We start from the raw sequence: 56,127 nt of genomic DNA, 5'->3' as shown, positions 1-56,127 counted from the left end.
GCCATCCCGATCGCATAGGAGAGGGCCCGCTCACTGGAGGTCGAGCCGTCGAAACCGACGACGACACCGTGCCTGAAGGCGGGATCGCAGGAATGACGCGGTTCTTCCGCCGCTCGGGGGGTCGCTGTCGGATCGGCGACCTGCCGCTTGCGGTCCGCAGGTTCGAAGAATTCGTGACCGGCCATCGGTGTCTCGGCGAAGGAGTCCTCTGTGGGAGGGTCGGCTTTTTCTGGTGGTGCGAACGTTCAGGACCTGAAAGGTCGTCCGGGAATCATCTTCCCAAGCCCATACCCCCAAGGGTACGGCGACACTCCCCTCCTGCCCAGAGCCTGCCCGGGACCTGCGAAGAGCCCCGCACAGAGGCCCCGCCGGGACTGCACAGGGCCTCCCGGCGTTCACCGGAGCATGCATGAGCCTCGCCCGGATGGCAATGGTTGCTGCCTCCTACAGGCGGTTTGCCCACCCGTCCGGCGCCACCCGGTGGCCTCCCCAGTGACCCGCCGGGAAGCCAGGCGTTGGACAGCGCTGGATCTCCGTACGCCATCTGCCACAGGGAGCACGCCGTGCCTGGACCTTCGCCCGCGTCCTCACCTTCCACCCTCTTCCCGCCTTCACCCGAGCAAGGCAGGCCGGGCCGGGAGGGCGCGCATGAGCGCCGCCCCGCCGCGGTGCCCGCACCGCGCGCCCGCCAGCCGCGGGACACGCCCACGGACTCGGTGAGCGACGTGGTCCGCTGGGCCGCGTTCAGCTGTGTACTGGTCCCCGTCGTCCTCGTCGGGTACGGGGGGTCACTGGCCGGCGCCGCCGGCGCGGCGCTCGGCCTCGTGGCCGTCACCGGGGTCTGCCGGGTGCTCCTGCGGCAGTCCGAAAAGGGCGCCGCGCGACTGCTTGCAGAACAGAACAACGGGCACCGGGGACGGCACGGCAGAACGGGCTCAGGGGCGCACAGGGGCACTCGTCACAGTGCCGACAGTGCGCCGGTGGACTGACCAATTCACACACACGCTCCCGTAGCTTTTCAGCCAACTTCCGGGGGCCGTCGATTCCTTGGCCGAACGCCCCCTCAACCCCCGTCCGACCAGGGCTGAAAGGCGCGCACAGGCCGCCCGCACCCTACGGGGACCGGCCATGGAGCCAAGGCGCACTTCCCAGCAAGCCGCCCGAGTGCAACGCTTCGTGATCGAATGCTTCACGCCAAGTTGCCATGTCGACAATCTGCCGAGTGATGAACTGGTCACCCCGGCAGCACGGGACGCAGTAGATTCGATCTTGACTGTATTACGGCGGGGGACTGGTGGAGGACCGAGGGGAAACGTGCAGCAGCGACAAGCCAGGCAAGCGCGTCAAGCACGTCAAAAACGTCAAGCACGCCAGGAACAGGGAGCCGCGAAGCCCAAGGGGGGTTTAGCACCATGAGCCACGACTCCACTGCCGCGCCGGAGGCCGCGGCTCGGAAACTCTCGGGGCGGCGCCGCCGGGAGATCGTAGCGGTGCTGCTCTTCAGCGGCGGTCCCATTTTCGAGAGTTCCATACCGCTCTCCGTGTTCGGCATCGACCGGCAGGACGCGGGGGTCCCCCGCTACCGGCTGCTGGTCTGCGCCGGCGAAGAGGGCCCGCTGCGGACCACCGGCGGGCTCGAACTGACCGCGCCGCACGGCCTGGAGGCCATCGGCCGGGCCGGCACCGTCGTCGTACCGGCGTGGCGGTCGATCACCTCACCGCCGCCGCCGGAAGCGCTCGAAGCGCTGCGCCGCGCGCACGAGGAGGGCGCCCGCATCGTCGGGCTCTGCACCGGCGCGTTCGTGCTCGCCGCGGCGGGGCTGCTCGACGGGCGCCCCGCGACCACCCACTGGATGTACGCGCCGACGCTCGCGAAGCGCTATCCGTCCGTCCACGTGGATCCGCGCGAGCTGTTCGTCGACGACGGTGACGTCCTGACGAGCGCCGGCACCGCGGCCGGAATCGATCTCTGTCTGCACATCGTGCGCACGGACCACGGCAACGAAGCGGCGGGCGCGCTCGCCCGCAGGCTCGTCGTGCCGCCGCGCCGGGCCGGCGGCCAGGAGCGCTATCTCGACAGGTCTTTACCCGAGGAGATCGGCGCCGACCCGCTCGCCGAGGTCGTCGCCTGGGCGCTCGAGCACCTCCACGAGCAGTTCGACGTGGAGACGCTCGCCGCGCGCGCGTACATGAGCAGGCGGACCTTCGACCGCAGGTTCCGCTCGCTCACCGGCAGCGCGCCGCTCCAGTGGCTGATCACCCAGCGGGTGCTCCAGGCACAGCGGCTGCTCGAGACCTCCGACTACTCCGTCGACGAGGTCGCGGGCCGCTGCGGCTTCCGCTCACCGGTGGCGCTGCGGGGTCACTTCCGGCGCCAGCTGGGCTCGTCACCCGCCGCCTACCGCGCCGCGTACCGCGCCCGCAGGCCGCAGGGCGAGCGCGTGCTCGAGCCCGTGTCCGCGACGGCGCAGGCCGTGCCCACGCTGGTCGAGGCGGGACCGGTGCCGACCCAGACCCGGCGCACGGCGGCCGCGAGCGCGCTCGGCCCGTCGACCTCGGTGCCCACCGAGTCCGGCAAGCCGAACTCCGACGTGTACGCGCCAGGACGTGCTCCCCTGCCCGGCCAGAGGAGCGCGCCGTAGGGTTGGGGGCATGAACGATCGCATGGTGTGGATCGACTGCGAGATGACCGGGCTCTCGTTGACGGATGACGCACTTATCGAGGTGGCCGCACTGGTCACCGACTCGGAACTGAACGTGCTCGGCGAAGGTGTGGACATCGTGATCCGCCCGCCGGACGCGGCGCTGGAGACCATGCCCGAGGTGGTGCGCGCCATGCACACCGCCTCGGGGCTCCTCGACGAGCTGGCCGGCGGCACCACGCTGGCCGACGCCGAGGAGCAGGTCTTGGCGTACGTACGTGAGCACGTCAAGGAGCCGCGGAAGGCTCCGCTGTGCGGAAACTCGGTCGGCACCGACCGCGGCTTCCTGCTGCGGGACATGGCGACGCTGGAGGAGTACCTCCACTACCGGATCGTCGACGTGTCCTCCATCAAGGAGCTGGCCCGGCGCTGGTATCCGAGGGCGTACTTCAACAGCCCGGACAAGAACGGCAACCACCGCGCGCTCGCCGACATCCGCGAGTCCATCGCCGAGCTGCGCTACTACCGCGAGGCGGTCTTCGTGCCGCAGCCCGGGCCCGACTCGGAGACCGCGAGGACGATCGCGGCCAAGTACGTCCTGCCTGCGGAGTAGCCTCCGCGAGCGCCCTGTTTGCGGGACTGTGTACGGGGTCCGGAAAAGGTGTGCGCGAGCACCCCTTCGGACCCTGTACACTTTTTCTCGGCCGGTCGGAAGAACGACAAAAGACCGGACATGGTGGGTGTAGCTCAGTTGGTAGAGCACCTGGTTGTGGTCCAGGTGGCCGCGGGTTCAAGTCCCGTCACTCACCCTGTAGGAAGGGCCCCGGTTCGAGAGAACCGGGGCCCTTCCGCTTTTCCGTGTTCTTCCGCGGGTTCCCCGTGTTCTCCCACGGGCCGACCGCATCCCCGGGCGTCAGGAAGACGCCCGCTCCACCAGTTCCGTCGGAAGCACCAGCTGGCGCCGCTCCAGGCGCCGCGCGGCCGCGGGGCGGCTGTCCGCGATCTCGGCGAGCAACAGGTCGATCATCGCCCGCCCCATCTCCTCTATCGGCTGCCGCACGCTCGTCAGCGGCGGGTCCATGTGCCGGGCGATCGCCGAGTCGTCGAAGCCGACGAGCGCCACGTCGTCGGGTATGCGGCGGCCCGCCTCGCGCAGCGCCTGCCGGGCGCCCGCCGCCATCACGTCGGAGCCCGCGAAGACCGCGTCCACCTCGGGACAGGCCGCGAGGAGCTCCCGCATCGCCCGCCTGCCGCCCTCTTCCGTGAAGTCGCCGGGCACGATCAGCCGCTCGTCCACCGTGCGGCCCGCGTCCTGGAGTGCGGCGCGGTAGCCGTCGAGGCGGCGCTGGGCTCCGTACACGTCGAGGCGGCCCGTGATGGTGGCTATGGAGGTGCGGCCGCGGGAGAGCAGGTGCTCCACGGCCGAGCACGCCCCGGCGTAGTTGTCGGAGTCGACGGAGGGCAGCGCCTCCTCGGCGGAGCGGCGGCCGCTGATCACCGCGGGGATCTCCAGCTGGGAGAGCAGGTCGGGCAGCGGGTCGTCGGCGTGCACCGAGACGAGGAGCACCCCGTCGACGCGGTGGGCCGCGAGGTACTGGGCCAGGCGCTGGCGGCGCTGGTCGCTGCCCGCGAAGATCAGCAGCAGCTGCATCTCGGTCTCGCTGAGCTCGGCGCCGACCCCGCGCAGGACGTCGGAGAAGTACGGCTCGGCGAAGAAGCGGGTCTCGGGCTCGGGCACGACCAGGGCGATGGCGTCCGTGCGGTTGGCGGCGAGGGCGCGGGCCGCGGTGTTCGGGACGTACCCCAGCTCCGCGACGGCGGCCTCGACGGCCGTGCGGGTCGCGTCGCTCACCCGCGGCGAGCCGTTGATCACCCGGGACACCGTCCCCCGGCCGACCCCGGCCCGCGCGGCGACCATTTCCAGCGTGGGCCGGCCGCCACTGCGGCCGCGCGCTGCGTGAGCTGCCATTGTCCGCCTCCCGTCACACTTCCCCCGGCGAGGAATGTAACAGCCCGATCTTCGGCGGGCCGCCGAGCCGGAGCCGGGCCGAACCTGGGGCCTCCCGTAACGGCCCGATAACCGAAGACATAACTCTCTGTCGGGTCCCTTGACACCCTTGTCCGTAGCCACGAGTCTTCAACTCATCACCTGTGGGAGCGCTCCCACACTACCTGACACGTACACAACCCGCACGTTCCCCGCCCGAGCCGCAGCGTGAACCAACGGGCCCAGCAGTGCAGTTGGCCGGGGGGTCGGCACGTCAGGCAACAGGAGGACGTCATGCGTACCAATCACCGCCGGTCCCGCCGACTGGTGGCCTACGCGGCAGCGACCGCGCTGGCCACGGGCCTGCTGACCGCATGTTCGAGCGACGACGACAGTGGCTCGGCAGGCGGCGACGGCAAGATCACGCTCAATGTCGGCACGTTCGGCGTACTGGGCCTGAAGCAGGCAGGTCTCTACGACGAGTACGAGAAGTCGCATCCGAACATCAAGATCAAAGAGAACGTCATCGAGCGGAACGACGCCTACTACCCGAAGCTCCTCACCCAGCTGCAGTCCGGCGCGGGTGTCAACGACGTCGCGGCCATAGAGGTCAGCAACATCACCGAGGTCGTGCAGACCCAGGGCGCCAAGTTCGAGGACCTGGGCAAGGCCGAGGGCGTGGAGAAGTCGACGTATCTCGACTGGAAGTGGCAGCAGGCCACGACCGAGGACGGCAAGACGATCGGCCTCGGCGTCGACATCGGCCCGACGGCGCTCTGCTACCGCAAGGACCTCTTCGAGAAGGCCGGCCTGCCCACCGACCGCGAGAAGCTCGCCGAGGAGTGGGGCGGCGACTGGGACAAGTACGTCGCCATGGGCGAGAAGTACATGGAGAAGGCGCCCGAGGGCAGCAAGTTCGTCGACTCCGCCGCCAGCGTCTACAACGCCGTCTTCGCCGGTGCGAAAGAGCGGTACTACGACAAGGGCGGCAAGGAGATCTACGAGGACAGCCAGGGCCGCAAGGACGCCTGGGCGGCGGCGATGAAGGTCGCACAGGGCGACATGTCCGCCAAGCTCAAGCAGTTCGACCCGACGTGGGACCAGGGCTTCGCCAACGCCAAGTTCGCGACCGTGGCCTGCCCCGCGTGGATGGCCGGGTACATCCAGGAGAAGACGGGCCCCGAGGGCAAGGGCCAGTGGGACATGGCCAAGGCGCCCACGGACGGCAACTGGGGCGGCACGTTCCTCGGTGTGCCGAGCGCGGGCAAGCACAAGAAGGAGGCGACCGAGCTCGCCGTCTGGCTGACGCAGCCCGAGCAGCTCGCGAAGATCTTCGCCAAGCAGGCCAGCTTCCCGTCCACCCCGTCGGTCTACGACACGCTGAAGCCGTCGCCCGCCACGAAGGCCTACTTCAACGACGCGCCCATCACGGAGATCTACGCCGGCATCGCGGAGAACACCCCCTCGGCCGTCTACGGCCTGAAGGACGCCCAGATCGGCCAGTCCATCACAGACATCGGGGTGCTCCAGGTGGAGCAACAGGGCAAGTCCCCGGCACAGGGCTGGAAGGCCGCGCAGGAAGAGATCAAGGACGTTCTGGGACAGTGACGCCCATGTCCGAGACCACTGAGTACGCCGAGACCGCGTCCCCCGGTGCGGGGGACGCGGCCCCGGCCGCGTCCGGGAGCCGCAAGGCCTCCCCCACGTCGCCGTGGCGCAGCCGTCTGTACCGCTGGGACATAAAAGCGTCGCCGTACGTCTTCGTCGCCCCCTTCTTCCTCTTCTTCGGCGCCTTCGGCCTCTTCCCGCTGCTCTACACCGGCTGGGCGTCGCTGCACCGCCTGTCGCTGACCAACCTCGACGACAGCACCTGGATCGGCCTGGAGAACTACACCAACCTGCTGCAGAGCGACTACTTCTGGAACGCGCTCGGCAACACCTTCACCATCGGTGTCATCTCCACCGTCCCGCAGCTGGCCGTCGCCCTCGGCATCGCGCACCTGCTCAACTACAAGCTGCGCGGCTCCACCCTGTGGCGCGTGGCGATGCTCGCTCCGTACGCCACCTCGGTGGCGAGCGCCTCGCTGGTCTTCACGCTGCTGTTCGCGTGGGACGGCGGCATGGTCAACTGGATGATCGGCTCGGTGGGCATCGACCCCGTCAACTGGCGCGAGTCGTCGTGGGGTTCGCAGTTCGCGGTGTCCTCGATCGTCATCTGGCGGTGGACCGGGTACAACGCGCTGATCTATCTGGCGGCGATGCAGGCCGTGCCGCACGACCTGTACGAGTCGGCCGCGCTGGACGGCGCCTCGCGCTGGCAGCAGTTCCGGCACGTGACGATCCCGATGCTGCGGCCGACCATCCTGTTCACGGTGGTCGTCTCCACCATCGGGGCGACCCAGCTCTTCGGCGAGCCGCTGCTGTTCGGCGGCACGTCCGGGTCCAAGGGCGGCGCCGACCACCAGTTCCAGACGCTGGGGCTCTATCTGTACGACCAGGGCTGGATCAACGGCCACCTGGGCCGCGCGTCCGCGGTCGCCTGGCTGATGCTGGTGATCCTGCTGCTCATCGCCGCGGTCAATCTGCTGATCGCCCGACGACTGAGGAAGGACCGATGAAGTCCCGCACGCTGGACCCGAAGTCCGGAAGGCGCCGGCCGGGCCCGAAGGCCGGCCGCACGATGCACGCGGGGCCCGTCACCTACCTCGTCCTCGCCCTGTTCACGGCCGTCTCGCTGGCGCCGCTGATCTGGACGGCGATCGCGGCCTCGCGGACCAGCGGGCGGCTCGCCCAGACCCCGCCGCCCCTGTGGTTCGGCGGCAACCTCTTCAAGAACCTCGAACGGGCCTGGACCGAGGCGAGCCTCGGCGACGCGATGCTCAACACCACGATCGTGGCGGGCAGCATCACCATCGGCACGGTCCTGTTCTCCACCATCGCCGGATTCGCCTTCGCCAAGCTGAAGTTCCGGTTCAGCGGCGCGCTGCTCCTGCTGACCATCGGCACGATGATGGTGCCGCCGCAGCTCAGCGTCGTACCGCTCTATCTGTGGGTCGCCGACCTGCAGTGGACGAACCAGCTCCAGGCGGTGATCCTGCCGACGTTCGTGAGCGCCTTCGGGGTGTTCTTCATGCGGCAGTACCTGCTGCAGGCGCTGCCGAGCGAGCTGATCGAGGCGGCCCGGATGGACGGGGCGAGCAGCCTGCGGATCATCTGGCACGTGGTGTTCCCGGCGGCGCGGCCCGCGATGGCCGTCCTCGGGCTGCTCACGTTCGTCATGGCCTGGAACGACTTCCTGTGGCCGATCATCGCGCTCAACCAGTCGAACCCGACCGTCCAGGTGGCGCTCAACTCCCTGGGTACGGGCTACATCCCCGACCGGGCGGTGATCATGGCGGGCGCGCTGCTCGGCACGCTGCCGCTGCTGCTCGCGTTCGTCCTGTTCGGCAAGCAGATCGTGAGCGGCATCATGCAGGGCGCGGTCAAGGGCTGAACTCCCCGGGAGCCTACAGGCTCCCGGGCTTCCCCCTCCCGCCCTCATCCCCCTTCGCCATCCCCTCGTACCCCTTTCCTCTCTCCCGTGGGAGCGCTTCCATGTCCGAATCCCTCACCTTTCCTTCCGACTTCCTCTGGGGCACCGCCACCTCCGCGTACCAGATCGAGGGCGCCGTGCGGGAGGACGGCCGCACGCCCTCCATCTGGGACACCTTCAGCCACACCCCGGGCCGGACGGCCGGCGGCGACACCGGTGACATCGCCGTCGAGCACTACCACCGCTATCGCGACGACGTGGAGCTCATGGCCGGCCTGGGCCTGAACGCCTACCGGTTCTCCGTCTCCTGGTCCCGGGTGCAGCCCACCGGGCGCGGCCCCGCCGTCCAGCGGGGCCTGGACTTCTACCGGCGCCTCGTCGACGAACTGCTCGGCCGCGGCATCCGGCCCGCCCTGACCCTCTACCACTGGGACCTGCCGCAGGAGCTGGAGGACGCGGGCGGCTGGCCGGCGCGCGAGACCGCGTACCGGTTCGCCGAGTACGCGGGCATCGTCGGCGAGGCGCTCGGCGACCGCGTCCCGTCCTGGATCACCCTCAACGAACCCTGGTGCAGCGCCTTCCTGGGCTACGGCTCCGGCGTGCACGCCCCCGGCCGCACCGACCCGGCGGCCGCCCTGCACGCCGCCCACCACCTCAACCTCGCGCACGGCCTGGGCACCCAGGCGCTGCGCGCCGTCCTGCCGGCCCGCGCCGATGTCGCGGTCAGCCTCAACTCCGCGGTCGTCAGGGCGGTCTCCGACGACCCGCGGGACCAGGACGCCCGGCGGCGCATCGACAACCTCGCCAACGGCGTCTTCCACGGCCCGATGCTGCACGGCGCCTACCCGGCGGACCTGTTCGCGGACACGGCCCGGATCACCGACTGGTCCTGCGTACAGGACGGCGACCTGGCCGCCATCCACCAGCCGCTGGACGCGCTCGGCCTCAACTACTACACGCCCGCGCTTGTCTCGGCCGCGCCGGACGGCTCCGCGACCCGGCGCGCCGACGGGCACGGGGTGAGCGAGCACTCCCCGTGGCCGGGCTCCGACGACGTCGCCTTCCACCAGACGCCGGGCGAGCGCACCGAGATGGGCTGGACCATCGACCCGACGGGCCTGCACGAGCTGATCATGCGGTACTCCCGGGAGGCGCCCGGGCTCCCGATGTACATCACCGAGAACGGCGCGGCCTACGACGACAAGCCCGACCCGGACGGCCGCGTCCACGACCCGGAGCGCATCGCCTATCTGCACGGCCACCTGAGCGCCGTCCGCCGCGCCATCGCCGACGGCGCCGACGTGCGGGGCTATTACCTGTGGTCGCTCCTGGACAACTTCGAGTGGTCGTACGGCTACGGCAAGCGGTTCGGCGCGGTCTACGTCGACTACGAGACGCAGGCCCGCACCCCGAAGTCCAGCGCCCACTGGTACGCGACGGTCGCGGGGGCGGGGGAACTGCCGGCCGGCGCCTACGTGAGCTGAGGCTCCGCGGGGCCTGCGGGGGACGTACGGGAGCCGGGTGGCACAGGTGGCGCACGAGTGGCGCCCCGCCACGCGGCTCCTTAACGTTTCGACCATGCCGGATTCCGTACACACTGCGACATTCCGGGCGCGGTGAGTGCCCATGGGTGTCCTCCGTGACCACCCCGAGCTCGCGCTCTTCGTCTGCCTCGCCCTGGGTTACCTGGTCGGCAAGCTGCGGGTCGGGCCCCTCACCCTGGGCGGCATCTGCGGCACGCTGATCGTCTCGCTGCTGATCGGCGCCTGGGCGGAGGTGACGGTCTCCGACGACGTGAAGACGATCTTCTTCGCGCTCTTCATCTTCGCCCTCGGCTACATGGCGGGCCCGCAGTTCTTCGCCAACCTCAACCGTGAGAGCCTGCGCTTCTTCGTCCTCTGCGGGATCGAACTGGTCTGTGTGCTCGGTATCGCGTTCGGGCTCGCCAAGGTCTTCGACCTGGACGTCGGCACCGCTTCGGGGATCCTCGCCGGGGCGGCCACCGAGTCCGCGGTGGTGGGCACGGCCACCGAGTCCATCGGCAAGCTGAGCGGCCTCACCCAGGCGCAGATCTCCGAGTACCAGGGGCACGTGGCCACCGCGTACACCGTCTGTTATCTCTTCGGCCTGATCACCGTCGTGATCTACACCAGCCAGATCATGCCGATGCTGCTCCGCATCGACCTGCGGGACGCCTCGCGGGAGCTGTGGGAGAAGATGCGCGGGGGCGGCGGCGGCCTCGAGTCCGACGAGCGCGAGGCGCTGCCCGGCATGGTCGGCCGCACGTATCTGGTGACGGCGGGCGACGGCAGGACCGTCGGCGACCTGCAGACCGAGCTCGACGGCCGCATCACCGTCGAGGCCGTCAAACGCGGCAGCAAGCTCCTGAAGATCACGCCCGGCCTGCGGCTGACCCTCTCGGACCTGGTCCTGCTGGTCGGCAGACGTGCCAACGTCATCGAGGCCGGCCGCCTCATCGGGCCAGAGACCCCCGGCATTCCCGGCGTCGACACCCCCTTGGCCACCGGCCAGGTCGCCGTCACCGACAAGGCGGCGGACGGCCTCACCATCGACGAGCTGCAGCGGACGCACCCCGAGTTCATCAAGGACGGCGTGTACGTCACCGAGGTGCTCCGCGGGGACCAGCTCCTGCCCGCCGGCGGCGAAACCCGGCTCCACCGCGGCGACGTGCTCACTTTGGTCGGCGCCCGCTCCGGGCTGAACAAGGTGGTCGCGAAGATCGGCGCGGTCGTCAGGAACGACGCCACCGACTTCGTCTATCTGGGTCTCGGCATCGCCGCGGGCTCCCTGCTCGGGCAGGTCGTCGTGGAGTTCGGCGACGTCCCGATGTCCCTCGGCACCGGTGGCGGCTGTCTGATCTCCGGGCTGCTCTTCGGCTGGTTCCGCTCCCGCAGGCAGACCTTCGGCGCCTTCCCGCCGCAGGCCGCGGCGACCATCAAGGACATGGGCCTCGCGGTCTTCATCGCCTGTACGGGCCTGGTGTCGGGGCCGCAGGCCTGGCCGCTGCTCAAGGAGTACGGCGTGCTGCTCCCGCTCGCCGGGATCGCCATGGTGCTCGTACCGGCGACGCTCTCCCTGATCGTCGGCCGCAAGCTCCTGAAGATCGAGAAGCCGCTGCTCATCGGCGCCATCGCGGGCCAGCAGTGCTCGACGCCCGCCATCACCGCCGTCACCCAGACGGCCCAGAGCTCCGTCCCGATGCTCGGCTACACGATCACGTACGCCCTCTCGAACTTTCTGCTCCCCCTGACCGGCCCGATCCTCGTCGGTGTGCTCGGAGCGTGAGTGATGACCGACCAAGGAAGCAGGCAAGCCGTGCCGAAGACGACGTTCACCCGCGCCGAGATCCAGTCCTTCGCCCGGCTCAGCCCCTTCGAGCTGAAGGACACGTTCATCCAGGTCGCGCAGGCCGCCCAGGCGGACAAGCCGGGCCAGAAGGAGAAGTCGAGCGCGCAGCTGCTCAACGCGGGCCGCGGCAACCCCAACTGGATCGCCACCGGCCCCCGCGAGGCCTTTTACGCCCTCGGCTACTTCGCGCTCGACGAGTCGAGACGCGTGTGGACCGCGGACGACCTCGGCGGCATGCCGGAGAAGCCGGGCTCGGGCGAACGCTTCGACACGTTCGTGCGCAGGCACCCCGACCTGCCCGGCGTGGAGTTGCTGCGGAAGTGTGTGGAGTACGCCGTCGAACGCTTCGGGTTCGACCGGGACGCGTTCCTCCACGAACTGACGGACAGCTCGGTGGGCGACAACTACCCGGTGCCGGACCGTATGTTGACGCACGCGCAGCAGGTCGTACGCGGCTATCTCGCCGACGAGATGTTCGCGGGACGGCCCCCGGCCGGTGAGCTGTCGCTGTTCGCGACCGAGGGCGGCACGGCGGCGATGTGCTACATCTTCGACTCGCTCATGAAGAACCGCATCCTGAAGAAGGGCGACAAAATCGCCCTGATGGTGCCGGTGTTCACGCCGTACATCGAGATCCCCGAGCTCGACACGTACGAGTTCGACGTCGTGCACGTCGAGGCGAGCCTCTTCACCGAGACCGGTGTCCGCGAGTGGCGCTACCCCGAGGAGGAGGTCGCCAAGCTCGCGGACCCGGCGGTCAGACTGGTCTGCCTGGTCAACCCGTCCAACCCGCCCTCACTGGCGCTGAGTCAGCGGGTCACGGACCAGCTCAAGGACATCGTCGCCACCCGGAACCCGAACCTGCTGATCGTCACGGACGACGTGTACGGCACGTTCGTGGAGGGCTTCCGGTCGATCGCCGCCGAGCTGCCGCGCAACACCCTGCTCGTGTACTCGTACTCCAAGCACTACGGCTGCACGGGCTGGCGGCTCGGCGTCATCGGCCTGCACGACGACAACGTCATCGACGAGATGCTCGCGGCCCTGCCGGACGAGCAGAAGCGGCGGCTCGATTCGCGTTACGGCACGCTCTCGTTGGAGCCCGGGACGATCCGCTTCATCGACCGGCTCGTCGCCGACTCGCGTCAGGTCGCCCTGAACCACACCGCGGGCCTCTCGCTCCCCCAGCAGGTGATGATGACCCTCTTCTCGCTCTTCGACATGCTCGAAGAGGGCCAGGCGTACAAGAGGCGCATCCGCGCGATCGTGCGGCAACGCCTCGACCTGCTCCTCGAAGGCGCCCAGATGAAGATCGCCGACGATCCGAAGCGGGCGGCCTACTACATCGAGCTCGACCTGCTCGCGGAGGCCGAACGGGTCCACGGCAGGGACTTCGCCGACTTCCTGGAGAAGAACTATGAGCCGATCGACCCGCTCTTCCGCCTCGCCGAGCAGACGTCCGTGGTGCTCCTGAACGGCGGCGGCTTCGACGGGCCGCAGTGGTCGGTGCGGGTCTCGCTCGCCAATCTCGACGACCTCGACTACCTGAAGATCGGGCATCACCTGCGGAAGATCTTCAACGACTACGCGGAGGAATGGCGGGCGACGACGGCGTAGGGAGTCGCTTGTACGGCTACTCGTACGGCTACTTGTACCGCTACTTGTATGCCTACTTGTACGCCTACTTGTACTGGGCGAACGCCTTCGTGAACGCCAGCGGCTGCTGCTCTATGGACGAGCACGTCGGCTGCGCGGAGCCGGACGCGCCGCCCTCGCAGGCCTTGTCGCGGGTCGAGGACCACATCGAGAGCCGGCCGACGCCCTTGGCCTCGGCGAACTTCACGAGCTCGGTGGCGTCGTCGGTCCTGAAGACCTCGGTGGTGACGTCGTTGACACCGATCATCGGCGTGACGGCGACGGCCCGCCACGCGGCCTTGTCGGAGAGGCCGAGCGCGGTCTTGAGCTGCTTCTGCGTGGCGGTGGCGGCCTGGATGGCGTACTCGCCCATGTCACCGCTGTAGGCGGGCCCGTAGTCCATGGCCATGATGTTGACCGCGTCGATCCGCACGCCGTTCTTCTTCGCGTCGGCGAGCAGGTCGACACCGGGCTGCGTCAGCCCCTCGGGCATCACGGGCAGCGTGAACGACACGTCCAGGTCCGGGTGCCGCTCCTGGAGCCGGGCGATGGCCAGGGCGCGGCGGGTGTTGGCCGCGGTGTCCGGCAGCGCGGCGCCCTCGATGTCGAAGTCGACCTTGGTCAGCTCGTACGCGTCGACGACCTTGCCGTACGCCGCGGCGAGGGCGTCGGCGCTGTCGCACTTGAGGCCCAGCTCGGAACCGGCCGCGCCGCCGAAGGAGACACGGACGTCGCCGCCCTCGGCGCGCAGGCCGTCGATCTGCGCGGCCACCTTGTCGTCACCGAGCCCGGTCGCGCCGCCCCACAGCGGCTCACAGCCGCCGCCGGAGGTGATGAACGCGAGGTTGAACTCCTTGACGCCGGTCTTCTCCGCGGTGTCGAGGAGGTCGTAGGCGGGCGCGAGGGAGGTGTCGACGAAGGGCGCGAACTTGGACTCGGCGGGGGCGGCCTTCTCCGTGGCCTCCTCTGCGGGGGCCTTCGTCGCGAGCGCCGTCCCGGAGAAGAGGAAGGCGCCGCCGCCCACGAGGGACGCGGCGACGAGACCGCCGACGACCTTGGACCGGGTGCTGACCGTGCGCCGGTGCGTGCTGCTCATGGCGTGCCTGCCTTAGCTGTAGGGGGAGTTGCACGGGGGTGGGGGTGCGGCAGCACGCTAGCCGCGCGAGAAGCGACAAAACGCCCATGTGGGACGCGGATTGGTGATCTTAGGGTGCGCTTAAGGGAGGGATGGGGGCCGATTAAAGATCGCGCGGCGCGTTGGTCTCGTGGACATCGACATGGTGGCGCCGTTCGTCGACTCGGCGAGTCAGGCGATGTTCCCGAGGAAGTAGCGGCCCCCGGCCGACGTCACGCCGTCCGGCTCGGGCGGCCCGGTCCCGGGACCCGCTTGCGGCCGCGCACCGCGGTCCCCCGGTGGCCCCGGCGCCCCTCCGCCGGCCGGCGGGCGTCCAGCTGTATCCAGATGCGGACCTCCGTGCCGCCCAGGACCGAGCTGCCGACGCGGACGTCGCCGCCCGTCGACTCGGCGAGGCGGCGCACGATGTCGAGGCCGAGCCCCGTGGAGCCGTCCTCGCCGGAGCCCGCTCCCCTGGCGAGCGCCGCCTCCGGGTCGGCGATGCCGGGGCCCGCATCGGAGACCAGCACGATCACGGCGTCCTCTCCGCTGTGCACGTCCACCGAGAAGGCGGTGCCTTCGCCCGTGTGCCGGAAGACGTTGCCGAGCAACGCGTCGAGGGCGGCGACCAGTTCGGTGCGGGCCACCGGGATGCGGACCGGCCGCTCGACGCCCGCCACCCGCACCTCGCGCCCCTCGTCCTCGGCGAGCGCCGACCAGAACGCCATCCGCTCCCGGATCACCTCGGCGGCGTCGCAGCCCGCGCCGGGCCCGACCGTCGCGGTCTGCGGCTTCGCGTCGCGGGCGGTGCGGATGATGGTGTCGACCTCGCGCTCCAGCGTCTCGACCGCCGTGCGGGTCTGCTCGGCGGCGGGCCCGTCGCCGAGCGAGGCCGCGTTCAGCCGCAGGACGGTCAACGGCGTACGCAGGCGGTGCGACAGATCGGCCGCCAGCTCCCGCTCGTTCGCCAGGAGTTGCACCACCTGGTCCGCCATCGAGTTGAACGCCACCGCGGCGAGCCGCAGTTCCTTCGGCCCCTCCTCCGGCACCCGCGCGCCCAGCTTGCCCTCACCGAGGTCGTGCGCGGCGCCCACCAGACGCTTGGCGGGCTGGACCATGCGTACGCCGAGCCGGTCCGCGACCGCCACCGAGCCGATGACGAGCGCGATACCGACGCCCGCGAGCACCAGCCACGCCGTGGCCACGCCATTGCTGACCTCGGCCTCGGGGACGTAGATCTCCACCACCGCCGTCCCCGAGCTGAGCGCGGTCGGCTGCAGGACCACGAAGCCGCCGGGCACCCCGGCGGTCCTGGCCCTGCCCTCCTCGCGAGTCGCCGCCACGGCCCGCGCCCCGGCCCTCGGCTCGCCGACCTCGAAGGCCTCGGCGGCGTCGACGGCCGGTACGTACACGGCCATCCGGCCGTCACCGCCCGCCTCGGACGAGGCGACGGCCCGGGTGAGCTCCTCGCGGTCGGTGGTGATGGAGAGCGTGGGGCCCATGCCCGCGCCGTGCCGTTCCGCGTTCGAGATGGCGCGGTCCCTGGCCATCTCCTTGACGACGAGGCCGAGCGGCACCGCGAAGGCCACCACGACCATCACCGTGACGGCCAGGCACACCTTGACGAGGGCCCACCTCACGGCGCGGGCTCCGGCACCGGTGGCTCCAGCTTCACGCCGACCCCGCGCAGGGTGTGGAGATAGCGCGGCCGCGCGGCCGTCTCACCGAGCTTCCGCCGCAGCCACGACAGATGTACGTCGATGGTCTGGTCGTCGCCGTAACTCTGCTGCCAGACCTCCGCGAGCAGTTCCTTGCGCGGCACGACGACGCCGGGCCGCCCGGCGAGAAAGGCGAGCAGGTCGAACTCGCGCCGGGTCAGGTCGAGCCGTGCCCCGTCCAGCTCGGCCTGGCGCCGCAGCGGGTCGATGGCGAGCCCGCCGACGCGGAGCACGCTGCCCGGCGCCGCCTCGCCGGCCGGGACGCGCGCGCGGCGCAGCACGGCGGCCATGCGCGCCGAGAGGTGCTCGACGGAGAACGGCTTGGTGAGGTAGTCGTCGGCGCCGTCGTTCAGGAGCCGCACGATCTCCGTCTCGTCGTCCCGCGCGGTCGCGATGATCACGGGGACGTCGGTGATGCCGCGGAGCATCTTCAGCGCCTCCGACCCGTCGAGGTCGGGCAGGCCGAGATCCAGGATCACCACGTCGAAACGGAAATGGGCGACCTCGCGCAGCGCCTCCAGGGCCGTGCCGACGCTGCGCACGGTGTGCGATGCCTCGGTCAGATGCCGGATGAGGGCGGAGCGTACGAACTGGTCATCCTCGACGACGAGCACACTTGCCATGGGCGGCACCGTACGCCATACGGAGGAACGCGGTCCCCCTCCCGGGTGACCGTGCCCCCGGGGGACAGGGGCGCGGCGCGTGGTGCAGTATGGCCCGCGATGCGCAGAGGACTCGTACACGGAATCGCCTGGTCGCTCGCCACGGGCGCGGCGGTCACGCTGTCCTGGTGGGGCGTCCACACGGTGATGGCGGGCACCGCCTACGACCCGCCGCGCGCCCTGCCGCTCGCGGGTGACGACGGCGGCGCGGGCCGCGCGGAGCCGCTGGCGTCCTCCACGCACCGCCCCGAGTCGACTCCGACCGAGAAGCCCGAAAAGCCCCGGAAAACCGCGAAATCGCCGAAGCCGCCGACTGCCCCCAAATCGGCCGGACCGTCCAGGAAACCCTTCGACGATCCTTCGGCCCCGCCGCCCACGAGCTCCGGCACGGTGAAGAGCTACAGCACCGACGGCGGCCGGGTCGTCCTCGACCTCGGCAAGGACTCCGCGACGCTGGTCTCGGCGACGCCCGCGGCCGGCTGGTCGGTGCAGACGTGGAAGCAGGACAAGTGGATCCGGGTGCAGTTCACCGGGGGCGCGGCCGGCGTCTCGGTGTTCTGCACATGGCACGACACGGCGCCGCGCGTGGAGATCGACAAGACCTGAGCTTCGTGGGCCCCGGGGCGTCAGCGGAAGACCGACGGCGGCGGCGCAGGTGAGGCGACCGCGCCCGCGTCGGTGACGGCCGCCGCTCCCCCGCCGAAGTCCCGCAGCGCGCGCCCGTGTTCGACCCGGCCGGGGTGCGGGTCGCTCGCGCAGCGCCGGGTCAGCTCGGCGACGGGCAGTTCCCGGTCGGAGCCAAGCAGCACGGCGTTGCCGAAGCGTTTGCCGCGGAGTACGGCGGGGTCGGCGGCGAGGGCGAGTTCGGGGAAGAGGACGGCGGCGGTGGCGAGCTGGCCGCGCAGGTGTGCGAGCGGCGGGCCGTCGGCGAGGTTGGCGGTGTAGAACCCGCCGGGCTTGAGGACCCTGCGTATGTCGGTGAGGAATTCCGTGCTGGTGAGGTGGGCGGGGGTGCGGGCCCCGCTGAAGACGTCGGCGATGACGAGGTCCGCCCAGCCGTCGGGGACTTTGGCGAGGCCTTCGCGGGCGTCGGTGCCGCGCACCCGTATGCGGCTCTGCGGGTCCAGCGGCAGCTCGCGGCGGACGAGTCGGACGAGGGCGGTGTCGCGCTCGACGACCTGCTGGGTGGAGCGGGGGCGGGTCGCTGCTATGTAGCGGGCGAGGGTGAAGGCGCCGCCGCCGAGGTGCACGGCGTGGACCGGCTTGCCGGGCGGGGCGACGAGGCCGGCGATGTGGCCGATTCTGCGCTGGTACTCGAAGTCGAGGTACGCGGGGTCGTCGAGGTCGACGTGGGACTGCGGGGCGCCGTCCACGAGCAGCGTCCAGGCGCGTGGCCTGTCCCGGTCGGGTATGAGTTCGGCGAGTCCGCCGTCGACCTTCTCGACGACGGCCTCCCGCGCTTCCCGGGCCCGCTTGTTCCTTGCCATCCCGCCATTATCGGCGTACGGGAACGGCGCGGCCCGCCGGCGGTGCGGGGGCCCAGGGCTGTGAGCTGCGCCGTGGTGTGCCGCGGGCGGGCTCAGCGGCAGTTGTCGGCGGCCTCGATGATGCGGGCGGCCTGGCCGAGCGCGGCCCGCAGGACGGCCGGGTCGGTGACGGGGTCGGTCTCGCCGCCCGGCGGGAGCAGCCAGCCGGTGCCCGCGACCGGCGGGTCGGGGACGACGGGCCCGGCGAGCCCGGCCTGTCCCTCCTGGCCCGGCTGCCCGGCGCCCGGGTGGGTGTACACGCTCATGCCGCGGCCGTACGTCTGCGTGCAGGCGCTGCCCGGCAGGTCCCAGCCGTCGGCGGTGCCCGGCGGCACGAGGAAGCCGAGCGTGGCGCAGCCGCCGTCGTGCAGCACGGGGCCGATGGTGTCGCCCGCGCAGCGGCGCAGGATGTCGACCGCCTCGAGGCCCTGCCTGGCCGGGACGGTGACCAGGTCGCAGCACTCGTCGTCGCAGGGCAGCGGGCCGGGGGGCGGGGCGCTGCGGTCCTGGGTGGGCCGGTGTCGCGCCGTCGTCAGGGACGCCGGGGGCGTGCCGTTCTCCGTAGGGGAGTCGCCGTCCTGCATGCCGATCTCCAACAAGGAAACCCCTCCTCGCCAGTGCGGCAGCCGCCCGGCTCCCGCTCCTCATGGTTCAACGCGCGAGGGCGTCAACAGGCACTGCGGCACGCCGCCGCAAAGGATGGCAGTTCATGGCGGATCCCGGGTGAGATATCCGGTTTGTAGCCAAACCCCGCGTGGCGGACCCGTCACAGCGGGTACGTTCGTGCTCCGCCGGAACAGGGCAGGCCCGCGAGGTTCGGGGCGCGGGCGCGGCGTCCAGTGCGCGAGCGTGTGCACCATCCGGCACGATCCGCACGAGAGGGTCCGGCCATGGCGTCGTCACCGATGACATCGTCAACTCAGTCCCCACGACCGAACCTCGCGTTCCGGCAACTCCGCGGCCGGCGCTCGCCGGGCGAGTTCGCCGCGGCGGTGCGGCGGTCGGCCCGCGAGATCGGCGAGCGCGTCAGCTGCGACGCCCGCTACATCGGGCGCGTGGAGGCGGGCGAGATCCGCTGTCCCAACTACGCCTACGAGCGCGTGTTCCTGCACATGTTCCCCGGCCGGTCCCTGACGGACCTGGGGTTCGCCCCCCGCGCCCTGGTGCGCGGCAGGAGGGCGCGCGCCGAACAACCGACCACGATCCAGTTGTACGAGTCCCATCCGTCCGGGTCCGACCCCCGCGCCTGCGATCCGTACGCGGTCCAGACCCACGAGGAGAGCGACGTGCAGCGTCGCGCGTTCATGACCGGTTCCACGGCCACCGTGGCCGCCGCCCTGGGGCCCATCGGCCTCACCCTGGGCGGCGCCGCGGAGGCGGCTGCCCTGCGCGGCCGCAGGGTCGGCGATGCCGAGGCCGGCGCGGTCGAGGAGGCCGTGCGCAAGATCAGGCTGCTCGACGACCGGCACGGTGCCGACGGCCTCTACCGGCGCGCGGCCGCCCCCCTGCGCACCGCCTACACCCTGCTCGACGCGGGGACCACCACCCGGCAGGCCACCTCGGACCGGCTGCACGCGGGCGCCGGTGAGCTGGCGATCTCCGTCGGCTGGCTGGCACACGACTCGGGCCGCTTCGACGACGCCCGCTCGCACTACGCCGAGGCGCTTGCGACGGCCCGGGTCTCCGGGGACGACGCCCTGGAGGCGCACGCCTTCTGCAACACGGCCTTCCTCGCGCGGGACGCGGGGCGGCCGCGGGAGGCGGTGCGGGCGGCCCAGGCGGCCACGCGCGCCGCCCGCCACCTCGGCTCGCACCGGCTGCTCTCGCTCATCGCGCTGCGGGAGGCGGGGGGCTGGGCGGGGCTCGGCGACCGCTCGGGCTGTGAGCAGGCGCTGGCCCGCGCCCACGGCCTCTTCGACCGCGGGGCCCGCGCGGAGGACCCGGAGTGGATGAGCTTCTACGGCCCCGCCGAGTTCGCGGCTCTCGAGGCGCAGTGCTGGTCGGCCCTCGGCGAGTGGGCGCGGGCCACCGGGCACGCCCGGCTCGCCGTGGACACCGCCTCCTCGCAGACCCCGCAGTTCACCCGGAACATCGCGCTCTACACCGCCGAGCTCGCCGACGACCTGGCCCGCGCGGGCCGCCCTGACGAGGCCGCGGCGGCGGGTGACGAAGTCCTCGCGCTCCTGGGGGAGGTGCAGTCCTCACGCATCCAGTCGATGCTCGCCACGACGGCACGGGTGCTCCTGCCGCACCGCAGCGCCTCGCGGGTGAGCGACTTCCTGGAGGGGCACGCCGCCCTGCCGCGCGCGGTCTAGGACGCCGGATGCGGTGCGGCAGCCGGGTGCGGCGCGGCAGCCGGTGTCAGGCCAGGTGCCCGGTCTCGTTCCACGACTCGACGGCAGGCTCTCCGTAGGCCCAGCCGAGGATCGACAGGGACGTCGGGTTGAGGCGGATGCGGGCGGCGAACTCGATGCCGAGGCCCAGCCAGCGCGCGCCGATGACCCGCAGGATGTGGCCGTGCGCGAAGACCAGCACGTCGCGGTCGGCGCTCCTGGCCCACTCCACGACCTCGTCCGCGCGCGCGGCGACCTGCGCCAGCGTCTCGCCCTCGGGGACCCCGTCGCGCCAGATGAGCCAGCCGGGCCGGATCGCCTGGATGTCGGCGGGGGTCATGCCGTCGTACGCGCCGTAGTCGAACTCCATGAGCGCGTCCCAGGGGGTGGCGCGGTCCCCGAAGCCGGCGATCTCGCAGGTCTCCCGCGCGCGGGAGAGCGGGCTGGTGCGGACCTCGACGTCGGGCAGGCCGTCGAAGGGCGCGCGGTGCAGCCGCTCGCCCAGGAGCTTGGCGCCGCGGCGGCCTTCTTCGAGGAGGGGGATGTCGGTCCTGCCGGTGTGTTTCCCGGACAGGGACCATTCCGTCTGTCCGTGCCGGGCCAGCAGGATGCGGGGGGCCATGGGGTCTCTCCAAGTCGTACACATGTCGAATCCGGCCAGGTGCGCCGATGACACTTTTGCTGCTTTTGATGCTTTTTACGGACAGGGTGCGCCTGCCCCTCCATCATCACCCACGTGTGATCGAGGCCCCGCGGGGTCTGGCAACCCGGTCGCCGATCTCTGCGTCTTAGTCGTCCGGGGGATGCCTCGCCCGCCTTCGCGTACGCCGTAAAGTGAGGCGGCGGCAGACGCCGCGTGAACAGAGACATGGGGGACCTATCGGATGCCGAAGACCGACGTGCCGGGCATCACCGGCATATCCGGGCCCCGGCTGCGCTGGTGGACGGAGCTGCCGCTGATCGTCCTGGTGTACGCCGCGTACTCGGCGGGCCGGCTCGTCGTCCGAGGCGATGTCTCCAGTGCGATCGACCACGGTGTGGGAATCCTGAAGGCCGAGCAGTTCCTCCGTATCAACGCGGAGAGCCCGCTGAACCGTCTCTTCACCGACAACGCGTGGATCGGCGTCCCCGCCGACTTCTGGTACGCCTCACTGCACTACCTCGTCACGCCCGCCGTCCTGGTCTGGCTGTTCCGCAGCCGTGCCGTCCGCTACCGCGCGGCACGCGCGTGGCTGATGATCTCCACCATGATCGGCCTGATCGGCTTCACGCTGCTGCCGACCTGCCCGCCCCGACTGCTGAGCAAGGGGTACGGATTCGTCGACACCATGGCGCAGTACAGCACCTACGGCTGGTGGGGCGGCGAGGCGAGCGCGCCGCGCGGGCTCGGCGGGATGACGAACCAGTACGCGGCGATGCCCAGCCTGCACGTGGGGTGGGCGCTGTGGTGCGGCGTGATGCTGTGGCGGTGCGGGCGCACGCCGCTGACCAGGGTGGCCGCCGTCGCCTATCCCCTCATCACCACGATCGTGGTGATGGGCACCGCCAACCACTACTTCCTCGACGCGCTCGCGGGCGCCGTGGTGATGGGCGTGGGGCTGCTGCTCGTACGGCCCGTGCAGCGGCTCACGGAGCCCGTGATGAACCGGTTGCGGGCGCGCTTCCTGCCCTCCTCGGTGCCCTCGTCCGCCACGGAGTCCTCGATTGTCAGTGCTGGATGCCAGACTTCGGCAGGTGAGCGAATTCCCCGACAGCGCAAGCAGAGTGTCGCCACCGGCACCGAGTCGAGTGCCCGCCCCGCAGACGTCGGCCGACCCGCCGACGCCGGGGAAGGCGCTGCGGCACCGGTTCGCTGACCTGCGCGGCGCGGATCTTCCCGCGCGGCCGCTGGACGCCCGGGCGCTGGCCGCGCTCGCGGCGAATCCGGGGTGCAGTCGGCGTGCGCTGCTGGACGGCGCGGGCGTGGACAAGACGGCGCTCGCGGAATCACTCGGCTCTCCCTCGGGCTTCGGCCAGTCCCAGTTCGCGTTCATGCGGGGCAATGCCTTCGAGGCGCGGGTCAAGGCCGACGGCGGCGCGGAGCTGCTGCGTCTGACGCATGCGCGGGTGGGCGGCGGGCCCGAGCCGGTGCCGGGTGAGTCGGCCGTGCCCGACCTGTCGGCGGCGGGCCCCGAGGGCCGCTCCGCGCGGACCGCGCTCGCGCTGCGGGAGGCCACCGCCGCGGGCGGCTGGACGCTCCTCGACCATCCCATGCTGGCCCTGGACGTCGCGGGGAGCCCCGCCTTCCTGGAGCCGGACGCGGTGGTGGTCCATCCGGACGGCAGCTGGACGGTCGTCGAGATCAAGTCCTTCCCGATGATCGACGGCTCGGCGGATGCGGCGAAGGTGGGCGCGGCCGCCCGCCAGTCCGCGGTGTACGCGCTGGCGCTGGAGCGGGTGGCGGAGCGCATGGAGCCGGCGCCCCGCGTCCGGCACCATGTCCTCCTCGTCTGCCCCAAGGACTTCTCGAACCTGCCGGCGGCGTCCGCGATCGACGTCCGCAAGCAGCTGTCGGTGACCCGGCGCCAGCTGGCCCGGCTGACCCGGGTCGAGGACATCGCGGCGGAGCTTCCGGAGGGCACGACCTTCGATGTGCGGCGCCCCGTGGACGAGCTGACGGCGGCGGTCGAGGCGGTCCCCGCGACGTATGCCCCCGAGTGCCTCGCCGCCTGCGAGCTGGCCTTCCACTGCCGGGACCGGGCCCGTGAGCAGGGCGAGGTGACGTCCCTGGGCCGCGCGATCCGCGGGGAGCTGGGCGGCCTGACGACCATCGGCGAGGTCCTGTCGGCCGCCGCGGGCTCGACCGGCGATCCGGACGACCCGGTGGTGGCGGCGCTGCGGAGGGCGGCGGGGTTGCGGGGCGAGGCGCTGTCTGGCGTGGGCGCCTCGGGCGGTGAGCAATGCTGACCGCCGTCCCGTCGCCCGGGGGCCACCTCCCCACCCACCCGCCCTCCACATGCCGGGCAACCCCGCCCCGGTCACGCCCGGGCGGCGCCGACTGCGGCGACGCCGACTGCGTTGGCTGTGGCTGCGTTGGCTGTGGCTTCGTTGGCTGTGGCGGGGCGGACAGCAGCCGCCCCGCCCTTGCCGTGCCGAGCGACCGAGCCGCCGACTCCCAGCCGAGCAGCCCCGCGACCGCCGCTCGCGCTGTCGGCCCCCGGCCGGGCGGCCCGCAGCCCGACGGCCGCCCCGGTGGCGCCCAGCTGGGCGGCCCCGAGGCGTACGAACAGCCCGGCGACACCCAGCCGGGCGCTCCAGCGGCCCCCGCCCGAACCACCGGCTCCCAGCCCGGCAGCCCTGCGGCCGCCGCTCGCGCCGTCGGCCCCAGGCCGAACAGCCCACAGCCCGGCAGCCAGCCCGGCGGCACCCCGCCCCGCAGCTCCGAGGCGTGTGAACAGCCCGGCGGCGCCCAGCCGGGCGGGCCGGCAGCCCCCGCTCGGACCACCGGCTCCCGGCCCGGCAGCCCTGCGGGCGGCGCTCGCGCCGTCGGCACCCAGCCGGACGGGCCCGTGGACCCCGCTCGGGTCACCGGCTCCCAGCCGGGTGGCGGCGGGGGCGTGTGGGTGAGGGGTTGGTGGGTGGGGAGTTGTGGTCAAGGTGGTAGGGGGCGTTCGCAGGTGGGGAAGGGGCTTTTGTGGCGTTGATTGATGGGCTTGCTCGGTTGGAGGCTGTCAGTTCGGGGCGGGCGCAGGCTCGGGCGACCGTTCGGCATCGGCATGTCTCTCAGCGGCCCCTCGTCCTCGTGCCGCTCATCACCGCCGGTGAGGCGGGCGCCCCGCTCGGTGCGCTCGTCGGGACGGAGCGCACCTCGCCCCGGCTCCTTGTCGTGCCCCAGCCCCGCGACCGCGACCTCCGCTTCGCGTTCCTCGCGCAGCTCGCGGAGATCGTCCTGCCGTACGTGGACGCGTTCGCGCAGGACGTCGAGGCCGCCGAGCGCAACGAAACCGATCCCGAGACCGGCAAGCGCGTCAAGGTCGAGGTGGAGCTCTGCGCGGACGCGCCGCAGCTGATCGTGCCGAGCCGCGCGGGCATCGAGTTCGTACGGCTCCTCGGCCGCTCCATGCGGTTCCGGCGCACCGCCGAGCAGGACCCCGACGCGCCCTACCCCGCCCCGCCCCGCGTCCCCCTCCTCGGCCGCTGGCTGACGCACTTCGGGGAGCGGGCCCGCGTGCCCGGGTCGTCCCTGCTCGTCGCCATGACCGAGCTGCTGTCCCGGCACTGGGCGACGGGCCAGTCCAGCCTGGAGGACCAGCACCTGGGCGCCCTGCTCGCCTGGATCGAGGCCCCGGAGGGCACCTCGGGCGCCGAGGCCGCGCTCCGCGCCGAGCTGGCCCGGGACGGGGACGGCCAGTTGCTGTGTCCGCCCGCGGGCCCGGCCACCGACCCGGCGTTCGACAACGACCTGCTGGCTCCCGCCATCGAGCGCTACGACCGCGCGCGCACCGCCCTCGCCGCCGCCGAGGACGGTGTCGAGGCGGACGAGCGGCTGGCGCTCCTGACCGCCGCCGAGCGGGAGATCCACACCCTGATCGACAGCAGGACGCGGCCCACCTGGGACGCCGTGTGGCGGGGCCTCGACGCCCTGTGCACGCTCCCCGAGGCGGCGCACGCCGCGGACCGGTGGACCCGCGACCGCTGGTCGTTCACCGGCCACCGCGACCGGGTGGCTGCGGGCGAGCCGCCGCAGCCCCGCGTCGACGACGCGGTCACCGCGGCGAACAAACTGGCGACGCGCGAGCGCGAGCAGGCCCGCCTGGACGCCCAGGAGGCCCTCGACGACCCACTCGTGATGGCCGGCCGCCGTCTCGCGGGCGAGGCCTTCGTCGGCGAGGTGACGGAGGTCGTCATGGCGTACAGCGAGGGGAAGAGCCCGCGGCCGCGCCCCCTGGTCACCGTCCGCACGGACGACCAGCCGCACCTCGGCGAGCGCACGAAGGTGTACCGCGCCCTCGAAGGCAAGCCGCAGACCGCGGAGTTCGTGGCGTACGAGAGCGGGAGCGGCAAGGAGGCCGTCGTGCTGCGCATCACCGACAAGATGGGGCGCGGCAAGGAGCCCGAGCGCGGCTCCGTCCCCGAGAAGGGCGACCGGATCTGCTGGACGCTCTTCGAGCACGAGCAGCGCGGCGGCCCCAAGCTGCCCGACCCGGAAGCCACCCCGTGGACCCACGGCGGCCCGCCGTCGGGCACCGCGGAGAGCCCTGACCCCGTGACCGCGGAGGACACCCTGTGATCCAGCTCGCCCCGCCCGCGGGCGGCACGTTCGACCCCGGCGCCGAGGCCGCGCGCGCCACGGACGCGATCCTCCACGACACGCTGCACGGCACGCACCGCGGCGTCGTGGTCGACTCCCCGCCCGGGGCCGGGAAGTCGACCCTCGTGGTCCGCGCGGCCCGCGAACTGGCCGCGGCGGGCCGCCCCCTGATGGTGATCGCGCAGACGAACGCGCAGGTGGACGACCTGGTCCTGCGGCTCGCCGAGAAGGACCCGGAGCTGCCGGTCGGCCGGCTGCACAGCAGCGACCCCGATCCGTACGACAAGGCGCTCGACGACCTGGCGAACGTCCGCAAGTCGACGAAGGCGGGCGATCTGGCGGGCCTCGACATCGTCATCTCGACGGCCGCGAAGTGGGCGCACGTCAAGGCCGACCAGCTCGACGCGCCGTGGGGCCACGCCATCGTCGACGAGGCCTATCAGATGCGTTCGGACGCGCTGCTCGCCGTGGCGGGGCTCTTCGAGCGGGCGCTGTTCGTGGGCGACCCGGGGCAGTTGGACCCGTTCTCCATCGTCGGCGCCGAGCAGTGGGCCGGCCTTTCGTACGATCCGTCGGCGTCCGCCGTGTCGACGCTGCTCGCCCACAATCCCGAGCTGCCGCAGCATCGCCTGCCGGTGTCCTGGCGGCTGCCGGCCTCGGCGGCGCCCCTCGTCTCGGACGCGTTCTATCCGTACACGCCCTTCCGCAGCGGTACGGGGCACGGGGACCGTGTGCTCAACTTCGGGGTGCCGTCGGACGGTTCGGCTCCGGACCGGGTGATCGACGAGGCGGCGGAGTCGGGCTGGGGCCTGTTGGAGCTGCCGGCGCGGAACACGCCGCGTACGGATCCGGAGGCCGTCCGTGCGCTGGCGCAGGTCGTCCGCCGCCTCCTCGACCGGGGCGGCGCGGCGACCTCCGAGCGCGGCCCTGATCCCACGCCGCTCACCGCCGACCGGATCGCGGTCGGGACCGCCCACCGCGACCAGGCGGCAGCGGTACGTGCCGCTCTCGCGGAGCTGGGCGTCCTGGACGTCACGGTGGACACGGCCAATCGCCTCCAGGGGCGGGAGTACGACGTGACGGTCGTCCTGCATCCGCTCTCCGGGCGGCCGGACGCCACGGCCTTCCATCTGGAGACGGGCCGCCTCTGCGTTCTGGCGTCCCGCCACCGGCACGCCTGCATCGTCGTCTGCCGGGCGGGCGTCAGCGCCCTGCTCGACGACCACCCGTCGACGGAGCCGGTCCAGCTGGGCGTCACGGTGAAGTTCCCCGACGGCTGGGAGGCGAACCACGCGGTTCTGGCCCGCCTCTCCGAACACAGGGTGACTTGGCGCCCCTGATAAGCCCCTGCCGGGGGCGCGAGATCCTCCGTTCACGCGCGCCTGCGGGCCGCCGGGGGCTGGGCGCGCAGTTCCCCGCGCCCCTACACAGCACCCGGCGACCCACTTGCACGACAAGACAAGCCCCCTCAGGGGCGCGAGGAACTGCGCGAGCAACCACACAACAGCCGCAGACGCGTCTGCCGAGATCCCCCACAGACGCGCCTGCGGGCCGCCGGGGGCTGAGCGCGCAGTTCCCCGCGCCCCTACACAGCACCCGGCGACCCACTTGCACGACAAGACAAGCCCCCTCAGGGGCGCGAGGAACTGCGCGAGCAACCACACAACAGCCGCAGACGCGTCTGCCGAGATCCCCCACAGACGCGCCTGCGGGCCGCCGGGGGCCGGGCGCGCAGTTCCCCGCGCCCCTACACAGCACCCGGCGGCCCACTTGCGCGGCAAGGGAGAATGGGAGTCGGCCGGCACCGGACGGACGGCGCGCACCGTACGAGGAGGAAACAACCATGGCGGAGCCCGAGCGGCCCCGGACCGAACAGCGCACCGAACAGCGCATGCGCCCCGCGCCCCTGCTCTTCGAGCCGGCGGAGGCCACGGCCGACCCCGAGCACTTCTTCGACCTGGAGTCGATCGAGGACCCGCGCGAGCTCCTCGACCGCGCCACCGAGCTGACGCACGCGTTCCGTGCCGCGACGGACCGGTCCATCGAGTTCCAGGCCATGGCGGCCGCCCAGCTCGCCGACCCGCGCCGCTTCGACCGGCTGACGCCCGCGCTGATCGCGGAGCGCGCGGAGTGGACCGAGGACTACGCGAAGAAGATGGTGGAGTACGGCCGGGACCTGATGCGCGGCGGCGCGGACAAGCACTAGCCCGAGGCCGCCCAGGGTCACCGCCGTCACCCCGCCCTGGCATATGCCGAGCAGGGCAAGGTACTCCCCCGCCCCCCTCCCCGTCCCCGTTTCCTGCAACTCTCGGAAATGGGGCGGTCGCCTTAGGTAGACGTAGCTGCATGAGCAGCCTCTCGTCCAGCCACGACGTGTGTGACGTCACCGCGGAGGGAGCCGCCTGGCTCGCCTCGGCCGAGACGTATCCGCGCAGCGCTCTCGCCCTCTGGCGGAGCCGGCCCGACGCCCCCGCCGTGCTTCCCTGCGGGACCGCGTTCGACGTGGTGAGTGTCCCCGCGGTGTTCGGCCGCCGGATGCTCGACCGGTTGTGGGGGGAGGGTCCCGGCTCGGGGCCGGTCGCCGCGCACCGCGGCCGCGTCCTGCTCTTCGCGTCCCCCGGCACCGCGCAGCGCCTGCCCGCCCTCCTGGAGTGGGAGGAGTGGGGCCCCGCGGTCCCGGCCGTGCTCTGTCACGGCACGGGCGACGCGGTCACCGTGCCGCCGCTCGTGGCGGGTGGGGAGTTCGGCGGGCGCCTCGAATCGCGCTGGCTGGTGGCCCCCGGCACCCGCCACCCGTGGCTCCCGGGGCCCGACGTGTTCCTCTGGGCCTGCGTACGGGCGGCCAGGTCGGGGGCGTCCTCCGCCGTCCGCTTATCGATTTTTCCTCGCGGCGATCAGGGTGCTAAGGTCTACGACGTCAGCAGGCGCCGCTAGCTCAGTTGGTTAGAGCAGCTGACTCTTAATCAGCGGGTCCGGGGTTCGAGTCCCTGGCGGCGCACAGACGGTGAGAAGCCCCTCGCGGAAGCGAGGGGCTTCTTGCGTGTGCGGCCACCCATCCACGGGGCTTCAGCTCGTTGTGACCTCTACCGTCCATGCCCCGGAAGCCGTCCTACCCGCCACCTCCACGCGTACGTCGTGGCCGGGCACCGTGAAGCTCTCGCCGGCCCGCACCGGCGCGTCCGCCAGCTGCGGGTAGACCGAGTCGCCCCAGCAGGACTCGGACTCCGGATGGGCGTCGACGACCTCGACGGGGCCGCTGCCCGACGCTGTACCGCTCCGCACCTCGTAGAGGAGGACACCCTCCGTGCACGTGGCGTGGTCGTTGCCCACGGGGCCGCGCGCCTCCAGGGCCAGCACCGCGTCCCGGCCCGTGCGGATCACGGCGAGCCGCGTGCCGCCGAGCGCGCCGGGCGCGGGTGCCGCCGACAGCGGCTCCAGGGTCAGCCGCTCCGTCCCCGCGCCCACGCACCGCACCTGCCGCGGCTCCAGCCAGCCCAGCTTCCACTTGTGCCAGCCGAAGAGATCGGGGGCGAGACCGAACTGGCTGCCCATGACGTCCCAGTCGCCGACGTGCGTGTCCCAGTCGCCCTTGCCGTCGGTGGGCCGGTGGTACAGGTCGGGCAGGTCGAAGACGTGGCCCGTCTCGTGGGCCAGGACGTTGCGGTCGGGCGGATGCCGTTCGAAGACGGTGACGATACGGCGGATGTCCGTGCCGTCGGCCCGCATCGGCCGGTCGAAGTTCACCACCTTCGTGGCGTCCGAGTCGACGCCGGGCGCGTCCGGATCGGCGACGAAGTACACGATGTCGTACCGCGAGAAGTCCACGTGCGGATCGGCGGCGGCCACCGCGTCCCGCAGATAGGCGGCGCGGCGCTTGGGGTGCCAGTCGCGCTGTATGGCGTACGAGAGGGAGTCGTCCGGCATCCGGACCCACTGGCGCTGCGGGTGCGGGGCCAGCGTGAACTTGCCGTACGAGGCGCGTTCGAAGAACCGGCTGGTGGCCGGGAAGTGGTCGGCGGCCAGCTCGTCGGGCGTGGTCAGCGGCGGGGAGTCCGGGAAGGACAGGAACACCATCGCCGCGTTCAAGGTGCGGGACGGGCGCGGATAGGCGGTGTTCCAGGTGTCGAGGCCCTCCGAGTGGTGCGCGGCGGTGCGGCGCAGGGCGCACGGTCCCGCGGTGGACTCGGCGTTGGCGGGGCCCGCGACCAGTGAGGTGGCGGCCAGCGCGGTCAGTGAGGTGATGAAGGCGGCGGTGCTGCGCAGGCGGGATTTCTCCCCTCCACGGGTGAGTCCCCAAGGGGGGAGCTGACGCGGCACGTCGACCTCCGGGTGCGGAATGCGGGACACCCCACCCACCTTGTGACGCTTTGTTGACCTTTGCCCTGTTTGTCTGGCCCTTCCGAGTGAGTACGAGGCAAGGGGGCGACACCCCGACCGCTCACCGAACGTCACAAGCGATCGGGTCGCAACGGAAGCAGTTCAGGGCCGAGCAGAAACGATCTGCCGACCGGGGTGGCGTCCGCCCGGCCCGGCGCTACGGCTGGAACGGTCATCCGGCCAGCCTCTATGATCGGCACACTTTCCTGCGCGGGCCCGGTCCCCACACCACCACCCGCCACCTGCCCGCCGCCCGACGAGACCTGTTCGAGAACAAACTGCACTGCGGGAGCAAGCGGTGAACGGAACGTCCGAAGGGCCCACCCCCACGGCCACAGCACCCGGCCGGACCCGCCCCGATGTCACGGAGCGTCGCCGCACGGAGCGGTCCGACTACCGCGCCGCCTTCGCGGCCGCCCCGCTGCCCCTCGCGGTCGTCGACGGCGAGGGCCTCGTCATCAGCGCCAACGACGCACTGGCCGACCTCTTCGGGGAGGCCCCCGGCGCGCTCGCCGGACGGGTCGCCGCCGACCTGATCGACCTGGCGTCCGACGCCCGCACCTGGCACACGTACCTGGAGGTGCTCCGCGGCCGGCAGGCCCGGCTGCGCTGCACCCGGCGCCTGAAGCACCCCGACGGGCACTCCCTGTGGGTGCAGATCACGGTCTCCCCGATGCCGGGGGCCGCCGGCCGGGACGACGGCGGCACCGTGCTGCTCGCCGCCTCCGACATCAGCGCGCGCCGCGAGCTCCAGGCCCGGCTGCGCCATGTGCAGATGCACGACCCGGTGACCCGGCTGCCCAACCGCAACCTCTTCTTCGAGCGCCTCGCGTCCGCGCTCGAAGCGGGGACGTACGACGACACGAGCACCGGCCGGATCGGGCTCTGCTACCTCGACCTCGACGGGTTCAAGGCGGTCAACGACACCCTCGGCCACCGGGTCGGGGACCGGCTCCTCGCCGCCGTCGCGGAGCGGCTCACACGCTGCGCCGACCGGGCCGGGTACGGCAGGGCGGCGGCGCCGCTCGTCGCGCGGCTCGGCGGCGACGAGTTCGCACTGCTCGTCGAGGAGTCGACCGGCACGGACCAGCTGGCCGAGCTGGCGGAGACGACGCTCCAGGCACTCCAGGAACCCTTCGACCTGTCCGGGCAGCGGCTCTCCGTCTCCGCGTCCATCGGCGTCGTCGAGCGGCGCGCCGCGGGCACCACCACGACGGGGCTGATGCAGGCCGCCGACACCACGCTGTACTGGGCGAAGACGGACGGCAAGGCCCGCTGGACCCTCTTCGACCCCGAGCGCAACGCCCACCGCATGACCCGCCAGGCGCTCTCCAGCTCCCTGCGGCCCGCCGTCGATCGCGACGAATTCGTCCTGGAGTACCAGCCGTTGGTGGGGCTCGACGACGAGGGGCTGCACGGTGTCGAGGCGCTGGTGCGGTGGCAGCATCCGCAGTTCGGCCTCCTCACGCCGAATCGGTTCATCGGATTGGCCGAAGAGGACGGGTCGATCGTGCAGCTCGGCCGCTGGGTGCTGCGGAGCGCCTGCCGGCAGGCCCGGCGCTGGCAGCTGGACCACCCCGAGCGGGAACCGGTGTTCGTCAGCGTCAACGTCGCCGTGCGGCAGGTGTGGGACTCGGACCTGGTCGCCGACGTCGCGGAGATCCTCACCGAGACCGGACTCCCCGCCCGGCTGCTCCAGTTGGAGCTCACCGAGTCCGCCGTCATGGGGTCGGCGGGCCGGCCGCTGCAGGCGCTCCAGGCGCTCAGCGACATGGGCGTGCGGATCGCCATCGACGACTTCGGGACGGGGTACTCGAACCTCGCGTACCTGAGCCGGCTGCCGGTGTCCGTCCTGAAGCTGGACGGGTCCTTCGTGCGCGGTTTCCAGTACGAGGAGGGCGAGCAGCACACCAACCCCGCCGACGAGGTCATCGTCGAGGCGATGGTGCAGCTCGCGCACCGGCTCGGCCTCACGGTGACCGCGGAGTGCGTGGAGACCGCGGCCCAGGCCGCGCGGCTGCGGCGGATCGGGTGCGACACGGGGCAGGGGTGGCTCTACTCCCGGCCGGTCCCGGCGGATCGTATCTCCGTACTGCTCGGCGGAGCCGCCTAGCCTCGCCGTACTGCTCACTGCTCGGCGGGGGCCGCCCGGCCCCGGCCCGCCGGGCTCTCCCTAGCCCAACCAGGTCACATCTGCGCCCAACCCTCCCCCGGCCGGTGCGTCCCCGTGGCCGGTGCGCGCCGATCGGACGATGTTGGTGCCCGGTGTGCGTGCCGGTGGGTGACCTCGGCACCTGACGAGGACGAGAGCTAGGGAGCCCACGATGCCGGAACTGTTCGTCGACGGCGAGTGGACCGGGACCGTCCACGGCGCGCGGCGGGACGTGGTCAATCCGTACGACGCGTCCGTCATCCAGCAGGTCGACGACGCCGACGAGGCGGATGTCGAACTCGCCGTACAGGCCGCCCGGCGCGCCTTCGACCGCGGCGACTGGTCGGGGGCTGCCACCCGGGAGCGCGCCGACGTGCTGCTCCGGGTGGCGCGGTTCCTGCTGCGGGACCAGGAGGAGATCGCGCACGTCGAGTCCCTCGACACCGGCAAGACGCTCGCCGAGGCGCGGATCGACGTCGAGGACGTGTCGAACGCGTTCCGCTACTTCGCCGAGATCGCCGACAAGGACGGCGGCCGGGTCGTGGACGTCGGCCCTGACGTGCTGAGCCGCGTCACGTACCACCCCATCGGGGTCTGCGCGCTGATCGCGCCGTGGAACTATCCGCTGTTGCAGGCCTCCTGGAAGGTCGCCCCCGCGCTGGTCGCGGGCAACACCTTCGTGCTGAAGCCCAGCGAGACGACGCCGCTCTCCACGATCCACATGATGCGGCTGATCGCCGAGGCGGGGGCTCCGGCCGGGGTCGCGAACCTCGTGCTCGGCCCCGGCGCCACCGTCGGCGCCGCCATGTCCGCCCACCCCGAGGTGGACCTGGTCTCCTTCACCGGCGGTCTCGCCACCGGGCGCCGGATCATGGAGGCGTGCGCTCCGGGCGTGAAGAACCTCGCGCTGGAGCTCGGCGGCAAGAACCCGAACGTGGTCTTCGCGGACTGCGACTTCGAGGCGGCCGTCGACCACGCCCTGGAGGCGTCGTTCCTGCACTCGGGGCAGGTCTGCTCGGCCGGGTCGCGGCTGCTCGTGGAGGACTCCCTGCACGACCGGTTCGTGGAGCGGCTCGCCGAGCGGGCGAGCGCCATCCGGCTCGGCAACGGCATGGATCCGCAGACCGAGAGCGGGCCGCTCAGCTCGGCGGAGCACCGCGAGAAGGTCGAGGGCTATCTGGAGATCGCCCGCGACGAAGGGGCCCGGCTCGTCTGCGGCGGCCGCCGCCCGGACGACCCCGAGCTGGCGCGCGGCTTCTTCCTCCTTCCGACGATCTACGCCGACTGCGACCGCTCCATGCGGATCGTGCAGGAGGAGGTCTTCGGCCCGGTGGTCACGGTGGAGCGGTTCCGCTCCGAGGACGAGGCCGTGGAGCTCGCCAACGACACGCGGTACGGCCTGGCGGGCGGGGTCTGGACGAGCGACGCGAGCCGCGCCCAGCGGGTCGCCGCCCGGCTGCGGCACGGCACGGTCTGGATCAACGACTTCCACCCGTACGTACCGCAGGCGGAGTGGGGCGGCTTCGGCCGTTCCGGTTTCGGCCGGGAGCTCGGGCCCACCGGCCTGCGCGAGTACCAGGAGGCCAAGCACATCTACCAGAACCTGCGGCCGGGCCCCTCCGGCTGGTTCAAGGGCTGAGCGGACAGGGCGAGGCGGGGCGAGAGAGAGGGCGACGGCATGAGCGACGAGACGACGGTCTACGACTACTTGATCATCGGCGGCGGTACGGCGGGCTCCGTGCTGGCCGCGCGGCTGAGCGAGGACCCGGCCTCCCGGGTGTGCGTGGTGGAGGGCGGGCCCAGCGACGTCGGCGACGACCGCATCCTGAAGCTCCGCAACTGGATCAACCTGCTCGGCGGCGAGTTCGACTACGGCTACACCACCGAGGAGCAGCCGCACGGCAACTCCCACATCCTGCACTCACGGGCCCGGGTGCTCGGCGGCTGCTCCTCGCACAACACCCTGATCAGCTTCCTGCCGTTCCCGCAGGACCTCGACGAGTGGGTGGCGAGCGGCTGCGAGGGGTGGGGTCCAGAGACGATCCTGCCGTACCGGTCGCGGCTGCAGAACACCATCGTGCCCGTCGGCGCCGCCGACCGTAATCCCATCGCCCAGGACTTCGTCACGGCGGCGGCCACCCGGCTCGGTGTCCCCGTCGTCGACGACTTCAACGCCCGTCCCTTCACCGACGGCGCCGGTTTCTTCTCGCTCGCGTACGACCCTGAGACCAACAACCGGTCGTCGGCCTCGGTCGCGTATCTGCATCCGATCATGGACCGGCCGAACCTGACGCTGCGTCTGGAGACCTGGGCGTACCGCCTGTTGCAGGACGAGGAGGGGCGCTTCACGCGGGTGCAGGTGCGCAACCCCGACGGTTCGGTGTCGACGCTGGAGGCCGAGGCCGAGGTGCTGCTCTGCGCCGGGGCGATCGACACGCCGCGGCTGCTCATGCTCTCCGGCATCGGCCCCGCCGACCAGCTGCGCGAGCTGGGCATCGAGGTCCACACGGACCTGCCGGGGATCGGCGAGAACCTGCTCGACCACCCCGAGTCGGTGATGGTGTGGGAGACCCACGGGCCGCTGCCGCCGAACTCGGCGATGGACTCCGACGCCGGTCTCTTCCTGCGCCGGGACGCGACGGGCGGCCCACGCCCCGACCTGATGTTCCACTTCTACCAGGTGCCGTTCACCGTCAATACGGAACGTCTCGGCTATCCCGTCCCCGAGCACGGCGTATGCATGACGCCGAACGTGCCGCGCGCCCGCTCCATCGGCCGCATGTGGCTGCGCAGCGCGGACCCCGCCGTCAAACCCGCCCTGGACTTCCGCTACTTCACCGACCCGGAGGGGCACGACGAGCGCACGATCGTCGACGGCCTGCGGATCGCCCGCGAGGTGGCGGCCACCGCCCCGTTCAGCGACTGGCTGCTGCGGGAGGTGGCGCCGGGTCCTGACGTCACGTCGGACGCGGACCTGTCGGAGTACGGACGCCGGGCCGCGCACACCGTCTACCACCCGGCGGGCACCTGCCGGATGGGTGCCGAGGACGACCCGATGGCGGTGGTCGACCCGCAGCTGCGGCTGCGCGGGCACGACGGGCTGCGCATCGTGGACGCGTCGGTCTTCCCGACCATGCCGTCGATCAACCCGATGGTCACCGTGCTGCTCGCCGCCGAACGCGCGGCGGACCTCATCATGGCCCGGCCCGCCCCGGGTCAGGCGGCCGGAGAAGGAGCTGTCCAGTGACCGCCCCCGGCCCCCCGGGCGGCACGGCGGACGGCGCTGCGGACACCGACGCCGTCGCGCCGGGCGAGGAGAAATCGGAGTTCCGCAAGGACATGGGACCGTGGGCGAACTTCGCCCTCGGCTTCACGTACCTCTCGCCCGTGGTGAGCACGTACACCCTCTTCGGCACGGCTCTCGCCGACGGCGGGCCCCCGATGATCTGGGCCTTCGTCATGGCGGGCTGCGGGCAGTTCCTCGTGGCGCTGGTCTTCGGCGAGGTCGTCGCGCAGTACCCGGTCGCGGGCGGGGTCTACCCGTGGGCGCGGCGCCTCTGGGGCAAGCGCTGGGCGTGGATGACCGGCTGGGTCTACATGTGGGCGCTGCTCGTCACGATCACCAGCGTCGCGTACGGCGCCGGTCCCTACATCGCGATCCTGCTCGGCTTCGATCCCACCGTGCACACCACCGTGCTCTGCACGATCGCCCTGATCGTGATCTCCGTGCTCATCAACTACGCGGGGACGAAGGCCCTTTCGTGGGCGGCGCTGATCGGTTTCAGCGCGGAGCTGCTCGGTGCGCTCGTCGTCGGCATCATCCTGCTGACCACGCACCGCTTCCACGGCCTCGGGGTCCTCTTCGACGACTTCGGCGCGGCCGGTGACGGCTCCTACCTGCCGGTCTTCCTGGGCGCGGCGATCATCGGCTTCTATCAGTACTACGGCTTCGAGGCGTGCGGGGACGTCGCCGAAGAGGTCAAGCACCCCGGCAAGGTCATCCCGAAGGCGATGCGCCGCACCATCTACGTGGGCGGTGCCGCGGCGACGTTCACCTGTCTGACGCTGCTGCTCGCCGTCGTCGACTACCGGAAGGTGATCTCCGGGGAGGACTCCGACCCGGTGGTCAGGGTCCTCTTCGACGCCCTCGGCGAGGCGGGCGCGCGGACCGTGATGGCCGTCGTCCTGATCTCGTTCCTGTCCTGCACGGTCAGCCTGCAGGCGGCGGCCGGGCGGCTGATCTACTCGTACGCCCGTGACGAGATGATCATCGGGCACCGGCTGCTGCGGAAGTTCTCGCCGAGCCGCGCGGTGCCCGAGTACGCGCTGCTGGTGGCGGCGGTCGTGCCGGCGCTGATCGCCGTCGGCTCGCTGATCTCGGAGAACGCCCTGACGAAGATCGTGTCCTTCGCGATCCTCGGTATCTACGCGTCCTTCCAGATGGTCGTCCTCGCCGCGCTGCGGGCCCGCCTCAAGGGCTGGAAGCCGAGCGGCGAGTACCGGCTCGGCCGCTGGGGCATGGTCGTCAACTTCGGGGCGCTCGCCTACGGGATCTTCGCCATCGTCAACATCGCCTGGCCCCGCACTCCCGAGGCCGCCTGGTACGACAACTGGATCGTGCTGCTCAGCGGCGGCATCGTGGTGCTCGCGGGGCTGATCTACATGTTCACGACGCACCACTACGGCCGCAGCGACGCCCCGGCGGACAACGCGGTGCCCGACTAGGACGACGCCCGGCCGTGGTGATGGCACGGGCTCCGGGCTCTTACGCCTTCGGCAGGCCGTACGCGTCCGCGATCAGTTCGTAGGAGCGCAGGCGGATGTCGCCGCTGTGCGCGTTGCCCGTGATCATCAGTTCGTCGGCGCCGGTGCGCTTGGCGAGGTCGTCGAGGCCGGTGCGGACCTGGTCGGGGGTGCCGTGGATGACGTTCGCGTTCCAGCTGGTGATGAAGTCCCGCTCCATCTCGCTGAACGCGTACGCCTCCGCCTCCTCCGGAGTGGGCACGAGGCCGGGGCGGCCGGTGCGCAGGCGGACCATGTTCAGCGCGGCGGCCATGACCTGGCGGCGGGCCTCGTTCTCGTCGTCGGTCGCGAGCGCCGAGACGCCGATGAGGGCGTACGGGGCGTCGAGGACGGCGGAGGGCCGGAACGTCTCGCGGTAGAGGTCGAGGGCCGGGATCGTGTTCTGCGCGGAGAAGTGGTGCGCGAAGGCGAACGGCAGGCCGAGGGTGCCGGCGAGGCGGGCGCTGAACCCGGAGGAGCCGAGCAGCCACAGCGGCGGCCGGTGCGGGGACTGCACGCCGCCGGGCGAGGTCGCCTGGACGGGTCCTGGCACGGCGTGGATGCGGGCGTAGGGGTGCCCGTCGGGGAAGTCGTCGTCGAGGAAGCGGGTGAGCTCGGCGAGCTGCTGCGGGAAGTCGTCGGCGCCTTCGTTCAGGCGCTCGGCGCGGCGCAGGGCGGCCGCCGTGGCGCCGTCGGTGCCGGGGGCGCGGCCGAGGCCGAGGTCGACGCGGCCCGGGGCCATGGCCTCCAGGGTGCCGAACTGTTCGGCGATGACGAGCGGGGCGTGGTTGGGCAGCATGACGCCGCCGGAGCCGAGCCGGATGCGGCCGGTGTGGGCGGCCAGGTGGGCGAGGATCACGGCCGGCGACGAGGAGGCGACGCCGGGCATGGAGTGGTGCTCGGCGACCCAGTAGCGGTGGTAGCCGCGGTCCTCGGTGAGCTTGGCGATCTCGACGCTGGTGCGCAGCGCGTCGGTGGCGGTGCGGCCCGCGCCGACGGTGACGAGGTCGAGGACGGACAGGGGCACGGGTGCGGAGCCGAGCCGCTCGCCCCGGATGCCGTCGTCGTCCGGCCGCTCCCCGCGGATGCCGTCGTCGCGGGTGCCTTCGCCGGTCGGGTCCACTGTCACTGGGGGTGCCTCCTGCACTGCGTACATGCGTCACGTGGGTACGGAGACGAGAACAGGAGGCTCACTCCGTTTTATTCCCGGCACGTCCCCGGCGCGCCGGCGCGCACGCACGGCTACGGTGCTGGCCATGGCTGATCCCCTGAAGACTCTCGTCGACGGAGTCGAGGTCGAAGTGCCCAACACGATCCCGGACATCCGCGCCGCCCTGCCCGAGGACCGGCGCGCGGAGTTCGACCGGGCCATCAACACGGCCGGGGTCGACGAGATCCACGCGGTGATGCGGCACTGGATGCTGGAGGCCGTGCCCGACCCGGCCGCCGAGGCCCGGCTCGTCCGGCTGGCGTCCGACGAGGCGGAGAGGCGGGGCACGTCGTGAGCCCTCGCCACCGCAAGGGCTACCGCGTCACCTACGCGCCGCCCGCCGACGACACCCTCACCAAGATGGGCGACGCCGACGCCTTCCGCGCCGTCCTCGCGCGCACCGTGGGCCGTGACCCGTACGGCCACGGCTCCACGCCCGTGCGGGACGACCCCGACCGCAGGGAGGCGACGGTCGACGGGGCCATAGTCCTGTACTACGTCTCCGGATCTGTCCAGACGTTAACGGTGGTCAGACTGATCCTCAGCCCGTGACCTCCCACGGCCTCCCGCGAGTCATTTCCCGGCCTGGACCAGCGGCTCCTTGGTGAACAGGAAGCCCAGCGCCGGCGCGTTCACCCTGCGCTGGGCGAGGCGCAGCGCCTCCCAGACGGTGACCTGGTTCGCCGTCAGGACCGGCTTGCCGAGCTCGGCCTCCAGGTCGCGGACGTACGCCGCCGTGTGCAGGGCCGTGTCCGGCAGGAGCACCGCCTGGGCTTCCGGGTGGTCGCCCGCGCGGGCCAGCGCGAAGACCTCGTCGCGGCCCCACGTGCCGACCTCGGCCGCCGTGATGATGCCGCTCCCCCTGGCCGACACGACCTCCGTGCCCGCGGCCTTCAGGAACGCCGCGAAGTGTCCCGTCACGTCCTCCGGATACGTCGCCGCGACCGCGACGCGGGCCGCCCCCACCTCGCGGGCGGCGTGGGCGAAGGCGAACGACGTGGAGGACGCGGGCAGCCCCGCCGTCATGGCCAGCTTGCGGACCTGGTCGTGGGCGCCCTCCCAGCCGAGGACGAAGCTGCCGCTGGTGCACGCCCACACCACCGCCTCGGCACCGGACAGGCGCAGCTCCTCGACGCCCGCGGCGAGCCGTTCGGCAGAGCCCATCTCCAGGAGCGCGTCGACCCGGTGGGCGTCCTCGCCGATGTCCGTGTGGACGAGCTGCAGCCGGATGTCGCTGCCGAGCATCTGCTCCATGCGGGGATAGTCGTCCTCGGCCGAGTGCCCCGGGTAGAGAAATCCGAGTGCCGTCACGTCCAGCCTCCTCCTTCTGCGGGTGGTCCTTCGGGCAGGCCCTGCGGCGGTGCCGGCGGATTCAGCGGGCTGCTGGCGCCCGGTCGTGCCGTCGGATCGATCAGTGCCTGATAGGGCCCTACCGCACGGGTACCCAGCCGACGCAGCGCGGACCACATCGTCACCTGGTTCGCGGAGATCACCGGCATACGCAGTTCCGCTTCCAGTTGCGGGATGACGTCGTAGGTCGGCAGGTTCGTACAGCTGATGAAGAGGAGGTCGGCGCCGCCGTCGCTGCCGAGGACCGCGCGGCGCGCCATGTCGGCCACGTCCCGGTAAGGGACCTTCCAGATGTGCCGGGTGAGGCCGAGGTAGGCGCGGCCGGTTACGGCGACCCCCGCCGCGGCCAGGTACTCCTCCAGGGCCTGGGTGACCGACCAGGTGTAGGGCGTGACGAGTGCGATGCGGCGCGCGGCCAGTTCCTCGATGGCTTCGAGGAGGGCGCCCGACGTGGTCACCGAGGCGACCGCGCCCTCGCGCGTCATCGCCTCGCACATCGCGCGCTCGCCCGCGGTGCCGCCGACGAAACTGCCCGACGTACAGGCGTAGGCGAGGACTTCGGGCTCGGCGGCGGTCAGGGCCCGGACCGCTTCGGCGAGCGTCTCGTGCTCGCTGACGAGGCGTGCCAGGTCGAGGCTGACCTCGACGGGCACGTACGGCGTGCGGGTCAGATGGAGGGAGACCTCGTCGGGGATCCAGCGCCACAGTTCGCGGTCGAGGACGAAGTCGAAAGGGGCGACGACGCCCACACCGCGCTGAGGGTGAGGTCCGCCGAGAAAAGAGACGTCCATGAGCAGTCCCCAAGTTCGTGCGTGTATTCAGGGACCGGCCGGGGGCCGGGGACGAGCGATGCCGGCGACGCGCCGGGACGTCGGGACGGGGAGATCTGCGCGGGCGTACCACACAGACGGTGTGAGCGGCTGCACGGAGAGTACTGGTTCCCGCACTGCCGGTACAGCAGTGCCTCTGTTGACGAAGGTAGGTTCGGGTGCGAGCGTGGTCAATCCGCACATCTCAGACGGCTGAGTCGTGTTTGGACGCGGCTCGGCCGTACCTCCGGACAGGGAAGCGGAATCTCATTGCGAAACGGTGTCCCGTCGGTTTCCGAAACGACCCTCCTCGTCCTCGACGCGGCGCCCCCGGCCCCGCCGCCGCGACTCGGCAGGCTGGCCGGGCGGGCCCGGATCGTGCACGCCGACGAGACCGCGCTGGCCGGCCGACTGCCGCTCGCCGATGTGCTGTTGGTGTGGGACTTCACCTCCGACGCGGTGCGCCGCGCCTGGCCGGGCGAGGGGCCGCGGCCCCGCTGGGTGCACACCGCGAGCGCGGGCGTCGACCATCTGATGTGCCCCGAACTGGCCGCTTCGGAGACGGTGGTGACGAACGCCCGGGGCATCTTCGACCGGCCCATCGCCGAGTACGTGGCGGCGCTGGTGCTCGCCATGGCCAAGGACCTGCCGCGCACCCTGGAGCTGCAGCGGGAGCACTCCTGGCAACACCGCGAGACCCAGCGGATCGCGGGCACGCGCGCGTGCGTCGTCGGTTCGGGGCCGATCGGGCGGACCATCGTGCGGACGTTGAAGGGGCTCGGCATGATCACGGCCCTGGTGGGCCGCACGGCGCGGGACGGGGTGCACGGCGCGGAGGAGCTCGACCGGCTGATGGCGCGGGCCGACTGGGTGGTGTGCGCGGCGCCGCTCACGGACGACACGCGCGGCATGTTCGACGCGCGGCGCTTCGGCGTCATGCAGCCGTCCGCCCGGTTCATCAACATCGGGCGCGGGCCCCTCGTCGTCGAGGACGACCTGGTCGCCGCCCTGTCGAACCGGTGGATCGCGGGCGCCGCCCTCGATGTGTTCGAGCGGGAGCCGCTGCCCGCGGACAGTCCGCTGTGGACGGCGCCCGGCCTGCTCGTCTCCCCGCACATGAGCGGCGACACGGTGGGCTGGCGTGACGAACTGGGCGCGCAGTTCGTCGAGCTGTACGAGGCGTGGGCGGCGGGCCGGCCGCTGACGAACGTGGTGGACAAGGCACGTGGATACGTCCCGGGCCACTGATTCATCTCCGCCCCTCTCCCCCGGTCACCCCGTCTGTCTGCTGAGGAGCCTGCATGACCGAGCTCACGGATCTCACCGCGGTACAACTCGTCGAGGGCTATCGCAAGGGCGAATTCAGTCCGGTCGACGCGGCCAGGGCCGCACTGCGGCGGGCCGAGGAGACACAGCCGACGGTGAACGCGTTCGTGCGGATCGAGGCGGAGCCGGCGCTCGCGGCGGCGGAGGCCAGCGCGGAGCGGTGGCGCCGGGGCGAGCCGCGGGGTCTGGTGGACGGCGTGCCGGTGTCCGTGAAGGACCTGATCCTGATGCGCGGCGGGCCGACGCTGCGCGGCTCGCTGACGGTGCGCCCGGAGGGGAAGTGGAACGAGGACGCGCCGTCGGTGGCCCGGCTGCGCGAGCACGGCGCGGTGTTCCTCGGCCGCACGACGACCCCGGAGTTCGGCTGGAAGGGTGTGACGGACAGCCCGCAGAGCGGCATCACCCGTAATCCGTACGATCCGTCGCGCACCTCCGGCGGCTCCAGCGGGGGCAGCGCGGTCGCCGTGTCCGTCGGCGCGGGCCCACTGTCGCTGGGCACGGACGGCGGCGGCTCGGTGCGCATCCCGGCGGCGTTCTGCGGGATCTTCGCGCTGAAGCCGACGTACGGCCGGGTGCCGCTGTATCCGGCGAGCCCCTTCGGGACGCTGGCCCACGTGGGGCCGATGACGCGGGACGCGGCGGACGCGGCGCTGATGATGGACGTGATCACGGGCCCGGACGTCCGCGACTGGTCCCAACTGGGCGCCGTGACGGAGAGTTTCAGTGCGGGCCTGGGCGGCGGGGTGCACGGCCTGCGCGTCGCCTACTCGCCGTCGCTGGGCGGGCAGGTCGCGGTGCGGCCCGCCGTCGCGGCGGCGGTGCGGCAGGCGGTGGAGGCGCTGGCGGAGCGGGGGGCGTACGTCGAGGAGGCGGACCCCGACTTCTCGGAGCCGGTGGAGGCCTTCCACACCCTGTGGTTCAGCGGGGCGGCGCGCGTCGTGCACCATCTGCCCGCCGACCGGCGGGAGTTGCTCGACCCGGGCCTTCGGGAGATCTGCGGGCAGGGCGCGCGGTACAGCGCACTGGACTATCTGGAGGCCGTGGACGTCCGCATGGACCTCGGGCGTCGCATGGGCCGCTTCCACGAGACGTACGACGTGCTGGTCACGCCGACGCTGCCGATCACCGCCTTCGAGGCGGGAGCCGAGGTGCCGAAGGGGTCGGGGCACCGGCGGTGGACGGGCTGGACCCCGTTCACGTACCCCTTCAACCTGACCCAGCAGCCCGCCGCGACGGTGCCCTGCGGGGTGGACGAGGACGGGCTGCCCGTCGGCGTGCAGATCGTCGCCGCGCGCCACGCGGACGCGCTGGTGCTGCGGGCGGCCCAGGCGCTGTACGAGGCGGGGGCCGGGGGCATCGCCCCGCCCCCGCGGGCCGGGACTACAGCCTCCTGAAGTTCAGCGTCTCGCCCTGGGCGCCCGCGCGCCACAGGTCGTTGCAGGCCTCGGCCATCCGGTCGAGGCCCTCGACGATCTGGCCCCAGACGATGCCGGGGACCCAGCCGACGTCGCCGTTCAGGAGCAGATTGTTCCGTTCGTAGAAGAGAGCGAGGTCGACGACGGTGGTGCCCGCCTGGACGCCCGCCTCCGCCTCGTATCCGTAGGCCTGGGTGCCCAGTTCCGTCCCGGAGAAGGAGAAATAACAGAGATCTCCCGGGATGGGGGTGACTGTCGGGTTCTCCAGCGGTGGCTCGCGGTCCGCGAACGCCGGGAAGAGGGCATAGATCTCGTTGCGCGCGTACTTCGCGTGGTAGACGTCCGAGCCGAGCGGCAGTGCCTCCCACACCGCCGCGCAGGTCACCGGGGCCCGGTCGTCGAGCAGTTTTGCCGTGCACTGAACTCCCCGCTTCGCGAGGGAGACTTCGATGAATCGCTCCGCCATGTGCCCCATGCTCCTCCCTGGTTCACTCCCTGGGTCAAGAGCACAACGATTGCATCAGGGGCCGGAATTCGTCGGCATATCTCGCGTCGAGTCGGGTAGCCGCGCGCCCATGGCTCCACCACTTGGGAACAACGAGGGATTCACTGGCAGAGCGGTACGCCGCCGCGCCCTGCTCACCGGAGCGGGCGGGGCGGCTCTGGGCACATTCGGGCTCTCGGCATGCAGCCGGGTGCCGGAGGAGGGGAAGGTCGAGGGGGGCGATCTGCTGGACCGCCTGCGCGACAGCGGCACGGTCAGGATCGGTGTCGCGGGCGAGGTCCCGTTCGGATACATCGACGAGAACGGCGAGGTCACCGGTGAGGCGCCGGCCATCGCCAAGGTCATTTTCCCCCGCCTCGGCGTGCCCGAGGTCAAGGCGGTGCCCACCAAGTTCGGCGCGCTGATCCCCGGGCTCACGCAGGCGCGGCAGTTCGACGTGGTGTCGGCGGGCATGTACATCAACCCGACCCGGTGCGAGCAGGTCCTCTTCGCGGACCCCGACTACCTCATGCTCGACTCGTTCATCGTGAAGAAGGGCAACCCGCACGGCATCAAGGACTACGACGACATCGCCGAGAAGGGCCTGAAGCTGGCGAGCGGCACCGCCTACGCGGAGATCGACTACGCCAAGGCCGCGGGCGTGAAGTCCGTCCTCGTGCTGCCCGACCAGGTGGCGGGGCTCGACGCCGTGGCCCAGGGCCGGGTCGACGCGTTCGCCGGCACCAACGTCACCGTGCGCACGGTGATCAAGAAGAATCCGCGGGTCGAGGCGACGGAGCCCTTCCAGCCCATGGTCGACGGCGAACCGGCCTACGGAGCAGGCGGTTTCGCCTTCCGGCTGTCCGAGAAGAATCTGCGGGACGCCTTCAACAAGGAGCTGCACAAACTCAAGGAGAGCGGCGAACTCCTGCGCATCGTCAAGCCGTTCGGGTTCACCGAGGCGGAGATGACGAAGCTGACCGTGGAGAAGCTGTGTCCCCCGGCGAAGGGCGCCTCCTCATGATGTCGTCGGAGTTCTTCGGGAACTGGTTCCTGCCCGGTGTCTGGATCACCGTCCAGGTCACGTTCTTCAGCGCGGCCCTCGCCTTCGTGATCGCCTTCCCGATCGGTGTGCTGCGCACGAACCGGCTGTGGATCGTGCGGTTCCTCGCCGGGGCCTACTTCGAGATCTTCCGCAGCACGTCGTCGCTGGTCTTCATGTTCTGGATCGCGTTCACCGTGCCGCCGGTCTTCAACATCAGCTTCCAGCCGATGTTCGCGGGCGTACTCGCGCTCGGCATCACCTACGGCGCGTACGCCTCGGAGATCGTGCGCGGGGCGCTCGCCGCGGTGCCGCCCGCGCAGCGCGAGGCGGGCATCGCCCTGAACTTCACGCCGCTGCAGCGGCTGCGCCGCATCGAACTGCCGCAGGCCTGGCCGGAGATGATCCCGCCGTTCAACAACCTGCTGATCGAGCTGCTCAAGGGCACGTCCCTGGTGTCCCTCATCGCGGTGGCCGACATGACCTTCGCCGGTGACCTGCTGCGCCTCGTCACGAACGAGAGCGCGCCGATCTACACGCTGCTGCTCGCCCTGTACTTCGTCTTCGCGTTCATCCTCACGCGCGGCATGCGGCTCCTGGAGCGGCACGCCAAGAAACGGGTCGGCCAGGCGCCCGAGAAGACGGGTCTGTTCAGCGGGATGCGCGCCAAGTCGTCGATCGACGTCGTCGCCGGTACGGGGGGTGCCAAGTGAACTGGAACTGGTCGCACGTCGACGACTTCATGCCGCTCTTCTGGGACGGCGTGGAGCTCACCCTCAAGGCGCTGCTCTTCGGCACCCTGATCGCCTTCTCGCTCGGCCTGGTGTGGGCGGTCGCGCAGCGTTCGGAGAAGAAGTGGATCCGGTGGCCGGTCACGGTGGTCACCGAGTTCATCCGCAACACCCCGCTCCTGGTGCAGCTGTTCTTCCTGTTCTACGTGGTGCCGGAATGGGGCCCCTCGATGTCCCCGCTCACCACGGGCATCGTCGGTCTCGGGCTGCACTACTCGACGTACACCTCGGAGGTCTACCGGGCGGGCATCGAAGGGGTGCCGGCCGGCCAGTGGGAGGCGGCGACCGCGCTCAGCCTCTCCAAGCGCCGCACCTGGACGTCCGTGATCCTGCCGCAGGCGGTGCGCCGGGTGATCCCCGCCCTCGGCAACTACGTGATCGTCATGCTGAAGGAGTCGCCGCAGATGGCCGCCATCGGCGCGCTCGACATGCTCGGCCAGGCCCAGGGCTACAGCCAGGCGACCTTCACCTACGAGGCGATCAGCGTGGTCGGCGTCGCCTTCATCGTCATCGCCTACCCGGCCTCTCTTCTTCTGCGAGTTTTGGAGCGTCGCCTTGTCCGCTGACAGCAGCACTTCCCAGGAAATCGCCAACCCCGCCGTCGACGGCAGCGAACTCATCCGCTTCGACAAGGTCGTCAAGCGCTACGGCTCCAACGTCGTCCTCGACGAGCTGGACTTCTCCGTCGCCTCCGGCAAGCACGTGACGCTGATCGGCCCCTCCGGCTCCGGCAAGACCACGATCCTGCGGCTCCTCATGACGCTGGTGAGGCCGGAGCAGGGCACCATCAAGGTGGGCGGCAAGTACCTCACCCACGAGGAGAAGAACGGCAAGCTCGTCCCCGCGGGCGAGAAGCACGTCCGCGAGGTCCGCAAGAACATCGGGATGGTGTTCCAGCAGTTCAACCTCTTCCCGAACATGAAGGTGCTGCGGAACATCACCGAGGCGCCGGTCTCCGTGCTCGGCCTGTCCAAGGACGAGGCCGAGGCGCGCGCCCGCGAGCTGCTCGACCTGGTGGGGCTCGGCGACCGCTGCGACGCGTACCCGACGCAGCTCTCCGGCGGCCAGCAGCAGCGGGTCGCGATCGCGCGGGCCCTGGCGATGCGCCCGCAGGTGCTGCTGCTCGACGAGGTCACCTCCGCGCTCGACCCGGAGCTGGTGGCGGGCGTCCTGGACGTGCTCCGCGACATCGCGCACACCACGGACATCACGATGCTGTGCGTGACGCACGAGATGAACTTCGCCCGGGACATCTCCGACCAGGTCCTCATGTTCGACTCGGGCCGGGTCATCGAGTCCGGGACACCGGAGAAGATCTTCACCGAGCCCGAGCACGAGCGGACCCGGGAGTTCCTGAGCGCGGTGCTGTGACCGAAGGGGACGGCATACCGTCTGGAGCATGACAGCGGCATATGCCAGAGTGGCGCGTTCCTGCGTACCCCGGCGGGTCGCGCCACTCACCTCCTCAACAGACGCTCCAAATGCGCCACTTGGCCGCTATCTTGGTACGAGGCCCAGCTGTCCGGAACCGTTCCACGCAGGGGGAAGCCGTGGCGTTGCAGCACGAGGCGATCACGCCGCACCGCTCCGTCCAGGACGCCCTGCGGGTCCTGGAGACCGTCGCCCGGCACGGCACCGGAGTCACCGCCGCCCGCATCGCCCGCGACACCGGACTGCCCGCGGTCCGGCTTGCACCCCTGCTGCGCATGCTGAGCAGCGAGGGGTACGTCGAACAGCTCACCGGCGAGGCGACCGGCGCGTACGTCACCGGGGAGGCCCTCGACCGCCTCGGCTCGGCCGAGAACCACGCCGAGGCGCTCCGCGAGAAGCTCCGGCACACCCTGGACGGGCTGCGCGACTCCCTCGGCGCCGCCGTCTACATCAGCCGGTACGTGGACGGCGAGGTCCGCGTCACCGACTGCGCGGCGGGCCCCCGCACCCCCGCGGTCAACGAATGGGTCGACTTCCGCTCCTCCGCCCACGCCAGCGCGGTCGGCAAGAGCCTGCTCACCCAGCTCGACGTCGACGGCCGCCGCGATCATCTCTCCCGGCACCGGATGGCCCGGCTCACGTCGCGGACCATCACCAATGAGCGGGTCCTGCTGAACCGCCTCGCCGCCCAGCCCGCCACGGTCCCCGTTCTGGACCTCCAGGAGTACGCGGTGGGCACGGTGTGCGCCGCCGTGCCCATCACGGCGGGCTCCACCGTCGGGTGCCTCGCGCTGTCCCTGCCGGTGGAGCACGCGCACCGGCTGCGGGAGGCGGCGGACACGTTGAACCGGCGGGCGGCGCCGGTGTTGCTGTCCCTGGCCATCTAGGCCGTACGGGCGGGTGTCCGGAGCGTGTCGGGAGTGTGTCCGGAGCACCCCTCGGGACCAGGTACTATTTATTCGTCAGCAGGCGCCGCTAGCTCAGTTGGTTAGAGCAGCTGACTCTTAATCAGCGGGTCCGGGGTTCGAGTCCCTGGCGGCGCACTTGCGAATGCCGAAAGGGCGTTCCCGGTCTCCGGGGGCGCCCTTTCGCGTACCCCGCCCGCAGGGTGCGGTTTTCCGCACCCCCATCCGACGGCAACCCCCATACCGTCGCTGACCTGCAATTTCTAGCGTGGTCTCCATGGACCTCATGACTCTCGCCCTCCCCCAGGAACCCGCCGGCGGCATCGCAGGCTGGGCCGCCGACCTCGTGGACACCCTGGGCGGCCCCGGCGCGGGGCTCGCCATCGCCCTGGAGAACCTCTTCCCGCCGCTGCCCAGCGAGGTGATCCTGCCGCTGACCGGCTTCGCCGCGGGGCAGGGAGTGATCAGCCTGGCCTCCGCGCTGTTCTGGACCACGCTCGGCTCGGTGGTCGGCGCGGCCGCCCTCTACGGGATCGGCGTCTGGTTCGGGCGCGAGCGCATGCACGCCCTGTGGGCGAAGCTGCCGCTGGTCAAGATCTCCGACCTGGAGCGCACCGAGGCGTGGTTCGCCAAGCACGGCACCAAGGCGGTCCTCCTCGGCCGGATGGTCCCGATCTTCCGCAGTCTCATCTCCATACCGGCCGGCGTGGAGCGCATGCGGCTGCCGGTCTTCCTCGCCCTCACCACGCTGGGCAGCCTGGTCTGGAACTCGGTGCTCGTCATGGCCGGCTACTGGCTCGGCGACCAGTGGGACGCGGTCGAGACGTACGTGGGGCTCCTCTCCAAGGCCGTCCTCGCCCTGGTCGTCGTGGCCGTCGCCGGGTACGTCGTGGTGCGCGTACGGTCCCGTCGGTCCGACAAACAGCCCCGGACCACTGGTGAAGCCCGCCACCGCCGCGTCGACTAGGCCTCGGCTAATGTCGGACGACGTGAGGGAACCCGTCGCCGCGCCGTTCGTCATGCGGGTCGCCGGGGTGCTCGTCGGATGCCTGACCGCCCTCCTCGGGCTGCTGTACTTCGTGGTCACCGGGGCGGCCCTCGGCGCCTTCCTCCTCTGGCCGCGCACGCGCGGCCGCGCCCACGCCCTGCTCGCCGCCGGCGCCCGCAGGCTCACCGCACTGGAGCGGCGGCGCAGGTCCCTCTTCTTCCGCGACGCTTTCCCCGAGCACCGCGCCTCCGACCAGCAGATCCTGCGCTACCTCGCGGCCCGTACGTACTCCGGGCTGCTGTGCGCCGTCGTCGTCGGCCTCGTCGACTTCGGGGCCGTCCTCGCGGGCGTCTTCGCCGTGTCGCTCGCCCGCTCGTCGATGACCTGGGTGGACGTGCTGAGCCAGGTCGTCCTCGGCGGCACCCTGCTCTTCCTCGCCGTACAGGGGCTGCGCGCGCTGACCGAGCAGGACGCCCGGCTCGCCCGCGAGTGCTTCGGGCCCTCCGAGCGCGAACTCCTCCAACGCCGCATCGACGAGCTGGCCACCAGCCGCGCCGCGGTGGTCCGCGCGGTCGACGTGGAGCGGCGCCGCGTCGAGCGCGACCTGCACGACGGCGTCCAGCAGCGGCTCGTCGCCCTCGCCATGCTGCTCGGCAGGGCCCGCCGCGGCCGCACCCCGGAACGGGCGGACGCCCTGCTCGAACAGGCCCACAAGGAAGCCAGGGAAGTCCTCACCGAACTGCGCGAGGTGGCCTGGCGGGTCTACCCCACCGCCCTCGACAGCCTGGGCCTGCGCGAGGCGCTCGGCGGGGTGTCGGAGCGGTGCGCGATCCCCGTGCGCATGGAGTACGACGTACCGGACCCGCTGCCCTCCGCCGTCGAGACCGCCGCCTACTTCGTCGTGTCGGAGGCCGTGAACAACGCCGCCAAGCACTCGGCGGCCGACGAGGTCTTCGTCGGCATCCGACAGCAGGGCGGACAGGTGTCCGTCGTCGTCCGCGACACCGGGACCGGCGGCGCCGACCCCACGGGCAGCGGGCTCACCGGGCTGCTCAGCCGGGTCGCCGCGCTCGACGGCACACTGCGTGTCGACAGCCCCCTCGGGGGTCCCACCACGATCACCGCGGAGCTGCCGTGCGCGTAATACTCGCCGAGGACTCGACCCTGCTGCGGGAGGGCCTGGTCAGGCTGCTCGCCGAGGAGGGCCACGAGGTCCTCGCCGCCGTGGGCGACGCCGACGCGCTGCTGCGCGAGGTCGCGGCACACGAGCCGGACGTCGTCGTCACCGACATCCGGATGCCGCCGGACCACACCGACGAGGGCCTGCGCGCCGCCGTACGGATCCGCGAACTGCGCCCCGAGATCGGCGTGGTCGTCCTCTCGCAGTACGTGGAGCGCAACTACGCGGCGCAGCTGCTCACGTCGAGCGCCGAGCGGGTCGGCTACCTCCTCAAGGACCGGGTCGCGCAGGTCGAGGAGTTCCTCGACGCGCTGGAGCGGGTGCATGCAGGGGGCGCCGCCATCGACCCCGAGGTCGTACGGCAGCTGCTCATCCGCACCACGCACGCCGACCCGCTGACCCGGCTCACCCCGAGGGAACGCACCGTCCTGGAGGCGCTGGCCGAGGGGCACACCAACGCGGCCATCGGGCAGAAGCTGCACATCTCGCTGAGCGCGGTCGAGAAGAACCTCGCCGCGATCTTCGACAAGCTGGGGCTCTCCCAGACGACGGGGTACAGCAGGCGGGTGCTCGCGGTGTTGCGGTACTTGGAGTCGTGACTCCCCCTCGATATCCCTCCCGCCGGTGAGGACGGTGGCGTGCGGGCGCGGTGATACTGGCGCTCTCCCTCTTGAGGAGCCGCCGTATGCGTGTGCCCGGAGTCGCCCGGTCCGTCGCGTGGGTGCGTGCCGCTCCGCCGTGGGTGGTCGACACGGCGCTGGCCGCCGTCGTCCTGCTCGCCGTCTCCCTGCAGTTCCTCTTCCCCGACGAGGGCGGGGACGCCCTGTCCCCGACCGGCTTCCTGCTCGGCGCGGGCACGGCCGTGCCTCTGGTGTGGCGGCGCCGCGCGCCCTTCCTCGTCGCGTGCGCCGTCACCTGCTGCACGCCCGCCATGGCGGTCCATCACCGGCCGCCGCCGGACATCGTGTACGGCGGGCTCGTCGTGCTGTACACCGTGGCCGCCCTCGCCCGGCCGTGGCAGCGGCGGGCCGTGCTGGCCGGGTGGCTGGTCGGCACGACGGTCACCATGGCGTTCCACGAGCGCGCGGAGCCGTATGAGTACCCCTTCCATCTGCTGAGCCTCGTCAGCGCGTACGCCCTCGGGGTCCTGGCCCGCGTACAGCGCGCGTACACCGCCGCTCTGGAGGACCGGGCACGGCGTCTGGAGCGGGAGCGGGCGAGCGAGACCGCGCGGGCCGTGGCCCTCGAACGGGCCACCATCGCACGGGACATGCACGACATCCTCGCCCACGCGGTGAGCCTCATGGTGGTGCAGGCGGAGGCCGGGCCCGTGGTGGTGCGCAGCGATCCGCCGCGCGCGGAGGCGGCGTTCGACGCGATCGCCTCGGCGGGGCGCGACGCGATGATGCAGCTGCGCCGCATCCTGGGCGTGCTCAGGGAGCCGCGGGCGCCCGGCGAACGGAGCCCGCAGCCGTCCCTCGACACCCTGCCCGGGCTCGTCGAACAGGTCCGACTGGCAGGCGTCGGAGCCGAGTTGGCGGCCAGCGGTACGCCGCGTGCGCTGGACGCGGACGTCGAGGTCTCGGCGTACCGCATCGTCCAGGAGGCGCTGACCAACACGGTGAAGCATGCGCGGGCCACGCGGGCTTGCGTGCAACTGGATTGGGGCGAGGGGCAGTTGCGGGTCACGGTGACCGATGACGGGCGCGGAGGCCGTGACGGTGGTGGTGGGCACGGGCTCGTCGGGGTGCGTGAGCGTGCCGCCGCGTGCGGGGGGCGTGCGGAGGCCGGGCCCGCGCCCGGTGGGGGATTCCGTGTCGTCGCGTGGCTGCCCACGGCATCCTTGGGGGATGAGCATCCGGGTGGTGGTCGCCGACGATCAGGAGCTGGTGCGCAGCGGCTTCTCGATGATCCTGGACGCGCAGCCGGACATCGAGGTGGTCGCGGAGGCGGGTGACGGCGCGGAGGCGGTCGCCGCGGTGCGTCTGCACGCCCCCGACGTGCTGCTCCTGGACATCCGCATGCCCGGCATGGACGGCATCGAGGCGGCCCGCCGGGTCTGCTCGGTGCCCGGCTGCCGGGTCGTCATGCTCACCACCTTCGACCTGGACGAGTACGTGTACGAGGCGTTGTACGCGGGCGCGAGCGGGTTCCTCCTCAAGGACGTCCGCAGGGACGACCTGGTGCACGCGGTCCGGGTCGTCGCGGCCGGCGAGTCGCTGCTGGCGCCGACGGTGACGCGGCGCCTGGTCGCGGACATCGTGCGGCGGGGCCGGGGTGCGGGCCCGGGGGTTCCGGCCGCACGGCTGGCCGTCCTCACCGCCCGCGAGGAGGAGACGCTGCGGCTGCTGGCGCGGGGCCTGACGAACGCGGAGATCGCGGCGTCCTTCGTGGTCAGCGAGCACACGGTGAAGACCCACGTCAGCAACGTCCTCTCCAAACTGGCGCTGCGGGACCGGGTGCAGGCGGTGATCTGCGCGTACGAGACGGGGCTCGTGGTGGCGGGGGACGACGACGGGGAGGAGTGAAGGGGTGGGCCGGCGCTCGTGCGGGGCTCCCTCCGGCGGGTGAGTGCTCGCTCCGGCGAGGGAGGGGGCAAGACCGCTCCGCGCGGTGATTCGCGGGGGCGGTTCCGGGACGACTCTGGGCGGACAGTCCGGTCACTCCCCAGGAGCCGTCATGCTCGCCACCTTCGCCCGGACGGCGACACGCCGCCCGCTCACCGTGATCGCCGTGTGGATCTGCCTGCTCGTCCTCGGACTCGGCTTCGGGAGCCGGGTCTTCGGGGATCTGACCTCGACGGTGGAGGACGTGCCGGACAGCGAGTCGGTCGTCGCCGACGAGCTCCTCGACGACCTCGACCCGTCCGGCGCCACCATCACCGCCGTCGTCTCGGGCCGCGGTGACGTCGACCGGCCGCGGCTGCGCGCCGAGGTCGACCGTGCCGTCGCCGCGGTGCGCGCCCTGCCCGGCGTCGCCGAGGTCCCCCACCCCTACGACCGGCGCGGCCTCATCGCCGACGACAGCCGGGCGCTGCTGATCCCCGTCACCCTCAAGGGCGGACTCGACGACGACGCCGAGGAGGACACCGTCGGCGACGCGGCCGACCTGATCCGTGAGATCGACGCGGCCGACGTGGCCGTCAGCGGCGGCCCCCTGCTCGGCGAGCAGCTGGGCACGCGGGCCCAGGAGGACGTCGCCAAGGCCGAGTTGATCACGCTGCCCGCCGTGCTGCTGGTGCTGTTGCTCATCTTCGGCGGCCTGCGCGCGGCGGGGCTGCCGCTGCTCGTCACCGTCAGCGGCGTCGCCGGGGCCTTCCTGATCCTGTACGGCTTCAGCCTGCTCACCGACATCTCCGTCTACGCCGTCCAGATCGTCACCATGCTCGGGCTCGGACTCGCCGTGGACTACGCGCTGTTGATGGTCGTCCGCTTCCGCGAGGAGCGGGCACGGGCGCTCGATGTCGCCGAGGCCGTGCACGCGACGGTCGCCCGTGCCGGGCGCACCGTCCTCTTCTCCGGCCTGACCGTCGCGATCTGCCTCTCCGGCCTGCTCTGGTTCCCCAGCCCGTTCCTCCGCAGCATGGGCCTCGCGGCCGGAGCGGTGGTGGTCGTCGACATGCTGGCGGCGCTGACGCTGCTGCCTGCGCTGCTCGCCCGGTTCGGCGGGAAGATCTCGGCAGCGGGGGCGGGGCGAGTCGGGGCACGCGGGGGTCTGAAGACACGGGACGGGGAGGTCTTCGCGCGGGTGGGGCGGTTCGCCGCGCGGCGGGCGGTCGCCGTGCTCGTGCTGGTGGGGGCCGTTCTCGTCGTCCTCGCCGTGCCCGCCTTCGGGATGCGCATCAGCATCGGCGACGCCCGGCAGCTGCCGCACGACACCGAGGCCCGGCAGCTCCACGACACCGTGCGCGAACACTTTCCGCCCGACGTCGGCACCGACCCCGTGAGCGTCCTCGTCCGCCCCGGCGCCCCCGCCGACTGCGAGCGCAAGATCCGTGCGCTGCCCGGCATCGCGGCGTCCGAACGCCAGCGTCTCCGCGACGGCACCGTCCTGCTCGAACTCACCCCGGAGGGCTCCGTCGACGGGCCGACCGCGACCGGCCTCGTCGAACGCGTCCGCGACCTGCGCGGCGCCGAACCGGTCCAGGTCACCGGCAACGCCGCCCGCCTCGTCGACTTCCGCTCGATGCTCGCCGACCGCGCCCCCTGGGCCGTACTGACCGTCCTCGCCGGCCTGTTCACGCTGCTCTTCGCCTTCACCGGGTCCGTCCTGCTCCCGCTGCGCACCCTCGCCACCACGCTGCTCAGCCTCGTCGCCGCGCTCGGCGTCGTGACCTGGGTGTTCCAGCACGGGCGCGGGGCGTCGCTGCTCGGCGGCGAGGGGCTCGGCGCGCTGAGCCTGACGGCGCCGCCGCTCATCATCGCCATCGCGTTCGGACTCGCCATGGACTACGAGCTGTTCATCCTCTCCCGGATGCGGGAGAGCTGGGCGGAGACCGGCGACCACCGCACCGCCGTCGTCGAGGGCCTGCGCCGCTCCGGGCGCGTGGTCAGCTGCGCGGCGCTGCTCCTGGCCATCGTGTTCGCCGGGTTCATGACCGGCGGCTTCTCACCGATCCTGCAGATCGGGCTGGGTCTGACCCTGGCCGTCCTCATCGACGCGACCGTGGTCCGCATGTTGCTGGTCCCGGCGACGATGGCACTGCTCGGGAGCCGGGCCTGGTGGGCGCCAGGGCCGCTGCGGCGCCTCCACGACCGTTATGACGTACGGGAGTTCGAAACCGTGTCTCCGTTCGAGCAAGGTGCTACGACAGAACGAAACCGTCCATGACCAGCGCCGCCGCGAGCCCCGCGGCAAGGAGCCAGGTGCCGAGCCTGGTCCGGCCGCGGCGGCTCAGCTCGATCACTCCGCCGCAGAGGATGAGCAGCAGTCCGTAGACCCCGACGACGAGGACGGACGATCGGCTCGCCAGCCGCAGCGCGAGGACCACCGCCGCCGCGGCCATCAGCAGCGAGGCCGCGGCGATGCGGGCGCGCCGGGCGCGGGCGGCGGGGGTGGGCGCCTCGTTCTCCGGGGTGTCCGGGGTGCCCTGCGGGGTGTCGCTCGGGGCCGGGGTGGTCTGGTCTGGCGCGCTCATGGACCAGGATCGTAATCGGTCACACGCGCGGTTTTACCGACTTGTGTTCGTTCACCACGGATTCCTCACGCCCGGATTCCTCACGCCCGCAGATACGTGAGGACCGCGAGGACCCTGCGGTGCGTGCCGTCCGCCGGCGGCAGGTTCAGTTTCCCGAGGATGTTGCCGATGTGCTTGCCCACCGCCGCCTCGGAGACGACGAGTTCGGCGGCGATCGCCGCGTTCGACCTGCCCTCGGCGACGAGGGCGAGCACCTCGCGCTCGCGCGGGGTGAGCTGCTCCAGCGGGTCGCGGCGGCGGCGCAGCAACTGCCGTACGACCTCCGGGTCGACGACCGTGCCGCCCTCCGCGACCGTCGTCAGCCCGTCGATGAACTGCTCGACCTGGCCCACGCGGTCCTTCAGGAGATAGCCGACGCCCGTGCCGTCACCGGTGTCCAGGAGCTCGGCCGCGTAGGACCGCTGGACGTACTGGCTCAGCACGAGCACCGGGAGCGTCGGCCGTGCCGCCCGGAGCGCGACGGCCGCCCGCAGCCCCTCGTCCTGGAACCCGGGCGGCATCCGCACGTCGGTCACCACGATGTCCGGGTCGTACGCCGACACGGCGTCCCGCAGCGCGTTCGCGTCGCCCACCGCGGCGACCGTCTCGTGCCCGAAGCGGGCCAGTACGCCGACCAGCCCCTCGCGCAGCAGCACGCTGTCCTCGGCGAGGACGACTCTCAGGCTTCGGCCGCCGGTCGGACTGCTGCTGCTTGGCACGGGATCTCCACGGACAGGGTGGTCGGGCCGCCCGGTGGGCCGGCGACCGTCAGTGTGCCATCGAGGACGGCGAGCCGGTCCGCGAGGCCGGTGAGCCCCGTGCCGCGGGCCGGGTCGACGCCGCCGCGGCCGTCGTCGCGCACCTCGATGCGGAGTACACCGTGTACACCGCCCGTGTGGGC

Annotated in this window: 52 protein-coding genes and 3 tRNA genes (2 of these 55 cut by a window edge); 39 read left to right on the top strand and 16 right to left on the bottom strand. The window is 71.9% G+C overall.

Annotated elements, in window-relative coordinates:
• Window positions 1-185, bottom strand: the start of a protein-coding gene (locus ACZ56E_RS24985; protein ID WP_398298007.1) for a universal stress protein. 340 nt of this gene lie to the left of the window's left edge; 185 of the gene's 525 nt are visible here — the first part of the coding sequence; it begins with the start codon at window positions 183-185; its stop codon lies off the left edge, out of view.
• A 378-nt stretch (window positions 186-563) separates the two neighbouring features.
• Here ACZ56E_RS24985 and ACZ56E_RS24980 point away from each other — a divergent pair, with 378 nt between their 5' ends.
• The 4 genes from ACZ56E_RS24980 to ACZ56E_RS24965 all read left to right on the top strand — a co-directional run bounded on the left by ACZ56E_RS24980 (window position 564) and on the right by ACZ56E_RS24965 (window position 3,451).
• The gene (locus tag ACZ56E_RS24980; protein ID WP_471217431.1) at window positions 564-989 is read left to right on the top strand and encodes a hypothetical protein; all 426 of its coding nucleotides are present in this window, start codon (window positions 564-566) and stop codon (window positions 987-989) included.
• A gap of 423 nt (window positions 990-1,412) precedes the next feature.
• On the top strand, window positions 1,413-2,642 hold the full coding sequence (locus tag ACZ56E_RS24975) for a helix-turn-helix domain-containing protein (RefSeq protein ID WP_468601368.1): 1,230 nt from the start codon (window positions 1,413-1,415) through the stop codon (window positions 2,640-2,642).
• A gap of 10 nt (window positions 2,643-2,652) precedes the next feature.
• Window positions 2,653-3,255 (top strand): oligoribonuclease, encoded by a 603-nt coding sequence (gene orn, locus ACZ56E_RS24970; RefSeq protein ID WP_468601370.1) that lies wholly within the window; start codon window positions 2,653-2,655, stop codon window positions 3,253-3,255.
• A 123-nt stretch (window positions 3,256-3,378) separates the two neighbouring features.
• Window positions 3,379-3,451 (top strand) — tRNA-His (locus ACZ56E_RS24965).
• Window positions 3,452-3,555: 104 nt separating this feature from the next.
• Here the strand turns inward: ACZ56E_RS24965 and ACZ56E_RS24960 are convergent.
• Complete coding sequence (locus ACZ56E_RS24960; RefSeq protein ID WP_471217428.1) at window positions 3,556-4,611, bottom strand: LacI family DNA-binding transcriptional regulator; 1,056 nt, start codon at window positions 4,609-4,611, stop codon at window positions 3,556-3,558.
• A 312-nt stretch (window positions 4,612-4,923) separates the two neighbouring features.
• Between ACZ56E_RS24960 and ACZ56E_RS24955 the strand changes: the two genes are divergently transcribed.
• The 6 genes from ACZ56E_RS24955 (at window position 4,924) to ACZ56E_RS24930 (ending at window position 13,147) form a co-directional block, all read left to right on the top strand.
• Entirely contained in the window at window positions 4,924-6,237 is a 1,314-nt protein-coding gene (locus ACZ56E_RS24955; protein WP_471217426.1) for an extracellular solute-binding protein, read from the top strand.
• A gap of 5 nt (window positions 6,238-6,242) precedes the next feature.
• Complete coding sequence (locus ACZ56E_RS24950) at window positions 6,243-7,247, top strand: carbohydrate ABC transporter permease (protein WP_468601376.1); 1,005 nt, start codon at window positions 6,243-6,245, stop codon at window positions 7,245-7,247.
• Complete coding sequence (locus tag ACZ56E_RS24945) at window positions 7,244-8,122, top strand: carbohydrate ABC transporter permease (RefSeq protein WP_468601378.1); 879 nt, start codon at window positions 7,244-7,246, stop codon at window positions 8,120-8,122. The genes ACZ56E_RS24950 and ACZ56E_RS24945 overlap by 4 nt, the downstream gene beginning before the upstream one ends.
• A 101-nt stretch (window positions 8,123-8,223) precedes the next feature.
• Window positions 8,224-9,645: a GH1 family beta-glucosidase gene (locus ACZ56E_RS24940; RefSeq protein ID WP_471217423.1), complete on the top strand. Its 1,422-nt coding sequence runs from the start codon at window positions 8,224-8,226 to the stop codon at window positions 9,643-9,645.
• A 142-nt stretch (window positions 9,646-9,787) separates the two neighbouring features.
• Window positions 9,788-11,467 (top strand): aspartate-alanine antiporter, encoded by a 1,680-nt coding sequence (gene aspT / locus ACZ56E_RS24935; protein ID WP_471217421.1) that lies wholly within the window; start codon window positions 9,788-9,790, stop codon window positions 11,465-11,467.
• A 30-nt stretch (window positions 11,468-11,497) separates the two neighbouring features.
• The gene (locus ACZ56E_RS24930; protein WP_471217419.1) at window positions 11,498-13,147 is read left to right on the top strand and encodes a bifunctional aspartate transaminase/aspartate 4-decarboxylase; all 1,650 of its coding nucleotides are present in this window, start codon (window positions 11,498-11,500) and stop codon (window positions 13,145-13,147) included.
• Between the two features lie 64 nt (window positions 13,148-13,211).
• Here the strand turns inward: ACZ56E_RS24930 and ACZ56E_RS24925 are convergent, their stop codons facing one another.
• The 3 genes from ACZ56E_RS24925 to ACZ56E_RS24915 form a co-directional block, all read right to left on the bottom strand.
• Window positions 13,212-14,261 carry a chitinase gene (locus tag ACZ56E_RS24925; RefSeq protein ID WP_471217417.1) on the bottom strand — a complete coding sequence of 350 codons (1,050 nt, stop codon included), beginning with the start codon at window positions 14,259-14,261 and terminating at the stop codon, window positions 13,212-13,214.
• A 251-nt stretch (window positions 14,262-14,512) separates the two neighbouring features.
• Window positions 14,513-15,919 carry a sensor histidine kinase gene (locus ACZ56E_RS24920; protein ID WP_471217416.1) on the bottom strand — a complete coding sequence of 469 codons (1,407 nt, stop codon included), beginning with the start codon at window positions 15,917-15,919 and terminating at the stop codon, window positions 14,513-14,515.
• The gene (locus tag ACZ56E_RS24915; protein ID WP_468601390.1) at window positions 15,916-16,620 is read right to left on the bottom strand and encodes a response regulator transcription factor; all 705 of its coding nucleotides are present in this window, start codon (window positions 16,618-16,620) and stop codon (window positions 15,916-15,918) included. The genes ACZ56E_RS24920 and ACZ56E_RS24915 overlap by 4 nt, the downstream gene beginning before the upstream one ends.
• A 99-nt stretch (window positions 16,621-16,719) precedes the next feature.
• On the opposite strand from ACZ56E_RS24915, the gene ACZ56E_RS24910 reads away from it, so the two are divergent.
• Window positions 16,720-17,265, top strand: a complete 546-nt coding sequence (locus ACZ56E_RS24910) for a hypothetical protein (RefSeq protein ID WP_471217414.1) — start codon at window positions 16,720-16,722, stop codon at window positions 17,263-17,265.
• Between the two features lie 20 nt (window positions 17,266-17,285).
• Here the strand turns inward: ACZ56E_RS24910 and ACZ56E_RS24905 are convergent, their stop codons facing one another.
• Window positions 17,286-18,146 (bottom strand): spermidine synthase, encoded by an 861-nt coding sequence (locus ACZ56E_RS24905; RefSeq protein ID WP_471217413.1) that lies wholly within the window; start codon window positions 18,144-18,146, stop codon window positions 17,286-17,288.
• Window positions 18,147-18,238: 92 nt separating this feature from the next.
• Window positions 18,239-18,784, bottom strand: a complete 546-nt coding sequence (locus ACZ56E_RS24900; protein WP_471217411.1) for a hypothetical protein — start codon at window positions 18,782-18,784, stop codon at window positions 18,239-18,241.
• A 291-nt stretch (window positions 18,785-19,075) separates the two neighbouring features.
• Here ACZ56E_RS24900 and ACZ56E_RS24895 point away from each other — a divergent pair, with 291 nt between their 5' ends.
• A complete protein-coding gene (locus ACZ56E_RS24895) occupies window positions 19,076-20,500 on the top strand; it encodes a tetratricopeptide repeat protein (protein WP_471217409.1) in 1,425 nt (474 codons plus the stop codon).
• Window positions 20,501-20,546: 46 nt separating this feature from the next.
• On the opposite strand, the gene ACZ56E_RS24890 is transcribed toward ACZ56E_RS24895, so the two are convergent.
• The gene (locus ACZ56E_RS24890; RefSeq protein ID WP_471217407.1) at window positions 20,547-21,140 is read right to left on the bottom strand and encodes a histidine phosphatase family protein; all 594 of its coding nucleotides are present in this window, start codon (window positions 21,138-21,140) and stop codon (window positions 20,547-20,549) included.
• A gap of 262 nt (window positions 21,141-21,402) precedes the next feature.
• On the opposite strand from ACZ56E_RS24890, the gene ACZ56E_RS24885 reads away from it, so the two are divergent.
• The 7 genes from ACZ56E_RS24885 to ACZ56E_RS24855 all read left to right on the top strand — a co-directional run bounded on the left by ACZ56E_RS24885 (window position 21,403) and on the right by ACZ56E_RS24855 (window position 28,806).
• Window positions 21,403-22,374, top strand: a complete 972-nt coding sequence (locus ACZ56E_RS24885) for a phosphatase PAP2 family protein (RefSeq protein WP_471217405.1) — start codon at window positions 21,403-21,405, stop codon at window positions 22,372-22,374.
• Window positions 22,307-23,464, top strand: coding sequence for a hypothetical protein (locus tag ACZ56E_RS24880; RefSeq protein ID WP_471217402.1), 1,158 nt, complete (start codon window positions 22,307-22,309; stop codon window positions 23,462-23,464). Before ACZ56E_RS24885 ends, ACZ56E_RS24880 begins: the two co-directional genes overlap by 68 nt.
• A gap of 727 nt (window positions 23,465-24,191) precedes the next feature.
• A complete protein-coding gene (locus ACZ56E_RS24875) occupies window positions 24,192-25,787 on the top strand; it encodes a hypothetical protein (protein ID WP_471217400.1) in 1,596 nt (531 codons plus the stop codon).
• Window positions 25,787-27,148 (top strand): AAA domain-containing protein, encoded by a 1,362-nt coding sequence (locus ACZ56E_RS24870; RefSeq protein ID WP_471217770.1) that lies wholly within the window; start codon window positions 25,787-25,789, stop codon window positions 27,146-27,148. Before ACZ56E_RS24875 ends, ACZ56E_RS24870 begins: the two co-directional genes overlap by 1 nt.
• Window positions 27,149-27,651: 503 nt before the next feature.
• Window positions 27,652-28,014, top strand: coding sequence for a hypothetical protein (locus ACZ56E_RS24865; protein WP_398298042.1), 363 nt, complete (start codon window positions 27,652-27,654; stop codon window positions 28,012-28,014).
• A 140-nt stretch (window positions 28,015-28,154) separates the two neighbouring features.
• Entirely contained in the window at window positions 28,155-28,742 is a 588-nt protein-coding gene (locus ACZ56E_RS24860) for a bifunctional DNA primase/polymerase (RefSeq protein WP_471217398.1), read from the top strand.
• Window positions 28,733-28,806, top strand: a tRNA-Lys gene (locus ACZ56E_RS24855). The genes ACZ56E_RS24860 and ACZ56E_RS24855 overlap by 10 nt, the downstream gene beginning before the upstream one ends.
• Before the next feature lie 68 nt (window positions 28,807-28,874).
• Here the strand turns inward: ACZ56E_RS24855 and ACZ56E_RS24850 are convergent.
• Window positions 28,875-30,155, bottom strand: a complete 1,281-nt coding sequence (locus tag ACZ56E_RS24850; protein WP_471217396.1) for a M6 family metalloprotease domain-containing protein — start codon at window positions 30,153-30,155, stop codon at window positions 28,875-28,877.
• A gap of 328 nt (window positions 30,156-30,483) precedes the next feature.
• Between ACZ56E_RS24850 and ACZ56E_RS24845 the strand changes: the two genes are divergently transcribed.
• The 4 genes from ACZ56E_RS24845 (at window position 30,484) to ACZ56E_RS24830 (ending at window position 37,062) form a co-directional block, all read left to right on the top strand.
• On the top strand, window positions 30,484-32,298 hold the full coding sequence (locus ACZ56E_RS24845) for a putative bifunctional diguanylate cyclase/phosphodiesterase (protein ID WP_471217394.1): 1,815 nt from the start codon (window positions 30,484-30,486) through the stop codon (window positions 32,296-32,298).
• Window positions 32,299-32,509: 211 nt separating this feature from the next.
• The gene (locus ACZ56E_RS24840; protein WP_471217392.1) at window positions 32,510-33,976 is read left to right on the top strand and encodes an aldehyde dehydrogenase family protein; all 1,467 of its coding nucleotides are present in this window, start codon (window positions 32,510-32,512) and stop codon (window positions 33,974-33,976) included.
• 39 nt (window positions 33,977-34,015) lie between these two features.
• The gene (locus ACZ56E_RS24835) at window positions 34,016-35,584 is read left to right on the top strand and encodes a GMC family oxidoreductase (protein ID WP_471217390.1); all 1,569 of its coding nucleotides are present in this window, start codon (window positions 34,016-34,018) and stop codon (window positions 35,582-35,584) included.
• Window positions 35,581-37,062 carry an APC family permease gene (locus tag ACZ56E_RS24830; protein ID WP_471217388.1) on the top strand — a complete coding sequence of 494 codons (1,482 nt, stop codon included), beginning with the start codon at window positions 35,581-35,583 and terminating at the stop codon, window positions 37,060-37,062. Before ACZ56E_RS24835 ends, ACZ56E_RS24830 begins: the two co-directional genes overlap by 4 nt.
• A 40-nt stretch (window positions 37,063-37,102) precedes the next feature.
• On the opposite strand, the gene ACZ56E_RS24825 is transcribed toward ACZ56E_RS24830, so the two are convergent.
• Window positions 37,103-38,248 carry an LLM class flavin-dependent oxidoreductase gene (locus ACZ56E_RS24825; RefSeq protein WP_471217387.1) on the bottom strand — a complete coding sequence of 382 codons (1,146 nt, stop codon included), beginning with the start codon at window positions 38,246-38,248 and terminating at the stop codon, window positions 37,103-37,105.
• Window positions 38,249-38,375: 127 nt separating this feature from the next.
• Between ACZ56E_RS24825 and ACZ56E_RS24820 the strand changes: the two genes are divergently transcribed.
• A complete protein-coding gene (locus tag ACZ56E_RS24820; protein ID WP_471217385.1) occupies window positions 38,376-38,624 on the top strand; it encodes a hypothetical protein in 249 nt (82 codons plus the stop codon).
• Between the two features lie 65 nt (window positions 38,625-38,689).
• The gene (locus ACZ56E_RS24815) at window positions 38,690-38,881 is read left to right on the top strand and encodes a hypothetical protein (RefSeq protein WP_468083901.1); all 192 of its coding nucleotides are present in this window, start codon (window positions 38,690-38,692) and stop codon (window positions 38,879-38,881) included.
• A gap of 21 nt (window positions 38,882-38,902) precedes the next feature.
• Here ACZ56E_RS24815 and ACZ56E_RS24810 read toward each other — a convergent pair whose 3' ends face one another.
• A complete protein-coding gene (locus ACZ56E_RS24810; protein WP_471217383.1) occupies window positions 38,903-39,640 on the bottom strand; it encodes a maleate cis-trans isomerase family protein in 738 nt (245 codons plus the stop codon).
• Window positions 39,637-40,470, bottom strand: a complete 834-nt coding sequence (locus ACZ56E_RS24805) for a maleate cis-trans isomerase family protein (RefSeq protein ID WP_468601429.1) — start codon at window positions 40,468-40,470, stop codon at window positions 39,637-39,639. Before ACZ56E_RS24805 ends, ACZ56E_RS24810 begins: the two co-directional genes overlap by 4 nt.
• Window positions 40,471-40,758: 288 nt before the next feature.
• Between ACZ56E_RS24805 and ACZ56E_RS24800 the strand changes: the two genes are divergently transcribed.
• Together ACZ56E_RS24800 and ACZ56E_RS24795 are read left to right on the top strand one after the other, a co-directional pair.
• Window positions 40,759-41,736, top strand: a complete 978-nt coding sequence (locus tag ACZ56E_RS24800; RefSeq protein ID WP_471217382.1) for a D-2-hydroxyacid dehydrogenase — start codon at window positions 40,759-40,761, stop codon at window positions 41,734-41,736.
• 53 nt (window positions 41,737-41,789) lie between these two features.
• Window positions 41,790-43,208 carry an amidase gene (locus ACZ56E_RS24795; RefSeq protein ID WP_471217380.1) on the top strand — a complete coding sequence of 473 codons (1,419 nt, stop codon included), beginning with the start codon at window positions 41,790-41,792 and terminating at the stop codon, window positions 43,206-43,208.
• On the opposite strand, the gene ACZ56E_RS24790 is transcribed toward ACZ56E_RS24795, so the two are convergent.
• A complete protein-coding gene (locus ACZ56E_RS24790) occupies window positions 43,195-43,695 on the bottom strand; it encodes a DUF3830 family protein (protein WP_362987358.1) in 501 nt (166 codons plus the stop codon). The two genes, ACZ56E_RS24795 and ACZ56E_RS24790, sit on opposite strands and share 14 nt — an antisense overlap.
• 109 nt (window positions 43,696-43,804) lie before the next feature.
• Here ACZ56E_RS24790 and ehuB point away from each other — a divergent pair, with 109 nt between their 5' ends.
• From ehuB to ACZ56E_RS24730, 12 genes are all read left to right on the top strand, one after another.
• Window positions 43,805-44,737, top strand: a complete 933-nt coding sequence (gene ehuB, locus ACZ56E_RS24785; RefSeq protein ID WP_471217377.1) for an ectoine/hydroxyectoine ABC transporter substrate-binding protein EhuB — start codon at window positions 43,805-43,807, stop codon at window positions 44,735-44,737.
• Entirely contained in the window at window positions 44,737-45,468 is a 732-nt protein-coding gene (gene ehuC / locus ACZ56E_RS24780; protein ID WP_468601855.1) for an ectoine/hydroxyectoine ABC transporter permease subunit EhuC, read from the top strand. Before ehuB ends, ehuC begins: the two co-directional genes overlap by 1 nt.
• Window positions 45,465-46,112, top strand: coding sequence for an ectoine/hydroxyectoine ABC transporter permease subunit EhuD (gene ehuD / locus ACZ56E_RS24775; protein WP_468601439.1), 648 nt, complete (start codon window positions 45,465-45,467; stop codon window positions 46,110-46,112). The genes ehuC and ehuD overlap by 4 nt, the downstream gene beginning before the upstream one ends.
• Window positions 46,102-46,917, top strand: a complete 816-nt coding sequence (ehuA, locus tag ACZ56E_RS24770; RefSeq protein WP_468601441.1) for an ectoine/hydroxyectoine ABC transporter ATP-binding protein EhuA — start codon at window positions 46,102-46,104, stop codon at window positions 46,915-46,917. The genes ehuD and ehuA overlap by 11 nt, the downstream gene beginning before the upstream one ends.
• Window positions 46,918-47,096: 179 nt before the next feature.
• Window positions 47,097-47,864: an IclR family transcriptional regulator gene (locus tag ACZ56E_RS24765; protein ID WP_471217375.1), complete on the top strand. Its 768-nt coding sequence runs from the start codon at window positions 47,097-47,099 to the stop codon at window positions 47,862-47,864.
• Between the two features lie 82 nt (window positions 47,865-47,946).
• Window positions 47,947-48,020 (top strand) — tRNA-Lys (locus ACZ56E_RS24760).
• Between the two features lie 139 nt (window positions 48,021-48,159).
• On the top strand, window positions 48,160-48,849 hold the full coding sequence (locus ACZ56E_RS24755) for a DedA family protein (protein WP_471217373.1): 690 nt from the start codon (window positions 48,160-48,162) through the stop codon (window positions 48,847-48,849).
• A 10-nt stretch (window positions 48,850-48,859) separates the two neighbouring features.
• Window positions 48,860-50,014 (top strand): sensor histidine kinase, encoded by a 1,155-nt coding sequence (locus tag ACZ56E_RS24750; protein WP_471217372.1) that lies wholly within the window; start codon window positions 48,860-48,862, stop codon window positions 50,012-50,014.
• Window positions 50,005-50,649, top strand: coding sequence for a response regulator transcription factor (locus ACZ56E_RS24745; RefSeq protein ID WP_398298080.1), 645 nt, complete (start codon window positions 50,005-50,007; stop codon window positions 50,647-50,649). Before ACZ56E_RS24750 ends, ACZ56E_RS24745 begins: the two co-directional genes overlap by 10 nt.
• A gap of 86 nt (window positions 50,650-50,735) precedes the next feature.
• Window positions 50,736-52,007 (top strand): sensor histidine kinase, encoded by a 1,272-nt coding sequence (locus tag ACZ56E_RS24740; protein WP_471217370.1) that lies wholly within the window; start codon window positions 50,736-50,738, stop codon window positions 52,005-52,007.
• Window positions 51,901-52,578, top strand: coding sequence for a response regulator (locus tag ACZ56E_RS24735; protein WP_471217369.1), 678 nt, complete (start codon window positions 51,901-51,903; stop codon window positions 52,576-52,578). The genes ACZ56E_RS24740 and ACZ56E_RS24735 overlap by 107 nt, the downstream gene beginning before the upstream one ends.
• A gap of 151 nt (window positions 52,579-52,729) precedes the next feature.
• The gene (locus tag ACZ56E_RS24730) at window positions 52,730-54,880 is read left to right on the top strand and encodes an MMPL family transporter (protein ID WP_471217367.1); all 2,151 of its coding nucleotides are present in this window, start codon (window positions 52,730-52,732) and stop codon (window positions 54,878-54,880) included.
• On the opposite strand, the gene ACZ56E_RS24725 is transcribed toward ACZ56E_RS24730, so the two are convergent.
• From ACZ56E_RS24725 to ACZ56E_RS24715, 3 genes are all read right to left on the bottom strand, one after another.
• Complete coding sequence (locus ACZ56E_RS24725) at window positions 54,855-55,187, bottom strand: hypothetical protein (RefSeq protein WP_398298089.1); 333 nt, start codon at window positions 55,185-55,187, stop codon at window positions 54,855-54,857. The genes ACZ56E_RS24730 and ACZ56E_RS24725 overlap by 26 nt on opposite strands.
• Window positions 55,188-55,267: 80 nt before the next feature.
• Window positions 55,268-55,945 carry a LuxR C-terminal-related transcriptional regulator gene (locus tag ACZ56E_RS24720; RefSeq protein WP_471217366.1) on the bottom strand — a complete coding sequence of 226 codons (678 nt, stop codon included), beginning with the start codon at window positions 55,943-55,945 and terminating at the stop codon, window positions 55,268-55,270.
• Window positions 55,906-56,127, bottom strand: partial view of a sensor histidine kinase gene (locus ACZ56E_RS24715; RefSeq protein ID WP_471217364.1) — the final stretch only. The gene runs 1,107 nt beyond the window's last position; the window shows 222 of its 1,329 coding nt (coding positions 1,108-1,329); the start codon falls outside the window, past its right edge; it ends in the stop codon at window positions 55,906-55,908. The genes ACZ56E_RS24720 and ACZ56E_RS24715 overlap by 40 nt, the downstream gene beginning before the upstream one ends.

The organism is Streptomyces sp. NPDC039480 (assembly GCF_055597165.1).
This window is presented reverse-complemented; position numbering and strand designations above follow the sequence as displayed.

Excerpts from the sequence above, each read along its gene's own strand:
- ACZ56E_RS24865 (WP_398298042.1), top strand. The coding sequence starts at position 27,652 with ATGGCGGAGCCCGAGCGGCCCCGGACCGAACAGCGCACCGAACAGCGC.
- ACZ56E_RS24740 (WP_471217370.1), top strand. The coding sequence starts at position 50,736 with ATGCGTGTGCCCGGAGTCGCCCGGTCCGTCGCGTGGGTGCGTGCCGCT.
- ACZ56E_RS24835 (WP_471217390.1), top strand. The coding sequence starts at position 34,016 with ATGAGCGACGAGACGACGGTCTACGACTACTTGATCATCGGCGGCGGT.
- ACZ56E_RS24885 (WP_471217405.1), top strand. The coding sequence starts at position 21,403 with ATGCCGAAGACCGACGTGCCGGGCATCACCGGCATATCCGGGCCCCGG.
- ACZ56E_RS24940 (WP_471217423.1), top strand. The coding sequence starts at position 8,224 with ATGTCCGAATCCCTCACCTTTCCTTCCGACTTCCTCTGGGGCACCGCC.
- ehuB (WP_471217377.1), top strand. The coding sequence starts at position 43,805 with ATGGCTCCACCACTTGGGAACAACGAGGGATTCACTGGCAGAGCGGTA.
- ACZ56E_RS24805 (WP_468601429.1), bottom strand. The coding sequence starts at position 40,470 with ATGGACGTCTCTTTTCTCGGCGGACCTCACCCTCAGCGCGGTGTGGGC.
- ACZ56E_RS24925 (WP_471217417.1), bottom strand. The coding sequence starts at position 14,261 with ATGAGCAGCACGCACCGGCGCACGGTCAGCACCCGGTCCAAGGTCGTC.
- ACZ56E_RS24790 (WP_362987358.1), bottom strand. The coding sequence starts at position 43,695 with ATGGCGGAGCGATTCATCGAAGTCTCCCTCGCGAAGCGGGGAGTTCAG.
- ACZ56E_RS24860 (WP_471217398.1), top strand. The coding sequence starts at position 28,155 with ATGAGCAGCCTCTCGTCCAGCCACGACGTGTGTGACGTCACCGCGGAG.
- ACZ56E_RS24725 (WP_398298089.1), bottom strand. The coding sequence starts at position 55,187 with ATGAGCGCGCCAGACCAGACCACCCCGGCCCCGAGCGACACCCCGCAG.
- ACZ56E_RS24915 (WP_468601390.1), bottom strand. The coding sequence starts at position 16,620 with ATGGCAAGTGTGCTCGTCGTCGAGGATGACCAGTTCGTACGCTCCGCC.
- ACZ56E_RS24755 (WP_471217373.1), top strand. The coding sequence starts at position 48,160 with ATGGACCTCATGACTCTCGCCCTCCCCCAGGAACCCGCCGGCGGCATC.
- ACZ56E_RS24910 (WP_471217414.1), top strand. The coding sequence starts at position 16,720 with ATGCGCAGAGGACTCGTACACGGAATCGCCTGGTCGCTCGCCACGGGC.
- ACZ56E_RS24795 (WP_471217380.1), top strand. The coding sequence starts at position 41,790 with ATGACCGAGCTCACGGATCTCACCGCGGTACAACTCGTCGAGGGCTAT.
- ACZ56E_RS24945 (WP_468601378.1), top strand. The coding sequence starts at position 7,244 with ATGAAGTCCCGCACGCTGGACCCGAAGTCCGGAAGGCGCCGGCCGGGC.
- ACZ56E_RS24905 (WP_471217413.1), bottom strand. The coding sequence starts at position 18,146 with ATGGCAAGGAACAAGCGGGCCCGGGAAGCGCGGGAGGCCGTCGTCGAG.
- ACZ56E_RS24955 (WP_471217426.1), top strand. The coding sequence starts at position 4,924 with ATGCGTACCAATCACCGCCGGTCCCGCCGACTGGTGGCCTACGCGGCA.
- orn (WP_468601370.1), top strand. The coding sequence starts at position 2,653 with ATGAACGATCGCATGGTGTGGATCGACTGCGAGATGACCGGGCTCTCG.
- ACZ56E_RS24960 (WP_471217428.1), bottom strand. The coding sequence starts at position 4,611 with ATGGCAGCTCACGCAGCGCGCGGCCGCAGTGGCGGCCGGCCCACGCTG.
- ehuC (WP_468601855.1), top strand. The coding sequence starts at position 44,737 with ATGTCGTCGGAGTTCTTCGGGAACTGGTTCCTGCCCGGTGTCTGGATC.
- ACZ56E_RS24840 (WP_471217392.1), top strand. The coding sequence starts at position 32,510 with ATGCCGGAACTGTTCGTCGACGGCGAGTGGACCGGGACCGTCCACGGC.
- ACZ56E_RS24820 (WP_471217385.1), top strand. The coding sequence starts at position 38,376 with ATGGCTGATCCCCTGAAGACTCTCGTCGACGGAGTCGAGGTCGAAGTG.
- ACZ56E_RS24890 (WP_471217407.1), bottom strand. The coding sequence starts at position 21,140 with ATGGCCCCCCGCATCCTGCTGGCCCGGCACGGACAGACGGAATGGTCC.
- aspT (WP_471217421.1), top strand. The coding sequence starts at position 9,788 with ATGGGTGTCCTCCGTGACCACCCCGAGCTCGCGCTCTTCGTCTGCCTC.
- ACZ56E_RS24895 (WP_471217409.1), top strand. The coding sequence starts at position 19,076 with ATGGCGTCGTCACCGATGACATCGTCAACTCAGTCCCCACGACCGAAC.
- ACZ56E_RS24950 (WP_468601376.1), top strand. The coding sequence starts at position 6,243 with ATGTCCGAGACCACTGAGTACGCCGAGACCGCGTCCCCCGGTGCGGGG.
- ACZ56E_RS24750 (WP_471217372.1), top strand. The coding sequence starts at position 48,860 with ATGTCGGACGACGTGAGGGAACCCGTCGCCGCGCCGTTCGTCATGCGG.
- ACZ56E_RS24735 (WP_471217369.1), top strand. The coding sequence starts at position 51,901 with ATGAGCATCCGGGTGGTGGTCGCCGACGATCAGGAGCTGGTGCGCAGC.
- ACZ56E_RS24975 (WP_468601368.1), top strand. The coding sequence starts at position 1,413 with ATGAGCCACGACTCCACTGCCGCGCCGGAGGCCGCGGCTCGGAAACTC.
- ACZ56E_RS24730 (WP_471217367.1), top strand. The coding sequence starts at position 52,730 with ATGCTCGCCACCTTCGCCCGGACGGCGACACGCCGCCCGCTCACCGTG.
- ACZ56E_RS24815 (WP_468083901.1), top strand. The coding sequence starts at position 38,690 with ATGGGCGACGCCGACGCCTTCCGCGCCGTCCTCGCGCGCACCGTGGGC.